Source organism: Marivita sp. S2033 (assembly GCF_046592965.1).
Classification (GTDB): Bacteria; Pseudomonadota; Alphaproteobacteria; order Rhodobacterales; family Rhodobacteraceae; genus Marivita.
Window position 1 is genome coordinate 166,219 of record NZ_JBISBV010000003.1, and the last position, 55,648, is coordinate 221,866.

Sequence of the window (55,648 nt, forward strand, 5' to 3'; positions counted from 1 at the left end):
CACCTGGGCCCGCCTGACCGGATCGGATTTGCAAACCGGACTGCCCGAGCCATCGGAAGCCGAACTGCAAGCCTATTACAACGAGAATATCCAGAATTACACCCTGCCAGAGCTGCGCGACATCACCTATGCGTGGATCACGCCGGAAATGATCGTCGATACCGTCGAAGTCGACGAAACGGCGTTGCGCGCCGCCTATGATGAGCGGGCAGCCGAATTCAACCTGCCAGAGCGCCGGCTCGTCGAACGACTGGTGTTCAGCGATGACGCCGCAGCCAGCGCCGCACTGGAGCGCCTGTCGGGCGACCTCACCTTCGAGGCGCTGGTGACCGAGCGTGGCCTGACACTGGCAGATGTCGACATGGGCGATGTGACGCGGGATACATTGGGCGACGCCGCCGAAGCGGTGTTTTCCGCCAGCACCGGCGATGTGGTCGGCCCGTTGCCGTCAAACCTCGGCCCGGCGCTCTACCGGGTCAACGCGGTGCTTGATGCGCAAAGCACCAGCTTCGAGGACGCCCGCGCGGATCTGCGCGGCGAACTGGCCCTCGACCGCGCCCGCCGCGTGATCGAGACCATGGCGCAAACGATGGATGATGACATGGCCGCCGGAGCGACGCTGGAGGAACTGGCGCAGGCGAGCGATGTCGAACTGGGCCAGATCGACTGGTTCCCCGGAGCGGATGGCGAGATTGCCGCCTATGATGCGTTCCGCGAAGCGGCGGCCGAGTTGAACGAGGGCGATTTCCCCGAAATCATGCAGCTTGGCGATGGCGGCGTGTTTGCGATGCGCCTCAACGGCATTCAGCCCCCCGCGCCGCAACCGCTTGACGCCGTGATCGATCAGGTCCGCCAAGGGTGGGACACCCGCGCCCAGACCGAGCAACTGATGCTGCGGGCCGAGGACGTGGTCGCGGACTTGAGTGACGGCGCCACGTTCGAAGCGCTAGGCCTGACACCGACGCAGGAAAGCGGCCTTGGCCGCAACGCGCAGATCACCGATCTGCCGCCAACCCTGCTGGAGACCGTATTCCAGATGGAGCAAGGCACGGCGCGCGCGGTTGCCGGAACCGGCGAGGTGTTCGTGCTTCGGCTTGACGGCATCTCCGAGGTGGACCGCGACAGCACCGATATCGCGATGCTGGCGCAGGCCTTGCAGGATCAGGCTGCCGGCAGCGTCGCCGAGGATCTTTTCCGCGCCTTCGCGATCGATGCGCAGCAACGCGCCGGCGTGCAGGTCAACCAATCGGCCATCAACGCCGTTCATGCCTACATTCAATAGCTTATGGCCACTTTGACCCCCGATTTCGACAGCTTTGCACGCGCCTATGACGCGGGCCAGAATCAGGTCGTCTATGCAAGGCTGGCGGCAGATCTTGATACGCCGGTTTCCCTGATGCTCAAACTGACGGACGCTGCCAAAGACGCATTCGTGCTGGAAAGCGTCACCGGTGGCGAGGTGCGGGGCCGCTACTCGATCATCGGGATGAAACCCGATGTGATCTGGCAGTGCCACGCAACCACATCGCGCATCAACCGCAGCGCGCGGTTCGACCCAGACGCGTTCGAGGATCAGGCCGACGATCCCCTCACGGCATTGCGCGCGCTGATCGCAGAGTCGAAGATCGACCTGCCTGACGACCTGCCACAATCCGCAGCGGGGCTGTTCGGGTATCTGGGGTATGACATGATCCGGCTGGTCGAGCATCTGCCGAATGTCAATCCCGACCCGCTCGGCCTGCCCGATGCGGTGATGATGCGCCCCTCGGTCCTGGCGGTGCTGGATGGGGTCAAGGGCGAAGTCACCGTGGTGTCACCCGCCTGGGTCAATGACGGGCTGACGGCGCGCGCCGCCTACGCCCAGGCCGCAGAGCGCGTCATGGACGCCGTGCGCGATCTGGAACGCGCCTTGCCGCAACAATCGCGCGAGATGGGCGAAGCGGCGGAAATCGCGCCTCCGGTGTCGAATTTCACGCATGACGGCTACAAGGCGGCCGTGGACACTGCAAAGGATTACATTCGCGCAGGTGACATCTTTCAGGTCGTGCCGGCGCAACGGTGGTCGCAGGATTTCCCACTCCCTCCGTTTGCGCTTTATCGTTCACTGCGAAGGACTAATCCGTCACCCTTCATGTTTTACTTTAACTTCGGCGGGTTCCAGGTGATCGGCGCCAGCCCGGAGATTCTGGTGCGCGTCTTTGGAGATGAAGTCACCATCCGACCCATTGCCGGGACGCGCCCGCGCGGCACCAACGAGGCCGAGGATCGCGCCTTGGAAGCCGATCTTCTGAGCGACCCGAAGGAATGCGCCGAACATCTCATGCTGCTTGATCTGGGGCGCAATGATGTGGGCCGGGTTGCCAAGATCGGAACAGTGCGCCCGACCGAGAAATTCATCATCGAACGCTACAGCCATGTGATGCACATCGTTTCGAACGTCGTCGGTGAACTGAGCGAGGATCATGACGCGCTGTCCGCGCTTCTGGCCGGTCTTCCGGCAGGCACTGTCAGCGGCGCCCCCAAGGTGCGCGCGATGGAGATCATTGACGAGCTTGAGCCGGAAAAGCGCGGAGTCTATGGCGGCGCCGTGGGATATTTCAGCGCAGGCGGCGACATGGACATGTGCATCGCGCTGCGAACCGCGCTGGTCAAAGACCAAAAGCTTTATATTCAGGCCGGTGGCGGTGTCGTTTACGACAGCGACCCCGAGGCCGAGTATCAGGAAACAGTCCACAAATCGAATGCCATCCGCCGCGCGGCCGCCGATGCAGCGCGGTTCACCGGCAGCGGCAACACCTAGCCGGTTCGGACTCAGGAACCACGTCAGGCCAGGTTTTGTGCCGCAAACCCCTGAAGACGCTCGATCATGGCGCGCAGCCCATTGGAGCGTTGGGCGGACAAATGCTCGTTCAGCCCCAACCGTCCCAGTTCGTTGCGGGCGTCAATCGCCACCACGTCAGACGCCGGAATACCGTCATAAAGCTTGCGCAGCACCGCGATCAGACCGTTGACGATCATCGCATCGCTTTCGCCCTCAAAGCGAACCAGATCGCCGTCCATTTGCGGGTGCAGCCAAACCTGGCTTGCGCATCCATCGACCTTGGTTGCAGGCACCTTCAACGCCTCGGGCAACGGCTCCATCGCGCGGCCGAGTTCGATCACCATGCGATAGCGATCTTCCCAATCCTCAAGAAACTCGAAATCCTCGACGATTTCTTCAAAGGCGGCGCAGGCCATGGATGTCTCCGATCAGTCGTGGGTGTTGGCCAGACACGTAAGGAGAGACGCGCCAAACGTCCAGTCCGGGCTTGACGCTTTTCAACGCGCGCGCAATCGGTTACGTCAAAAGAAGGCAGGCGAAGGGATGGACCATGCGCAAATCCGCGATGATTGTGATTCTGGCGACAGTGGCGTTGACCGGGTGTAGCGCCGTCAGCGAATCGCGGTTCAACCCGCTCAACTGGTTCGGATCGAGCCAGCCCGACCCTGCCGCGATGAACCCGGCGGAAAGCGCGACGAACCCGCTGATTCCGGCGCGGCGCATCTCGCTTTTCCGCAGCAATCAGCCGGCCGCGTTTGCAGGGCGTCCGATTGCCGACATCACGGAGTTGCTGATCGAACGCCGCCCCGGCGGCGCGATCATCCGCGCGACCGGACAGGCAAGCCGCGTCGGCCCGTTCGATGTCCGCCTGATGGTTGACGAGACCGCCAGTACCAAGGGCACGTTGGTGTTCGACATGCGCGCATTGCAGCAAGCGGGGCCGCGCAACACCGGACCATTGGCGCGTCAGGTCACGGTGGCCCGCTGGATCACCGATCAGGACCTGCGCGGCATCCGCTCCATCACGGTGCGCGGGGCCAACACCGCGCGCACGGTCCGCCGTTAAGGGCTAAAGCTCGACGATCTGGACCTGCTTGCCTTTTGCCGCCAAACCGACCTGCCCGTCGCACAGACGTAAAGCGTCCTTGCCAAAGACCTCTCGGCGCCAGCCACTCAGCGCCGGAACGTCCCGTTCGCCCGAGGCCAGCGCGTCAAGATCGGCGGCCGAGGCAATCAGTTTGGGAGCAACGCCCGAGACATCTGTCTTGGCCTTGAGCAAGACGCGCAACAGATCGGCCAGCGCGGGGTTGACCTGTGCCGATTGACGGCTCGTATCCGGCTCGGGCAATCTTTCCTTGGGCAAATCCTGCGCGCGCTGAACGGCGTCGAGGATGCCTTGGGCAATGTCACCTTTGCGGGCATCGCGCAGCAGAAGGCGCGATTTGCCCAGATCTCCCATATCCTTGGGCTTGGTGGAGGCCAGTTCAACCAGCGCGTCATCCTTGAAAACGCGGCTGCGTGGCACGTTGCGATCCTGAGCATAGGCTTCGCGGAATTTTGCAAGTTCCTGAACAATCGCTAGAAAGCGTGGCGCGTTGGAACGGGTTTTAACCCGCTTCCACGCGTCTTCCGGATGGGTGACATACGTGTCGGGCGCCATCAGCGTGGCGATTTCCTCCTCGACCCATTTGTCGCGCCCGGTATCGGACAATTTCTTGCGCAAAAATTCGTAAATCTGACGCAGGTGCGTCACATCGGCCAGAGCATAGGCTTTCTGGGTGTCGGACAAGGGCCGCCGCGACCAGTCCGTGAAGCGCGAGGATTTGTCGAGAGGTTGCTTGGCGATCTTGCGCACCAGAGTCTCGTATCCCGCCTGTTCGCCAAATCCGGCCACCATCGCGGCGACTTGGGAATCGAACAAGGGATACGGAATAACGCCATGATCTATATAGAAGATTTCAAGATCCTGCCGCGCGGCATGAAAGACCTTTACGGTGTCGGGATCGCGAAACAGATCAAGCAGCGGATCAAGCGACAGGTCCTCCGCCAGCGGATCGACAAGCACCGCATCGGTTTCGCCGTCGCCCCGAAAGGCCAACTGGATCAGGCAGAGTTTGGAATAATAGGTCCGCTCGCGCAGGAATTCGGTGTCGACGGTGATATAATCCGTCTCTGCGGCGCGGCTGCAAAACTCGGCCAGATCAGTCGTCGTCTTAATCGTTTTCATAAGGGATCGTTCGTTTTTGAAAGATTAGAAAATGTCACTAACCCGAAACCGATCCGGTGAAAAGCGGGCGCGGTTCGTGCTAGGGCAGATCCTTGCGGCATGTGTCTCCGCTGGCAAAGCGGCGCAGCACGGCGGGGTAAAGCGCATGTTCTTTCACCAGCACCCGCGCCGCCAGTGTGGCTGCCGTATCGTCAGGCAAAACCGGCACCCGCGCCTGTCCCAGCACACGCCCGCCGTCAAGCTCTGCGGTGACCTCATGCACCGAACAGCCCGCCTCCGGATCGCCTGCCTCGATGGCGCGGGCATGGGTGTGCAACCCTTTGTACTTTGGCAACAAGGACGGGTGGATGTTGAGCACCTTCCCCTCCCAGCGGCTGACAAAGCCTTCGGTCAAAACACGCATGAACCCGGCAAGGCACAGGATATCGGGGCGTGCCTGCTCAAGCACGTCGGTCAGCGCGGCCTCGAACGCCGCACGGTCGCTGCCGAAGCGGCGGTGATCGACGACGGCGGTGGGAATATTGCGCGCGCGGGCCTTTTCCAGCCCACCGGCATCGGGCCGGTTCGACAGCACGAGCACCGGGCGCGCCGGATGGTCGTCTGTCATGTCGTCAACCAGCGACACCATGTTGGAGCCGCCGCCCGAAATCAGGATCGCGACGCGTTTGCTCATAAAAGCGCGCCGGAATAGGTAACGCCCTGACCTGCCGTCACCGAACCGATCTGCGTCACGGTTTCTCCGGCGTCGCGCAGACGCGAAACGAGCACCTGCGCGCGGTCCGGCGCGACCACGAGGATCATGCCGATTCCGCAGTTGAACGTCTTGAGCAGTTCCGCTTCCGACATGCCGCCGGTCTTGGCCAACCAATTGAACACGGGCGGCAAGTCCCAGGAGGACAGGTCGATCTGGGCGCCCAGGTCATCCGGCAGGACGCGTGGCAGGTTTTCCGTCACTCCACCGCCCGTGATATGCGCCAAGGCATGCACGCCACCCTCGCGGATCGCGGCCAATGCTTGTGTCACATACAGCCGTGTCGGCGCGAGCAGCGCCGCACCGAGGGTGCCATCCTGCCAAGGGCAATCGGCATCCCAGCCAAGGCCGGAAACCTCGACAAGCTTGCGCACGAGGCTGTAGCCGTTGGAGTGCACGCCGTTCGAGCCAAGACCCAGGAGAACGTCACCCTCGGCCACACCATCGGGCAGCGCGGCTCCCCGCTCCATCGCGCCGACGGCAAAGCCCGCCAGATCGAAATCGCCCGCCGGGTACATGCCCGGCATCTCGGCCGTTTCCCCGCCGATAAGGGCGCAACCGGATTGCGCGCACCCCTCGGCGATACCTTCGATCACCCGCGCAGCGGTGTCGGTATCGAGTTTTCCGGTCGCGAAATAGTCCAGGAAAAACAATGGCTCCGCACCCTGACAGACCAAGTCGTTGACGCACATTGCCACGAGGTCGATGCCGACGCCATCAACGTGTCCGGTATCAATCGCGATCCGCAGCTTGGTCCCGACGCCATCCGTCGCTGCCACCAGAACCGGATCGCTATACCCGGCCGCTTTCAGATCGAACAGCGCGCCGAACCCGCCGAGCCCCGACATCACGCCGGGACGCGCCGTGCGTTTGGCGGCAGGTTTGATCCGCTCTACCAGCGCGTTGCCCGCGTCTATGTCCACGCCTGCATCAGCGTAGGTGATGCCGTCTTGCTTGTTCGTCATTGTGCCGCCCTTCGAAAGTTGCGCAGCCCTTAGCGCAGCGTCGCGCGCAAGTCCATCGCCCCGGTGCCGTCTGCCTCTTGACGCGCTCGGGCGGTCTGCTAGTGAAACGCCCATGGCGGGCCTGTAGCTCAATTGGTTAGAGCAGAGCGCTCATAACGCTTTGGTTGCGGGTTCAAGTCCTGCCGGGCCTACCATGTTCCCCGACCGACACCGACGCCGCGCGTCAGATACACCGTGTCGGATCGGTTGTCGTCGCGCGCCATGACAGCGCGTCAGCGATCATTTTCGGCACGTCGGGGTGCAGGCCAATCGGGTCCAGCACAAGGCCGGGAAAGCCTGCCGCCTCTACGGCCTCGGGCAGATCGTCAAGGACATGCCCGCGTCTGGCCGCGAAATAGGGCAGGCAGATCGCGGTGTCATCCAGTCCGCGCAGCACCTCTTCAAGCGATGGCGCTTCCTCGACATAGCCGCAGCGGATGGATTTGGGGCGCAATTCCGCCTCGACACGATCCGCGAAGGCTTGCGTGGCCTGTGAGACGCGGCGCGATTTGCCGGAACCGTGTCCGGCGATGACAAGGTCGATATCAGACGGGTCACACCCGCGTTGCTTGCAGATGTCGCGCACCCACCGTGCGGCCAGCATCGGCAAGGTGCAGTCCATGCCGAAACTCACAAGTTGCGGGCCAACTCCGGGCGAAAGCCGTTTGGGTAGTTGAACCTGGGTGAACCAGCCGTCGGCCATGAACATCGGATAGATCAATGCACCGGGACGCTGGGCGCTCAGCGCTTCGATCCGGCCTTCGGCAGCGAGCGTGACACCTTCGATCCGCGCTTCGGGTACGTGACGCGCGACCGCCGATGCGAGTGCTGCAATTTCCGCCTCGCCGACTTGCGGGTCAGAGGGTTGACCGTGGCTGACGATGAGGGCGTCAAAGGACATCGCGGCGCTCCTGAAGTTGCAACTCGGCTTGACCTAGCGCGGCGCCATGCGAATGGCACCGTCAAGGCGGATCACTTCGCCATTCAACATCGCATTCTCGACGATATGCCGCACCAGTTGCGCGTATTCCGCCGCATTGCCAAGCCGGGACGGGAATGGCACCTGCGCGCCAAGACTGTCCTGCACCTCTTGCGGCAAACCTTCGAGCATCGGCGTCTTGAACAATCCCGGCGCGATGGCGCAGACCCGAATCCCCAAGGAGGCCAGATCGCGTGCCATCGGCAAGGTCAGACCGACTACGCCACCCTTGGACGCAGCATAGGCCGCCTGCCCCACCTGGCCCTCATATGCGGCGACCGACGCCGTATTGATCACCACGCCGCGCGCACCGTCTTCGTCCAGCGGTTCGTTGGCCGACATCAAGGTCGCGGCTTGCGAGGCGACATTGAAGGTGCCGAGCAGGTTGACACCGATCACCTTTGCAAAGAGCGCCGGATCATGCGGCGCGCCTTTGGAGACCGTTTTCGCAGCCGGCGCCAGTCCGGCGCAGTTGACGGCGATGTGCAAGGCACCGTGCGCCGTTCTGATCTGGTCAATCGCGGCCTCGACGCTTTGGGGTTCGCTGACATCGGTTTGAATGAATGTCCCGCCAAGGGTGTCGGCCATCGCCGCGCCGGCCTCGGCGTTCATGTCGAGAAGGACCACCTGCGCACCGGCCTGCGACAGGGCAGTCGCCGCCGCCGCGCCGAGGCCGGAGGCGCCGCCGGTGATCAGGGCCACGGTCTTTTGGGTTATCTTCATGCGGCAGTCTCCTTTGGGGTATGTCCATCAACATGTAGAGCGTCCCGCTTTGATCTTGCAAGCGGTCGTCGGACAGGCGCTTTGACACGCGATTTCGAAATCGCGTATCAAGCGCTCTCGAGGGCGCTTTGCCGCAAGATGTTGGTTCCAGTGAAAAAGAAACGAAAACACACTGCCGGAGGCTGGCGCGACTGGGTGACCGATCGGATCTTGCGCGCAGCGATCTGGGGCGCATTGCGTCTGCCCGTGCGTGCACGGCTCTGGCTGATCGGCCGCCTGGTGCGCCATGTGGTGTCGCCGCTTGCTGGCTACCGCACCCGCGCGATGGACAATCTGGCGCATGTCTGGCCGGAGATGGATACAAAAGAGCGCCGTCGTCTGGCCGATCTGGTGGCCGACAATGCCGGGCGCACGATGATCGACAATTACGATGTCGCGGGTCTGATGGAGCGAATGCGCGATGCGCCCGTCACCGGCGACGGGCTTGCCGCGGTCGAGGCCGCCGAGGCCGCGGGGCAACCCGTCTTGTTCGTCACCGGGCATTTCGGCAATTTCGAAGCGCCCCGCGCGGCACTCGTAGCGCGCGGCTATCGGATCGGCGGGCTGTATCGCCCGATGTCGAATCCGTTCTTCAACGCCCATTACGCCGCCAACATGCACGCCCTGTCAGATCCGGTGTTCGAACAGGGTCGGCGCGGCACGATGGGGTTGATCAAGCATATCCGCGAAGGCGGCATGGGGGTGTTGCTGTTTGATGTCTACGACAGCGCCGGGGTTCCGATCGACTTCATGGGCCAACCGGCGCCAACGCTGACCTCGGTAGCGAATATCGCGCTCAAGACCGGCGCGTTGCTGGTGCCGTTTTTCGGCATCCGCCAGGCCGACGGCGTGTCATTCGAGGCGGTGTTCGAGGAACCCGTGCCGCATGGCGACCCTGTCGAGATGATGCGCGAGGTGACACGCCGTCTTGAGGCGCGCATACACGCCAACCCCGAACAATGGTTCTGGATACATCGCCGCTGGAAACCGCGCCGTCAGCGCAAGCGCGCTGCGGCCAGGATGCGGCCCTGATTCTTGGCCTGAACCAGCACCACCACGGGCGCGTCGCCCGCCACCGGAACAGACGCGGACAGTGCGCTGGTCCCGTTCCAGTCGCCCACATCGCTCCACTCGGTGACGATATGGCTGTAGGTAATGGACTTACCGGCGTTTTCACCGCGAGGAATGTCAATCGTCTCGGAGGGTGTATAACGAATGAGGAAAATATCGGCGTCGGCCAAGCCGTGCGTCCTCGGCGCGCTGATCGACAACGTATCGCCGTTGCGTGTCACATCCAAATTCACCGGCAGACCTTTCACAAGATGCTCCTGCACCGTTTCGGACACGTCAATCGCCCGGTTGCCCACGACGTCGGACACGCCGTTCACCACCATTTGCGGCGTGTAGATCGCGCGGTTGTTGAACGCACGCGCATAGCCCTTCTGCCGCTTGGTAAATGCGGAATGGGCGAACTTGTCTTTCCAGCCGATGTAATCCCAATAATCGACATGCAGCGCCAGCGCGATGACGTTGTCGCGCTCGCCCAGTTGGGCCAGCATTTCGTCGGCATCCGGGCAGGACGAGCAGCCTTGCGAGGTGAAGAGTTCGACCACCACCGGCGTGTCATCGGCGCGCAGCGGAGTGCCGCTCATGCCAAGTATCACCGCCGTCATTGCTGCCAGAGCCTTCATCATGCCGCTGCTATCCATTCCGTAACGTCCCCATCGGACACCTAACCCCGAGGCGTTGAAATAACCAATCAAGGTTTTGCGAGAGCGCGGCGTCAGAACCGTGAAAATGAGGATGCCGAAGAATTGTGTGCAATAGTATACCAAAATCGTCGCACCCCCCTTGATCGGCAGCGGGGCTTGGGGCAAATAGCAGGCAGATACCCCGTTATTCATAGCTTTGAGGAGCCCTGTCATGCCCATTACAGTCGGTCAGGACACAGCCAAGACCCGCAAGACACTGACGGTCAACGGCACGTCCGTCGCCTATTATTCGATCCCTGCGGCCGAGGCAGCGGGGCTTGGGTCGTTCTCGAACCTGCCGGCCTGCCTCAAGGTGGTGCTTGAGAACATGTTGCGCTTCGAGGATGGCAAGACCGTCAGCGTCGACGATATCAAGGCGTTCGGCACCTGGGGCGAGAAAGGCGGCAAGAACCCGCGTGAAATCGCCTACCGCCCGGCCCGCGTGTTGATGCAGGACTTCACCGGCGTGCCCGCCGTGGTCGATCTGGCGGCTATGCGCGACGGGATCGTGGCGCTTGGCGGCGACGCGGAAAAGATCAACCCGCTCAACCCGGTGGATCTGGTCATCGACCACTCGGTGATGATCGACGAATTCGGCAACCCGCGCGCCTTCCAGATGAACGTGGACCGCGAATACGAACGCAACATGGAGCGCTATACCTTCCTCAAATGGGGTCAGAAAGCGTTCAACAACTTCCGCGTTGTCCCGCCCGGCACCGGCATCTGCCATCAGGTAAACCTTGAATATCTGGCGCAGACCGTCTGGACCGATGAGGACCAGAGCGGCGAACAGGTTGCCTATCCTGACACGCTGGTCGGCACCGACAGCCACACCACGATGGTCAACGGCGCGGCTGTTCTGGGCTGGGGTGTCGGCGGGATCGAGGCCGAGGCCGCAATGCTGGGCCAGCCGATCTCGATGCTGATTCCTGAAGTTGTCGGTTTTGAACTGACCGGCGAGATGATGGAAGGCACGACCGGCACCGACCTCGTGCTCAAGGTGGTCGAGATGCTGCGCGAGCGCGGCGTGGTCGGCAAATTCGTGGAGTTCTTCGGCAAGGGGCTGGACAACCTGCCGCTGGCGGACCGGGCCACCATCGCCAACATGGCGCCGGAATATGGCGCGACCTGCGGCTTCTTCCCGATTGACGACGAAACCCTGCGCTATCTCAAGACCACGGGCCGGGATATGGACCGCATCGCTCTGGTCGAAGCCTACGCCAAGGAAAACGGCCTGTGGCGCGACGCGGATTACGCGCCGGTCTACACCGATACGCTGCATCTGGACATGGGCACCATCGTGCCCGCGATCTCCGGCCCCAAGCGTCCGCAGGACTATATTGCACTCGATCAAGCCGCCGATGCCTTTGTCGAATACGTCAAGGGCGTTCGCGACGGTAAGGACGCGACCGAAACCGCCGAGATCCGCTGGGAAGGCGAAGGCGGCCAGCCGGAGCCGACCGAGATTCCGGGCGACGAGGGTCACCACAAGCGGGGCTATGTGCCGACCGAGGATGGCAGCTATCAGTTGCATGACGGCTCTATCGTCATTGCCTCGATCACGTCCTGCACCAACACATCGAACCCCTATGTGATGATCGGCGCGGGCCTTGTGGCGCGCAAGGCGCATGAAAAGGGACTCACCCGCAAGCCTTGGGTCAAGACGTCGCTGGCGCCGGGATCGCAGGTGGTCAGCGCCTATCTCGAGGCCGCAGAGCTTCAGAAAGACCTTGATGCGCTTGGCTTCAACCTCGTGGGCTATGGCTGCACCACCTGCATCGGTAACTCCGGTCCGCTGGAACCGGCGATCAGCAAGGCGATCAGCGATTACGATCTGATCGGTGTCTCGGTATTGTCGGGCAACCGCAACTTCGAAGGCCGCATCAGCCCGGACGTGCGTGCCAACTACCTCGCCTCGCCGCCGCTGGTGGTGGCCTATGCGCTGGTGGGTGACATGAATGTCGACATCACCACCGCGCCGCTGGGACAGGATCAGGACGGAAACGACGTGTTCCTCAAGGACATCTGGCCGACGACGAAGGAAATCGCCGAACTGGTCGAGCAGACCGTCACCCGCGAGGCCTTCCAGAGCAAATATGCCGATGTCTTCAAGGGCGATGAAAAGTGGCAGAACGTCGAGACGACGGACCAGAAAACCTATGACTGGCCGCCCTCGTCCACCTATGTTCAGAACCCGCCTTATTTCCAGGGGATCACCATGGAAACGAAGGAGATCGAGAACATCGAAGGCGCCAAGGTTCTGGCGCTTTTGGGCGACATGATCACCACCGACCACATCTCGCCTGCCGGATCGTTCAAGGAATCGACACCTGCCGGGCAATACCTGATCGAGCGTCAGGTTCCGGTGCGCGAGTTCAACTCTTACGGATCGCGTCGTGGCAACCATGAGGTGATGATGCGCGGCACCTTCGCCAACATCCGCATCCGCAACGAAATGCTCGACAACGTCGAAGGCGGCTACACCAAGGGTCCGAACGGCGAACAGATGCCGATCTTCGATGCCGCAATGGCCTATCAGGAACAGGGCACTCCGTTGGTGATCTTCGGGGGTGAACAATACGGCGCGGGTTCGTCGCGTGACTGGGCAGCCAAGGGCACGGCTCTGCTGGGCGTCAAAGCTGTCATCGCCGAAAATTTCGAACGTATCCACCGCTCCAACCTTGTGGGCATGGGTGTGATCCCGTTCGAGTTCACCGGCGGCGACACACGCAAGTCCTTGGGGCTGACGGGAGAAGAGACCGTGTCGATCCACGGTCTGGACGACATCAAACCGTTGGCCGAGGTGCCCTGCACCATCACGATGGCGGACGGCTCCAAGAAAGAGATCACGCTCAAATGCCGGATCGATACAGCGGTCGAGATCGAGTACATCGAAAACGGCGGCGTGTTGCATTACGTCCTGCGCAACCTTGCCAGCGAAGACAAGATCGCGGCTGAATAAGCGGCGGTGTCTCAACCAAATCAAAAGGCGGGCCGCAGGGTCCGCCTTTTTTCGTCCGGCGCTCCGGCAACTGTCCCGTCCTGCTCCATCCTGTCGCATGTGACACCCTGACCCCTTCGCTTCTAGCGCTATCAGGGGCATGTCTTCTGCCTAAAAGACAAAAAGAATTACAGGTTGAGACATGAGACTTCTGACTTTGATACAGACCGCAGCACTCTTGCTGATCGCAGGGGCTAGCGTGCTTGCCGCAACGCCGGAGCCGATGCTGGGTCTACTGCCCTGAACCGGGCCTAGTCTGCCAGTGCCTTTTCCAGCTCTGGCAAAAAACGCTGTTCGTAATCCGAGCCGACCAGCGGCCCGGCAAAGCGGAACAACACGGTCCCGTCCCCATCCACGATGAACGTCTCGGGCGGCGCGGTCACGCCCCAGTCGATCGACGTACGGCCCGCGGGGTCGAACGGTACGGCAACGAACGGGTTGCCGTCATCGGCGAGGTATTGGCTTGCAGTCTTTACCTGATCCCGAATGTTGACGCCGATGATCGGCATCCCCTCGCTCTGCATTTCAAGCAGTTTTGGATGTTCCAACCGGCATGGCGGGCACCAGCTGGCCCAGAAATTGACCAGAGTGACCTCGCCGTTGCTCAGCATGTCGGGAGAGAATGCTGCATAACCGGGCAGCGGCTCGGTGGTGATTTCGGGTGCTGCCTGGCCCACACGGGTCGACGGCAGACCTTGCGGATCATCCCTGAACATTCCGACATAGGCCAGCACCGCGAACGCACCGAAAATCAGCGGCGGCAGGACCATCAGAGGCGAGATTTTAGCCATGCTGACCTCTCCTGGCTTCGACCTCGTCAAGCGCGGCCCGTGCCTTGCGCGCGCGGCGCAGGCTGGCGATCACGATCACACCAAGCAAGAGCAGCGTCACGCCGTAGGAACTCAGCACTTCAAAGGCGTATTTACCAAGATCAGGCATCAGACTTGTCCTTCGCGCGCCAGCAGCGCACGGGTGCGGCGGGCGCGGATTTCGGTTTGGGTGCGCAGGAACACCAAGGCCACGAACAGCAGCACAAAGCCCGCGATGCACACCAGAAGCGGAAACCAGAACACATCCGAGATATTCTCTTCCTTGTCCAGACTGAGCGTCGCGCCTTGGTGCAGACCCTGATTCCAGAAGTTCACCGCATAGCGGCTAAGCACCGCAAACACCGATCCGACCAGACACAGGATCGAGGTCAGATCCGCCGCCGTGTCGTCATTCTCGATCGCTTCCCACAGGGCCATGTAGCCGAGGTAAAACAGGAACAGGATCAGGAACGAGGTCAGGCGCGGATCCCACGCCCACCATGTGCCCCACATCGGCTGGCCCCAGAATGCGCCCGTCGCCAGCGCGATCAGCGTCATTACAGCGCCCACCGGAGCCGCCGCGCGGGCCGCCAGTGCCGAGACATGGTGCCGCCGCACGATCCAGATGAGCGAGGCCACGAGCATCATCATCCATGCGTTGATCGCCATCAGCGCCGAGGGCACATGAATGTAGATGATCTTGACGGTCGAGCCCTGGCGGAAATCGTCGGGCGTGAAGAAGAAGCCCCACACCAGGCCGGTAAACAGAAAGATGCCGGCCAGAGTCCAGATCCACGGCAACACCTTGTCGGTGGTGCGGATGAATTTTACCGGATTTGCGTATTCCCACAAAGACATGATGGTCAGGTAGGCCGTTTTGGGCGGGCCTTCAATTCAAAAAATCGCATGGGCCGTGTTATCGCAGATTGATCCGCAAAACCGCCGCGCTGGCAAAGGGCAAAAGCGCGATCACGCCAAAGCTGATGCCGGCCAAAAGCAACAGCGGCGTCTGCACCGAAAGCCCCTCTGCCCCGCGCCGTGCCACCTCGGCGCCAAAGATCAGCGTCGGGACATAGAGCGGCAGGACCAGCAGGGACATCAGCAACCCGCCGCGCTTCAGCCCCACGGTCAGCGCCGCGCCGAACGTGCCGATCACGCTGAGGGCCGGAGTGCCGACGGCAAGGCTGATCAGCACCCATTTGAACGCGGGCAGCGGCAGGCTGAGCAACACACCAAGCACCGGCGCGGCGAGCACCAGCGGCAGGCCGGTGGTGATCCAATGGGCGAACGCCTTGACGGTCACGATGCTTTCCACCGGCAAGGGCGCGGTCGCGAGCAGGTCGAGCGAGCCATCCTCCCAATCGAGCGCAAGGATACGGTCGAGTGACAAGAGACACGCCAGCAAGGCGCCGATCCACAAAATCCCCGGCGCAATGCGCGACAGCAATTCGGTCTGCGGCCCCACTCCGAACGGCACCAGAACCGTCACGATCAGGAAGAACGCGAGACCAAGCCCGAACCCGCCGCCCGCGCGGATCGAGAGCATCAGGTCGCGGGCCAGCAGCGCCCTCACAGGAACGCCTCGTCCATCGCGCGGGTGCGTGGACCTGCCTTGAACGGTGTCAGATCCAGCACGCGGGCCTCGGCCAGCCCAAGGTCGATATGGGTGGCCATCAGCGCGCTGCCGCCGCCGCGCAGATGTAGACGGACCGCTTCTGCAAACAGCGCAACCGATGCGGTGTCCAAAGACACGGTGGGTTCGTCGAGAACCCAGATCGGTCGCCCCGTCACCATCAGGCGCGCAAGCCCTAGCCGCCGTTTCTGCCCCGCCGACAGGGTGCCTGCCATGCGGGATTGCAATTCGACCAGATCGAACGCCTGCAACGCTTGCGCTATGTCAGTTACGCCAAACACCGACGCCCAAAAGCGCAGGTTTTCGGTGACCGTCAACATCGCCTTCAGCCCATCGGAATGACCCGAATAGGCGATCTGGTCCTCGGCTCCGGTCACGGTGCCTGCTTCGACAGGTTGCAAGCCCGCGACGCTGCGCAGCAATGTCGTCTTGCCAATGCCGTTTGGACCGCGCAGCACCAAAGCCTCGCCGGGGGCCAGATCGAACGACACATTCTCAAGGATCGCAACGCCGCCACGGGTGACGGCCAGATCGCGCACAGCCAAAGTCATGGCCCCGCTTAGACCACTGGCGCGTAAGCGAAAAGCGTGAAAATGCCGCGTTTGCATGTCGGGCCTGCGATTGCAGCGCGTGTGGCCTCAGGTGACTGGCAAAACCGCCAGCGCCACGCGCCGCCCTTCGGACAAAAGAACGTTATAGGTCCGGCATGCAGCGGGCGAGTTCATCACTTCCACGCCCAAGCCCGCCTGTTCCAGCGTCTGGCGAAAATCGGCAGGAATGTGCGCGATGTCGGTGCCCGTACCGACGAACAGCACATCGACATCCTCTGCAATCGCAACCAAACTCTCGGTGTCGTCAAAACCGCCCCAGGGTTTGGTGCCCTGCGCGCCCGTCAAGAGCGGTGCGGAATGTTGCTTGCCGCCGATGCGGAAATATCCCGCGCCATAGCCGTCAATGGGCTCGGCATCGGTAAAGACCACTTCATTCAGGCGCATCTTCGTCTCCTTCGCTTCAGGCGTTTGTCCAGACCGGCAGCCCCAGCAGCGTCGCCAGAGCAATTATGGCATAGGCCGTTGCGCGGAACACCCGTTCCCGATCCGGCCGGAACACCGCCTGCCCGATCAGCGTGCCAGCGCCGTAGGGGATCATCAACACCAATCCTAGCGCAACCGCCTGCGCCGTCAAAATCCCTTGTGCATACATGAGCGGCAGCAACGACAGGCTGGTGACGGTCAGGAACACCACCGTCGTGGCACGCGTCGTGGCGATGCTGTCACGCCCGGCCAGTTGAAACAGTACCATGATCGGCCCCATCAACCCGCTGACCCCGCCGACGAACCCGGTGGCAAGGCCGATGGCCGCGCGGGTGCGGGTGCTTGGCACGACCGAAAAGCGCCACCCGGCCATGAGCGCCAGCAAGGTGGCTGCGCAGATCGTCACCACGGCCCAACGGATCGCCGTGACATCGGCGACCCGCAACACCCATATTCCAAGCGAGGCTGACAGAGTGGCCGTCGCGATCAGGATCCCGACGGCGCGCCGGTTCACCAGAGGCAGCGCCTTGGGCAGGATGGTCACGACCGAGGACAATGACGAAACGGCAAAGGCTGCAATGGCAACGGCGGGCGGCAGGAAAATCACCGCCACCGGCATCGCCACCAGCGCAGCGCCGAAGCCGGCAAAGCCGTATACCGCTCCGGCGATCATGGTCGTGACGATCAACCAACCCAGCCCCGCTGTCTCCAGCGCAGCCAGAACCACGTCAGGCATCGACGCCAGAGAACTGGTTGCCAGTGGTGTCGGTCGGTTTGCTCCAGTCGCGCTTCACCCCCAGCCAAAGCAGGATCGAGGACGCCACGAAAATCGACGAATACGTCCCCACGATCACGCCCCAGATCATGGCGAACACAAAGCCACGGATCACGTCACCGCCCAGCACAAACAGCGAAATCAGCGCCAAAAGCGTGGTGGCAGAGGTCATGAAGGTCCGGCTGAGTGTTTCGTTGATCGACACGTTCAGAACCTCCTTTAGGTCCTTTTGCTTGTACTTGATCAGATTCTCTCGCACCCGGTCAAACACCACCACGGTATCGTTCAGCGAATATCCCACGATGGTCAAAAGTGCGGCGATGATCGCAAGGTCAAACCGGATCTGCACCTCCGAGAAGATGCCGATAGTCAACACGACGTCGTGCACCAAGGCCACCACCGCGCCGACGGCGAATTGCCACTCAAACCGCAACCAGATGTAGACGAGCACGGCGCTCATCGCCAAAAGCACCGCGATCGCCGCCGTCTGGATCAATTCGCCCGACACCTTGGGGCCGACCGATTCGACCGAGACAAACTGGATATCCGGCACCACCTCAAGCAACGCCGCCTCGACCTGTTCGATCACCTCGGCACTGACCGCCTCTTCGCCGTCCTGTGCCTGAATCCGCACCATCGCGACGTTCTGATCGGGGCCGAATGTCGGATCGAACACCTCGGAAATGGTCACATCGCCCAGACCCAGCGTGGCAATGGCATCGCGGTACTGGCCCACATCCACCGCCTGCGTGCTTTGCATGCGGATCGTGGTACCACCGCGAAAGTCGATGCCGTAATTCAGACCCTGCATCAGGAACGACCCGAACGCGACGACCATCATCACAGCCGAAATGCCAAGCCAGACGCGCCAGCGTTTGAAGAAATCGAAATTGGTGTTTTCTTTGACCAGTCGCAAACGCATATCAGGCCGAGCCCTTCATGTTATACTTCGATTGTCTTGGGACGGCGGCGTTCAAACCACATCACGATCAAAAGACGGGTGACGAAAATCGCGGTGAAGACCGAGGTGAGGATGCCAAGACCGAGCGTGATCGCAAAGCCGCGCACCGGGCCGGAGCCCATGACGAACAGGATCACCGCCGTGATGAACGTCGTGATGTTGGCGTCCAGAATCGCCGACAGCGCCTTTTCATAGCCAAGCTCGATGGCCCGCGCAGGCCCGCGTGCGGTTTTCAGCTCTTCGCGGATACGCTCGAAGATCAGCACGTTCGCATCGACCGCCATGCCCACCGTCAGAACGATGCCCGCGATCCCCGGCAGGGTCAGCGTTGCGCCGATCATGCTGAGCAGGCCGAAGATCAGGCCGACGTTGATGATCAGCGCGATATTGGCAAAGATGCCGAACAGCCCGTAGCTGAGCGCCATGAACACCAGAACGGCGGCAAAGGCCACCAGCGTCGCGACCTTGCCCGCGTCGATGCTGTCCTGCCCCAGTTCCGGGCCGATGGTGCGCTCTTCCAGGAATTCCAGACCGGCAGGCAACGCCCCTGCCCTGAGCAGCACGGCAAGCTGGGTCGATTCTTCAACCGAGAAATTGCCGGTGATGATGCCCGACCCGCCCGGAATGTGGCTCTGGATCACCGGTGCGCTGATGACTTCGCTGTCGAGCACGATGGCAAACGGATTGCCGATATTGGCCGCCGTGTAGTCGCCGAACTTGCGCGCGCCAGCCGGGTTGAACCTGAAATTGACCGCCGGGCGTCCGTTCTGGTCAAACGCGGGTTGCGCGTCGACCAGTTCCTCGCCGGTGACGACGGGCGCCTGTTCCAGCACATAAAACACGCCCGACTCGTCGAGCGACGGCAGAACCTCGTTGCCCACGCCGGGGGCGGTGTTGCCGTCATCGGTACGCCCGACCACGGGTTGAAACGTCAACTGCGCGGTGGTGCCGATGATGTCTTTCAACTCGGCCGCCGATCCGATGCCGGGCACCTGGATCAGGATGCGGTCGGTTCCCTGACGCTGGATCGTCGGCTCGCGCGTGCCGACCTCGTCGATCCGGCGGCGAATGATCTCGAGGCTTTGCATCATCGTGCGACGGTCGGTGGCGACGCGCTCGGCCTCCGACAGGGTGATGACGATGTCAGATCCCTCGCCGCTCACCTCCAGATCGTTGCTCATCGCGCCGGTCACAGACACCACGGGCTGCGCCAGACCGCGCACCAGTTCCAGCGCGCGGGCCATGCCGTCGGGCTGGGAAATGCGCACGCGAAGCGTGTCGCCGCTCGAGGGTTGCAGGCGGATGGTGCCGACCGTGTCCCGTTCGGGGCGCAGCACATCGCGGACCTCGGGCCAGAGCGCCTTGAGCCGCGCGGCGTAGACATCCTCGACCTGAACCTCGGCCAGAAGATGCGCGCCGCCGCGCAGGTCCAGACCCAGATTGACAAGACCGGACGGCAGATAGGACGGCCAGCCTGCGCTGTCGGACAAAAGTTCGGGCGTTTCGCCCTGCACCTCGATCGCGGCAAGCGCGTCGTTATGTTGCTCGACCCGCGGGTAGAACAGGTTCGGCAGCGCCAATACCAGACCGACCGCCACAGTCGTCCAGATCAAAAGGCGCTTCCACAGATCGATCTGAAGCATGAGCGATGGGTCCGATACGTCTGGAAGTGATCAGGAATTGGCGGCGGGTTCGGTCTTGGACATCACCTGTGCCACGGTGCTCTGCACCACGCGCACCTTGACACCTTCGCCAAGTTCCACATCCAACTCATTGTTTTCCTTGACCTTCAGAACCTTGCCGATCAAGCCACCCTGCGTGACAATGACATCGCCGCGGCGCAGGCCCTCGACCATTTTCTGATGCTCTTTCATCTTTTTCTGCTGCGGACGGATCAGCAGGAAATACATGATCGCGAAGATCAGAATAAGAGGGACAAATTGGGCGATTGTGCTGCCATCCATGGGCGTGCTCCTTAACGAATTGCGCGGTCGATGCCGCCGCTTTGCGGGCCGTAAAATTTGGCCGGAACCTATGGTGCCGCACGCGGCATTGCAAGGCGGGTTCGGTGCCGTTTGCAAGAGTGGTCCGCAAGTGCCTCTGCGTCAGGTGGTTCGGAGCTCGGAATTGCGACCTCGGAACGATCGCCATCTTGCCGACCCGCACAAAATACGCCTTAACGGGCGGCATGTTTCAAAAAGTGTTCGCTCTGATCCTGCTCGGCTTGGCCACCACCGCCCCGGCGCAGGATCTTCCGGTCCTTCCGGCACAGGATCACGCCGACTGGCAAGCGGTCGGGCGCGTCAATGCCTCTGGATACCGTAAGCGTGATATGTGTACCGGAACCCTGATCGCGCCGGATCAGGTGCTGACGGCGGCACATTGCGTATCGGGCATCGACGGGGTCGGACCGTTGCCGGGCGAGATCACATTTGTCGCAGGCTGGTTGCGCGGCGCTGCCTCCGACAGCGTCAAGGGCAATTCGATCTGGGTGCATCCGATGGCCTATGCCGAGGGCAGCCTCGATGTCCGCTACGACATTGCGGTTCTGACGCTGGAACGCGCGGCGTCGGTGACGGAATTGCCGGTTGCCACGGCAAGGGCCACGGCGCCCTTCGCCATTCTGGGCTATTCGAGTCGACGTCCCCACATGCTGGGCGCGTCCTTTACCTGCGGCGGGGTCTATGCGTCACGCATCCTGCGGCTTGATTGCCCGGTGCAGCCGGGAAATTCCGGCGGTCCGGTGATGTCCAAATCGGGCGATGACTGGGTTGTGAGCGCCGTGATCAGTGCCAAGGGGCAAGGCCGCGCTCTTGCGGTTCCCGTGTCGAGGCTCTCGGCGCGCTGACCCCCTACCCAAGCGCGAGTTTCCGGTGCATAAGGCCGCGCAACATCGAATACGAGTCAGAAGGACCAGACCCATGCATGACATCCGAGCCATCCGCGAGAACCCCGCTGCGTTCGACGCGGCCCTGTCGCGCCGTGGGTTGGAGCCGGTCTCGTCCGAGATTCTGCGTATCGACGAGGCCCGCCGCGCCGCCATCCTCGAAGCTGAAACCGCGCAGGCCGACCAGAACAAGGCCGCCAAGGACATCGGTGCCGCCAAGGCCGCCGGCGATGACGCCGCGTTCCAACGGCTGCGCGATGAGGTCTCGGCCAAGAAAGCGGCTGTGGGCGAGTTGCAGGCGCGTGCCAAGGAACTGGATGATGCGCTTATGACCTTGCTGATGGGCTTGCCCAACCTGCCCAACAGCGATGTGCCGGACGGCGAGGACGAAAACGACAATGTGGAGGTCCACCGCTGGGGCACGCCGCGGGAGTTCGATTTCCAACCCAAGGAACATTACGAGATCGCAGGCGTTCAATCCGGGATGGATTTTGAAACCGCCGCCAAGCTCTCGGGCTCTCGTTTTGTCGTTTTGTCAGGCGCCGTGGCGCGGCTGCACCGGGCATTGGCACAGTTCATGCTGGATACGCATGTCAGCGAAAACGGCCTGACCGAGACATGGACCCCGGTCCTGGTGCGCGACGAGATGATGTATGGCACCGGTCAGTTGCCCAAGTTCGGCGATGACAGCTATCAGACCACCAACGGCTGGTGGCTGGTGCCGACCGCCGAAGTGTCGCTGACCAACATGGTCAATGGCGACACGCTGGACGAAGACACCCTGCCGCGTCGCCATGTCGCCCACACGCAGTGCTTCCGCTCCGAAGCGGGCAGCGCCGGGCGCGACACGTCGGGCATGTTGCGCCAGCACCAGTTCGAGAAGGTCGAGATGGTCTCGATCACCCATCCCGATCACAGCCGCGACGAATTGGACCGCATGACGGGGTGCGCGCAGGGCATTCTGGAAAAGCTGGGCCTGCCCTATCGCACGATGGTTCTGTGCACCGGAGACATGGGCTTTGGCGCGCAGCGCACGCATGATATCGAAGTGTGGCTGCCGGGGCAGAACACCTACCGCGAGATCAGCTCTGTGTCGGTCTGCGGAGACTTTCAGGCGCGCCGGATGAACACGCGGTTCAAGCCGACAGGTGGCGGAAAGCTCGACTTCGTGCACACGCTCAACGGATCGGGCCTTGCGGTCGGGCGCTGCCTCATCGCCGTGCTCGAAAACGGTCAGGAGGCCGATGGCTCCATCACGCTGCCCGCGGGGCTGCTGCCGTGGCTTGGCGGCAAAACCCGTATCTCAGCCGAAGGAGCGATGGTCTAACCGATGGCACGCGTCTGGTCTGTTCTGGTACTGGTGGCCGCAATCGCCTTTGCGGCATCACCGTTCTTCGCCGAAGGGTTCAATGGCTTTGACCCCAACCAATTCCCGATTCCGCAGGACAACCCGCCGGTTCAACCTGCGGGCTATGCGTTTTCGATCTGGGGTCTGATCTATGCGTGGTTGATTATCGGAGCGGGATTCGGCGTGCTCAAGCGGATCGACGATCCCGATTGGGCCGCGATGCGCCCGCCGCTGGTGGTTAGCCTTGCCATCGGCGCGATCTGGTTGCCGGTGGCCAACGTCTCTCCAATCATCGCCACGATCCTGATCTGGGCGATGCTTGTTAGCGCCTTCTTCAGCCTGTTCCGCGTCGGAGATACCGACCGCTGGCTGCAACAGGCGCCGGTGGCGATCTATGCTGGCTGGCTGACAGCCGCGTCCTCGGTGTCGATCGGGCTTTTGCTCGCGGGTTATGGCGTCTTGCCTCCAACCGTGGCGGCGCTGGCCGCGCTGGCGCTCGGGCTTGGCGTTGCGCTGGTGGCGCAATACCGCCTGCACCGCGCGCCGGAATATGGCGTGACGGTGATCTGGGCTCTGATCGGGGTCATCGTTGCCAATACCGGCCCGCTCAACATCGCGGTGGTCGGCCTTTGTGTCGTGGGCATCATCGCCATTCTGGCTCTGCGCGGCACCGACACCGAGTAACGAATAAGGGCTCCGGTCTCCCGAAGCCCTTGCGTATCGATCAGGTCGTGATCCAGGTCTCAGTTGACGAGGATCTCGGCCTCTTGCGCTGCAGTCAACTCATCCATGCTCACCTCGCCGTCGCCGTCCGTATCGACTTCGCCGTACACGTCTTCGGTCAGATCAGGATAAGCCACCATCAGCTCTTCCATCGAGTAGGTGCCATTGCCGTCGGTGTCTTCAACTTCGGTCTGGGCAAACGCCATACCGGCAGTCAGGGCAACAACGGTTCCAAGGGTCAAAACAGCGTGCTTCATGTCTTTGAACACTCCAATGCGGACATCGCCGCAAACAACGGCTCAGTGCCGTCTGCACTGACGTAACACCGCAATAGGCCGATACAAGATGCTGAAACATCGCCGTGATGAGGGATCGGCAAAGCGCCGCTCATGTCCGGCGAAACGGGCCTCAATCCGCCTAGCCCATCGCCCGCAAACGCTTGATCAGGCTGGATGTATCCCAGCGCCCGCCCCCGAGTTTCTGAACGTCCTTGTAGAACTGATCGACCAGCGCCGTCACCGGCAGCGACGCGCCGGTTTCGTCCGCGGTGTCCAGACAGATGCCCAGATCCTTGCGCATCCAGTCCACCGCGAACCCGTGATCGAACTTGTCGTCCAGCATCGTTTCGTAGCGGTTGTTCATCTGCCAGCTTCCGGCAGCGCCCTGGCTGATCACCTCGACCACCGCGCGGCCGTCCAGACCGGCCTTGTCGGCGAAATGCAGCGCCTCGCTCAGCCCCTGCACCAGACCCGCAATGGCGATCTGGTTGCACATCTTGGTCATCTGGCCCGCCCCGCTGTCACCGATCCGGCGGCACATCTTGGCGTAGGCATCAATCACCGGCTCGGCGCGCGCGAACACATCCGCGTCGCCGCCGCACATCACCGACAGCGCGCCGTTCTCGGCCCCCGCCTGCCCGCCTGAAATCGGTGCATCGACAAACCCGATGCCCTTGTCCAATGCCTCGGCGAACAACTCGCGGGTGACCTTGGCCGACACGGTTGTGTGATCGACGAAGACCGATCCCTTGCCCATGCCGGCGAACGCGCCGTCCTCGCCCAGACACACGCTGCGCAGATCATCGTCATTGCCCACGCAGGCCATCACGAAGTCGCATTCCTCGGCGGCCTTGGCGGGAGTCGCTGCATGCGAGCCGCTATATTCCTTGGCCCAGGCTTCGGCCTTGCTGGCTGTCCGGTTGTAAACGGTGACGTCGTGCCCGGCCTTCGCCAGATGACCGGCCATCGGATAGCCCATGACGCCCAAACCCAGAAATGCAATCTTGGCCATGTCTTCACTCTCCCTCTTGTTTCAGTCAAATCCTGCTGTCCTTACCTGCCCTCACAGCCGCCCCCTTGGCAAGGGCGCGCGCGTTCTGTAGGGCGGTCGGCACCGTCACAGAGGCGGAAACGATCCTTGTGCGAAAGGCGATCTGAACGTGGCGCTGATATTCCGAGCCATGGTCTGGCTGACCACAGCCGCGCTTGTTGTCGGCGTGGTGGTCGTGCTCACGGTCTATTACCTCGCCTCACGGTCGCTGCCCGATTACGACAAGACCATTCCGGTCTCTGGCCTGACTGCCGATGTCGAGATCGTGCGCGACAATTCCGGCGTGCCGCATATCTTTTCGGCCTCCGACAGGGATGCGTTCTACGCGCTCGGATATGCTCATGCGCAGGACCGGCTGTGGCAGATGACGCTCATGCGCCGCACGGTGCAGGGGCGCTTGTCAGAGCTGTTCGGTGCGCGCACGGTGGAAACCGACAAGCTGATGCGCCGGCTCGATCTTTATGCGCTCTCGGTGCAATCGGTCGAGGCGCAGGACGCGCCCACGCGCGATGCGCTTGACGCCTACTCGGCGGGCGTGAATGCCCGCATCACCGAGATCAACACCGACAGCCTGGGTCGCGGCGCCCCCGAGTTCTTCCTGTTCAACGCGCCGCTTGCGCCGTGGCAACCGGCAGATTCGATTGCGCTGGTCAAACTCATGGCGCTGCAATTGTCCGGTCACTTGCAGGAAGAAGTCCTGCGCGCACGCACCTCACGCCTGTTGCCCGACGAAGACCGTCTGGCCGATATCCTGCCCGACAGTCCCGGTCAGGGAATCTCCGCGTTGCCGGACTATGCCAGCCTGGTGCCGGGCGTCGGCGCGGGAACGCAACACGCAGAACTGACGCCGGATCCGCTGTTCTGGCCGGTGCCCGAGCGCGGGCTTGCGGGTGCCTCGAACGCGTGGGCCGCAGATGCCAGCCGGTCGGCCACCGGATCGACGCTCATGGCCAATGATCCACATCTGCAATTCACCGCGCCGGCGACCTGGTATCTGGCACGGCTTGAGCTTGCCAGCGGCGGTGTGATCGGAGCGACCATTCCGGGCATTCCGGCGATCATGGCCGGTCGTTCGGCTTCCATCGCCTGGGGGCTGACCTCGTCCTATCTGGACGACCAGGACCTGTTCATCGAGCAGCTGAACCCCGAAAACCGCGAGGAATATCGCACGCCCGATGGCTTCAAGCGATTCCAGACCCGCAATTCGATCATCAAGATCAAGGACTCCTCTCCGGTCACGCTGACCACCCGCTGGACCGATAACGGCCCGGTCCTGCCGGGCACGCGGTTCAATCTCAGCGAAGTCGTTCCCGCCGGTCATGTCGCGGCGCTTGGCTGGACCGCTCTCAGCCCGCGCGACACCTCGTTGTCGGCGGCGATTGCCCTGATGTCGGCGGGATCGGTCGAAGAGGCGCTCGAGGCGTCAAAAGCCTATGTCGCGCCGTCTCAGAACCTGACGGTCATCGACGCCGACGGAATCGCGATGAAACTGATCGGCGCGATGCCCAAACGCGAGGCCACGCATCAAAGCGAGGGGCGATTGCCGACACCTGGATGGCGCGCCGAGAACCGCTGGCAAGGTGTCTTCCCGGACGATGCCAACCCGATGTTCATCGACCCCACAGGAGGCATTGTCGGAAACACCAACAACAAGATCGTCGACCGCCCGTTCCCGCTGCATGTGAGTTATGAATGGGGCGACAGCCAGCGCATCATGCGGTGGCGCGGTCTGATGCAGGGCCGCGAGGTGCACACCCGCGACAGCTTTATCGAGGCGCAGCTCGACACGGTGTCAATCACCGCGCGGTCACTGCTGCCGCTGATCGGCGCGGATCTGTGGTTCACCGGAGAAGCCGCGCCCGAGGGCACGCCGGAACGTCTGCGCCAGCGCGCGCTGGAGCTTTTGGCGAACTGGAATGGCGAGATGAACGAACATCTGCCAGAGCCTCTGATCTATTCTGCCTGGCTGCGTGCGTTGCAGGAGCGTCTGATCCAGGACGATCTGGGGCCGCTTTCGGAGGAATTCATCCGGGTGGAGCCGCTGTTCATCGAGCGGGTCTACCGCGATGTGGATGGCGCGGCGGCGTGGTGCGACGTGATCCGCTCGGCAGTGGTGGAAAGCTGTAGCGATATCTCGCGTCAGGCTCTGGACGAAGCGCTGATCTGGATATCGGAAACCTACGGCACGGCACTGGAATCGCTGCGCTGGGGCGATGCGCATCAGGCCACGCATGACCATCCGGTTCTGGGCGATGTGCCGATCCTGCGCTATTTCGTCAATATCCGGCAAAGCACGTCGGGCGGTGATTTCACCCTCATGCGCGGGCGCAGCGCCGGAACCGGAGCAAACCCGTTTCGCAACGTGCACGGCGCGGCCTATCGCGGCGTGTATGATTTCGCCGATCCCGACAGTTCGGTCTTTATCCTCTCGACGGGGCAGTCGGGGCATTTCCTGTCACGCCACTATGACGACATGGGAACCTTGTGGCGGCGCGGCGAATATATCCCGATGTCGCTCGACGCCGATCTGGCGCGGGCAGCGTCGGTTGGGATTACCCGGCTGGTGCGCGAATGACATGACGGGTCTGGGGGCGTTGCCCCCGCGCGCGATGCGCGCTCCCCCAAGGTATTTTTGAACCAGAGACGATTGGACCGGAGGCTACAGCGTTTCGAATTGGCGTGCGTCCTTGGCCGACCACCGCACTGTCAGGTGGTAGCCGCTGTCATCCTGAGTTTCGGTGTCAACCAGCGCCTTGTCAAACAGCCAAGCACGCTTGCGGCCTTCGTCAAAGCCCAAGTGAACCGTGGCTTCGCGGCGGTCACCTTCGAGAAGACGGTTCACCGCATCCAGCATCGGATCCAGCCCGTCGCCGGTCAGCGCAGAGGTGGCGAAGACATGATCGTCGCGCTCTGCCCGGGCCATCGCGGCGTCGCGCTCCTCTGGAGTCATGGCGTCGATCTTGTTCCAGATCTCGAGCAAGGGGGTCGTATCGGTCACGCCCAGCGAGTTCAGGATATCGCGCACATCCTGCGCCTGTTCTTCGGATTCATCGTGGCTGATGTCACGCACATGCAGGATCAGATCGGCGGCCAGCACCTCTTCCAGCGTGGCGCGGAATGCGGCGACCAGTTCGGTCGGCAGATCGCTGATAAAGCCCACCGTGTCAGACAGGATCACGTCGGGGCCGTTCGGCAGCTTGACTGCCCGCATCGTCGGGTCGAGCGTTGCGAACAGCATGTCCTTGACCATCACTTCGGCACCGGTCAGACGATTGAACAGCGTCGATTTTCCGGCGTTGGTATAGCCGACAAGCGCGACAATCGGATACGGCACCTTGGCGCGTGCGGCGCGGTGTAGACCGCGAGTCTTGACCACCTTTTCCAACTGGCGGCGCAGGCGCACGAGTTGATCGTCAATCGCGCGGCGGTCGGCCTCGATCTGGGTCTCGCCCGGACCGCCGACAAACCCCAACCCGCCCCGCTGGCGTTCAAGGTGGGTCCAGGCGCGCACCAGCCGCGTGCGTTGGTAACTGAGTGCGGCCATTTCGACCTGCAACACACCTTCGCGGGTGGCGGCGCGGTCGCTGAAAATCTCGAGGATCAGACCGGTGCGATCCAGCAGCTTGACGCCCCAGGCCTTTTCCAGATTGCGCTGCTGCACCGGAGTCACCGGACCATCGACAAGCACCAGTTCCACGTCCTGCGCCTTGAACTGCGCATCAAGCTCCTTGATCTTGCCCGAGCCGAACAAAGCACCTGGGTGCGGTTTGGGCAGGCGCACCACATCGCGCCCCACAACCTCCAGCCCCGGCAAGGCAGCCGCCAGGGCCACAGCCTCGGCCAGAGCCGGACCCGCCGCGCGCCGCGTGCGGTCGCTGGTGATGTCAGGATGCAGCACCCACGCGCGGGTCACATGCGGATCATGTTCTTTCAAGTTTCGCCTTCGCCGTCATAAAGATTGATCGGCTGGGCTGGCATGATTGTCGAAATGGCGTGTTTATAGACCAGTTGCGACTGACCGTCCCGGCGCAAGAGGACGCAGAAATTGTCGAACCACGTGATGACACCCTGTAATTTAACGCCGTTGATGAGGAAAACCGTGACAGGAACCTTGGTCTTGCGGACGTGATTCAGAAATGCGTCCTGAAGATTCTGCTTATCGGATGCCATATAAAATGCCTTTATTCTTGCTTTTTGCGCGCGGATGATCGTGATCTCTGGCCACTATGTCGTGGCGATGTTTTAATTTCCAGTGGAAAATCAAGGAATATCCCCAAGCGTCTCCGGTGGGCTCAATCCCGCCATAGGTCGGGCGTCAGAATCACCACCAGGGCCAGCATCTCGAGCCGCCCCATCACCATCGCAATCGACGCGACCAGTTTCGGCCCTGCCGCCAGATCGATAAAGCTGAGCCGGCCGGTCTGCACGATGTCGACGAGAGGCCCGCAATTGGAAAGGGTTGCCACAGCCAGGACCAGGGACTGCTCGAACGGGATATTGAACGCGGCGAACGCGGTGGTGGTCGCGGCCAGGGTGATCGCGAAAATCATGAAGAACACCCAGGCGATGAAGGCGCCCTCGCGTCGGGTGCGCCGCGACACCAGACCGGAGCGCCCGATCGAGGAGGGATGCACCAAGCGGTCAACCTCGCGCATACCGTTGATGAGCAAGGCAAACACCCGTAGCAATTTGACACCGCCGGCGGTGGTGGCAACGCCGCCGCCAATCAGCGCCAGCCCCATCAGGATCAACCCCGGCGTCTCCAGCCCCGACCATGCTTGCGCGTTGACCCAGTCAACGCTGACAAACCCGTTCGTCGTCAGGAAGGACAGGACAGTGAAGGCCGCGCCCCAAAAGGCTTGGAAGGCCGCGACAAGGTTGTTCTGATCACCGATATCGAGCGCCGCGACGAAATGTCGAAGGAACAGGGTGATTGGCACGAGGGCCACGATGAACAGGCCAAGCCGGAATTCGGGGTCATAGAACAGCCCGGCTTTCTGGCGCCGTCCGGTGTCTTGCGAAAACGTCATTCGCGACAGCGCGAACAGCAGGAACACCGCCATGATGGCTTCGCCCGCAAAGCCGCTGCTGGCGCCTTGCGGCCCGCCAACCGGTGAGATCCCGGATGTCGACATGATGCTCATCGCGTGGGTGAGCGCAACGAACGGCGTGTCCCCGACCACCAGCAACAGCACCCACAGCGCCAGCGTGAGCAGACCATAGGTCGGCACCAGGATCGACGCGCTGCGGGCCAGGCGACTTGCCGGGTTCGCGGTGTCGCGGCGCGCGGCACCGGCCACCACGTCCTGTCCCGGCTCCCCGAGCGAGATCACCTCGAATCCGCCGAGGTTCAGCGGTGCCAGGATCGCCGCCGCCGCCACCCACATCAGCAAACCGCCCATCCAGCCGACCTGCGCGCGCCACAGATGTTCCGCCATCGACAGGCGTTCTGGGGGAAACAGAGGCATGCCCGTGGTCGACAGGCTCGACACCATTTCGAGGTAGCTGTTGAGAAAACTCGTTGTCTGCACCGCCTCGTAGAACGGCACGGCCAGCACGGCGGGCAGGACGATGAACGTCGCCAGAAGCGCCAGCAACTGACGGATCGCATTGCGGTTGTGCAAGCGGTTGGCCAAGGCAAAGGCCACCAGCGCGCAAAAGATCAGCCCCACCATCGCGGAATAGAAAAAGCTGCGCGCGTCGTGATGGGATTCGTTGGCCAGAGCCACCACGGCAGGCACCAGCATCGACGCCGAGGCGATCCCGGTGAGCAGCAGCAACAGCGGCAGGCGATAGAGCAGCGCCATCGGTCAGAAAAAATCGATGGAGACCTGAAGCAGACGTTCCACCTCTGCGACATCTCCGGTCAGTGTGAAGATCACCACCAGATCCCCCTCCTCGACCACCATCGAACCCGTCGGCCGCAACACCTTGTCGCCCTTGCGGATGGCACCCACGATCACGCCCTCGGGGAAATCGATGTCGCGCAGCTTTTTGCCCGCCATGGGCGAGGTTGACAGCACCTCGGCCTCGATAACCTCGGCCTCGGCATCGCCGATGGAATAGACCGCGCGCACCCGCCCGTGGCGGAAATGGCGCAGGATCGAGCTGACGGTGACGGAGCGCGGGTTGATATAGGCGTCGATGCCCAGCGTTTCCATCAGCGGCTCCAGCGTCGGGTCGTTGATCAGCGCGATCGCCATCGGGCAGCCTTCGGACTTGGCGCGCACGGCTGCCAGCATGTTGGTCTTGTCATCATCAGTCACGCAGAGCACCGCATCGGCGCGCTCGATATTGGCCTCGGCCAGCAGCGCCACATCCATCCCGTCGCCGTTCAGAACGATGGTGCGCTCCAGCGCCTCGGCGGCAATTTCCGCCGTCTTGCGGTTGCGCTCGATCACCTTGGCACGAATGCGGTCGGTGCGTTCCTCGAGCTGTTTGGCAACCGTCAGACCGACATTGCCGCCGCCGATGATGACCACGCGTTCCTGCTTGCGATGGGTCTTGCCGAACACTTCGAGCGTGCGGCGGACGTCCTCGTCATGCGCCATGACATAACACGAATCTCCGACGAAGATCTGGTCGGCGGATTCCGGCGCGAACAGCGTGCCGTCGCGCCGGATGCCGACGACGATCACCCGCAGCGTCGAGAACAGATCGGTCAGCTGGTTGAGCGGCGTGTTGACGATCGGGCAATCCTGATCGATCGTCAGCCCCATCAGAGCGGCCTTGCCGTCCAGAAACATCTCGGTGTCGAACGCCGCCGGCGCCGCCAGCCGCTGCAATGCCGCCTCGGCGACCTCCATCTCGGGGCTGATCACCACGTCGATGGGCATGTGATCGCGGCGGTACAGATCGGAATAGATCGCCGTCAGATAGCTTTTGGCCCGCAGCCGCGCGATCTTGCGCGGGATCGAGAACACCGAATGCGCCACCTGACAGGTCACCATGTTGACCTCGTCGGAATGGGTCGCGGCGATGATCATGTCGGCGTCTTTCGCCCCCGCCTGCGCCAGCACGTCCGGGTAGGACGCAAACCCCGCGATGCCCTGCACATCCAGCGCATCCGTCGCCCGGCGCACCAGTTCGGAGTTGTTGTCCACGATGGTGACATCGTTGCGCTCCCCCGACAGATGCCGCGCGATTTGCCACCCGACCTGACCGGCCCCGCAGATGATAACTTTCATGGCGTTTGCCCGCAGCGGGGCTCCCTGGCTATGGCGCAGACCTTTGTGTGGCAGAGGTGGGGGGTGGGGTCAATTGGGGAGGGGGTGGATGGGGAGGGTAGTTCGGCGCGACCGCGCATCGTCGGCGCGCGCGGTGGCGATCCAACCGATGATCTCCTCGATTTATACCAGACCCATCCGAATAAAATCGACACTGAGCGCTGCCCCAACCAAATCGCCGCCGCATGGGAGCGCGCCGGCGATGCGCGGTGGGCTTCGCCCACTATTTCGCGCAGGCGATCATCAAAGACAGATTTCTACTTTACAGCGTTGTTGAAAGTTTAACTAAATGAGCACTCTCTTTCTTCACTCGAATTTAGTGCAACACAAGTGCGAATTTCGGTACAACTTTGTGATACGACCGAATCGCTTTGAGAGAAGAGCTTGAGATTAACCTTATCAACAAGATCTGTGGGCACCGAAATCGGACAGTCACTGTTGTTTTTCCCAGAAAGTAAAAATGCGAGACGGGGAGCAAGTGGCAGGAAAAACTCAAACTGACGCTCTGACTTTCCAAACGGATTTGTGATCCACTCTTCCTCTGTCGGCTCGAATCGACATATTGGTAATGAGCCAATCACGAAAGACCTATTCTCGTCACTCGGCATGCAAAAATGTACACCAAATCCATCAAAAAACTCACTCGCAAGTTCGTTGGTGTTTCTACTTTGGAGCATCAGTTCTTTCGTCTGAGCCTCAACCGTAAGGGCACTTCGACGGCACAAGCTATTCGCCAAGGTGATCACAGTATGGGCTGCACCGAAAGCGGCTGTCCCTCGAACGTGGGCTTGCGTTTTTGGATTTCGTACAAACAAGTTTAATGCGAAGGCGAGTAGAAGAGTCCGATCTTCCTTACAGAGACTACAATGCAAACCCGAATATGAAAGAGTCAAACGACGCTGAATTAATTTGCCGATCTTATCATCAAACTCTTTTCCGAATTCGTGCTCAATTGAATAATTTTTTGTTCCGTCCTCATGCGTTAGCGTATAAGCGTGTTTTTGCCAAAACACCGACCGACGATTTCGTTTTTCGATATCGCTATTGGGGCTTTGCTTGTCGAAGAAGAAGACCTGTCCGTCCTCGCCTTCAAAAAACCTTAGTACCGACTGTGGTACAAAATGTTGACGCTTCGGATTACCCACAGCAAGCCACCACCCAAACCCCGAACCCTAACAAACCCCTAATAGGTCCACTCCGGCCCCAATGTTTCGCATGCGAAACAATAGGGCCAAACCGGACCTATCCGCTCACGTCACCTCTTCAACGTCGTCCTCCAGATAGGCCACGCGGCTGCCCGATTTCGATCCCGTCACCACGCCCAGCGATTTCAGCTTGCGGTGCAGCGCGCTGCGCTCCATGCCGACGAAGCTGGCGGTGCGGCTGATATTGCCGCCAAAGCGGTTGATCTGGGTCAGCAGGTACTCCCGCTCGAACGCCTCGCGCGCTTCGCGCAGCGGCATCGTCGCCAGCGTGCCCGACAGCACCACCCGGCCCTCTTCGTCATCGGCGGGCGCGGTGTCCTGCGGCAGTTCGCGCGCCGCGATATCGCCGGTGCCGTCGCCGAGGATCAACACGCGCTCGATCAGGTTCTTCAACTGGCGCACGTTGCCGGGCCAGATCATCGTCTGCAACAGCGCCACCGCATCGCTGCTCAGGCCGCGCTTGGGCAGGCCCTGGGTTTCGTTGAACAGCTCGATGAAATGCGCCGCCAGCATCGGGATATCCTCGCGCCGGTCCTCAAGGCTCGGCACGGTGATCGGCACCACGTTGAGCCGGTGATAAAGCTCCTCGCGAAACGTGCCGGCGGCGATGGCGTCTTGCAGGTTGCGGTTGGTCGAGGAGATCACCCGCAGATCGACGCGCACCTTGTCGGCCCCGCCGACGCGCTGGAATTGCTGGTCCACCAGCACACGCAGGATCTTGGATTGCGTGCCGAGCGGCATGTCGGCCACTTCGTCAAAGTAAACCACACCGCCATGCGCCTGCTCCAGCAGCCCCGGCTCCACCCCGCGTTCGGGCGTTTCGCGGCCAAACAGCACCTCCTCCATCGTTTCGGGCGCGACCCCGGCGCAGTTGACGGTGATGAAGGGCGCGTTGGCGCGGTTGGAATGGGCGTGGATGTAGCGCGCCGCGACTTCCTTGCCGCTGCCCGCCGGGCCAGAGAGCAGCACCCGCCCGTTGGATTTGGTCACCTTGTCGAGGTTCGACACAAGGCTGCGATACGCACCGCACTCGCCCACCATCTGCGCCACATCCGTTTCGCGGCGTTTCAGCTTCTGGTTCTCGCGCCGCAACCGGCTGGTTTCCATCGCGCGGCGGATGACAACCAGCAACTGGTCGATGTTGAAGGGCTTTTCGATGAAGTCATACGCCCCCTGCTTGATCGCGGCGACCGCGATTTCGATGTTGCCGTGGCCTGAAATGATCACCACCGGCACATCGGGATTGTCGCGTTTGACGGTTTTCAGGATGTCGATCCCGTCCATCTTGCTGTCCTTGAGCCAGATATCGAGGATCAGCAAAGCCGGTTCTTCGGTGTTGATTTCGGTCATCGCGTCCGAAGAATTGCCCGCAAGCCGGGTGGTGTACCCTTCATCCTCAAGGATATCGCCGATCAGTTCGCGGATATCGCGCTCGTCGTCTACAATCAGAATATCGCTCATTGTCTTGCCTCTGCCTTGGTTAATCGTCACGTCTCAAATGCGCTCAGCGCGGCCAGCCGATCAGCCGCGATCTGCTCTTGCGGCGCGGCCGGATCCTTGGCCACCATCACAGGCAGCCGCACGACCGCCCGCGCGCCGCGCCGGTCGGTGGCCCCAAACGGCTGCGCCTCATCCAGAACCAGCGTTCCGCCATGTTCCTCGATGATCTTTTTCACGATCGGCAACCCAAGCCCGGTGCCCTTCTCGCGCGTCGTCACATAGGGCTCGAACAGCCGCGAGGTATCTTCGGGAAGACCGATGCCGTTGTCTTCGATGATGATCTCGGCGACGTCTCCGTCGCGATGACAGGTGACGCGAATCTCTGGTGTGATCTGTTCGTCCGGATGTTTTTCCCGAAACGTTTCAATCGCTTCTCCGGCGTTCTTTACCAGATTGGTAAAGGCCTGTCCGATCATCGTCGCGTCAATCTCGGCCGGGATCGCCGCCTCGGGAAGATCGGTGACAAAATGCACCTCGGGCTGTCCGGTCTCCTGCAACAGCACCGCGCCGCGCAGGATGTTCACCACGTCCTCGGGCTTGCGGTCGGGTTCAGGCATGCGGGCGAATTTCGAAAACTCATCAACAATGCGCCGCAAGTCATTGGTTTGACGCACGATAACTTCAGTCATCTGCTCCAGCCGCTCGGCATCCTCTGTCGGCAGTTGGCCGCGAAACTTGCGGCGGATGCGTTCGGCGGACAGCTGGATCGGTGTCAGCGGGTTCTTGATTTCATGCGCGATGCGCCGCGCCACGTCGCCCCAGGCGGCCATGCGCTGCGCACTGACAAGATCGGTGACATCATCGAACGCGACCACATATCCCTCAAGCCCGCCATCCTCGCGGCGACGGGTCGACAGGCGCACCAGCAGGTTCTCGTGCCGTCCCTCGCGGGTGACATGCACTTCTTCCTGCGCGGTTTCGATCCCCTGCTCGCGCAGACGATCAAAAAGCGGTCCGAACTCGGGCACGGCAACCGTGATCTGGACCCGGTGCTGGTTCTCCTGCCAGCCCAGCAATCGCTCTGCGGATCGGTTCACGAAGGTCACGCGCCCGTCGGGATCAAGCCCGACCACGCCCGACGTCACCGATGTGAGCACTGAATCGAACAGGCGCTGACGGCGCTCGATCTGGCGGGTGTTGTCGAGCAGGGTTTCGCGCTGCCCCTTCAACTGGCGCGTCATCTGGTTGAAGTAGCGCCCCAGCATGGCGATCTCGTCGTCGCCGTCTTCTTCGACCACCTTCACATCCAGATCACCTGCCCCCACACGCTGTGCCGCGCCGGTCAGGCGCCCGACCGGGCGGCTCAGCCGTTCGGCAAACCACAGGCCAAGCCAGACGGCGGCGAGGATGAGCAGGAACGCGAAACCGAGATACAGGAGCGCAAAGTCGAACAGCACGCGGCCGCGGTCGTTTTCCTGTTGCTGGTAGAACCGTGCCGTCGCCTGGGTGTCATCAAGCAGGTTGAGGATCTGCCCGTCGACCTCGCGCGTGATGTAGAGATAGCGGTCGGCAAATGCGCGCAGCGGGATCAGCGCGCGCAGTTCGTTGCGATCCCAGTCCTGCACCAGCGCGATGCCCGCGTCATCGGCAATCGCGAAAGTCGCAGGGGTCGGACGTTCATAATCAAAGAGATACGACCGCTCGCCCCGTGCGCGAATTTCCGCAGCACCGTCAATCACATACGCCTCGCGCAAGCCGCGTTGGATCTGTGCCTGACCCTGGCTCAGCGCCTGGCGCAATTCGCCGTCATCCATGATGAAGGTGGCCCTGCGGTTCGCGTCAAGAAACGCCGCCAGCGCACGCGCGTCCTGCGTCAGCCCTTCGCGATGCTCTTCCTCATACGCCTCTGCCGCCGAGAGTGAGGCACCGACGACGTTGCGCACCCGTTCGGAGAACCATGTCTCAAGACCGATGTTGATCGTCAGCACCGCAAACACCGCCACGGTGATCGTCGGCAAGAGCGCCATCAGCGCAAACGCGCCGGTGAGCCGCAAATGCAGGCGCGATCCTGCGGATTTGGCGCGCCGTGCCGCGATCATCTTGGCGACGCGGCTCAGCACCAGTGCAGCGAGTAGCAGCACATAGACAAGATCGGCCAGCAGGACCAGCCGCAGGTTCAACTGCGCCCCCCGGCCACTGTCGAGCGGACCGAGCACCAGGATCGTGGCGACGGCAAGCACGGGTCCAAGCACGACAAGACCGAGGGTCATGGCGTTTTGGTAGCGTCGTTGCCGACGCATCCGGCTGAGCCGGGACCAGTTCAATGAGCGTGCCCAGGTGGCCACAGCCAAACCCCGCCTTGATGTGTCGCGCAGCCCGACAACCGCTATATTATGTGGCCCCGACCCACTGCGTCGTCGTCGAAGCACGTTTATGTGGCAGTTTTACATCATTTTGCGGCGACGTGTCACCTGAATATCCAAGTCGGTGATCTTCTTTCTGAGCGTGTTGCGATTTACGCCAAGCAATTCAGCGCATTTCGCCTGATTTCCGCCGGTTGCATCAAGCGCGATTTCGATCAAAGGGGTCTCGATCTCGCGCAGGATGCGCGGATAGAGGCCGGGCGGCGGCAACATGTTACCGTGCAGATCGAAATACCGCCGCAGGTGACGCTCGACCGACGCGGCGAGCTTCTCGCTGTCTTCGCCGCGCAGGACGGACTCGGTCTGGGGCTGATGGTCGAGCACGTTCTCCACCTCGGCGCGACTGATCTCGTCTTCGCGCGAGGTCAGGCCAAGCCGGCGCACGACGTTTTCCAACTGGCGCACATTGCCGGGCCAACTATAGGCGCGAAAAAGATCGGCGGCATCGCGCGACAGCCAGCGTGTTGCGCCGTCGCCGGCCTGCCCTTTCGACAGGAAATGCTCTGCCAGGATCTCTATGTCCTCAACCCGGTCGCGCAGGGGCGGCACCGCAATGGTGGCACCGCTGATGCGGTAATACAGATCCTCGCGCACGCCGCTGCCGGACAGACCGCGACCCGGATCAATCTGGCTGGTGGCGATGAAGCGTGGCGCATGATCGCCAGACGTGTCCATCATCCGGACGATCCGCGCCTGCGCTTCATCGGAACAATCGGCGAGGTCATCGATCAAAATCGTGCCGCCACGCACCCGTGCCAGAATCCGCGTCGGAGCATCGGGATCGGCAAGTTCCGCGCTGGTGAGCGAGACAAACGGAAGCGACCTCCGGTCGGAATAGTCGTGCAGGATCTGGGCGATCAGCGATTTTCCGGTTCCGGAGTCACCACAGATCAGCACCGGCAGATCGGTGTTCATCACCCGCGCCACTAAACGGTAAAGCGCCTGCATCGCGGCGGTCTTGCCAACCAGCGGCAGCTCATCCGATGCCTCCTGAGGCGCAGCGATCGAGCGTGGCGCGTGAGCGCGCGAGTCCAGCGCCTTGGCGGTGCGTTTCAAGAGGTCGGGAAGGTCGAACGGTTTGGGCAGGTAATCATAGGCGTTGGCCTCGGCGGCCTTGATCGCGGTCATGATGGTGTTTTGAGCAGAGATCACGATCACCGGCAGATCGGGGCGATCCTGCGCAATCTTGGGCAACATCTCGAGGCCATTGCCGTCCGGCATCATCACGTCGGAAATCACCACATCGCCGCGCCCTTCGGCCACCCAACGCATCAACGTGGTCAGCGAGGATGTGGCATGCACCTTGCAGCCAGCGCGGGTGAGTGCCTGCGTCAGAACCGTGCGGATCGTGCGGTCGTCGTCGGCAACGAGGATTGTACCGTCCATCAGGAACCCTCTCTGGGCGCGCGCGGGGCTTGCGGCAGCGAAACGCGAAAACAGGTTTTTCCGGGCACGCTGTCGACCGAGACCCAGCCGTCGTGATCTGAGATGATCTTGCTGACCAGTGCGAGGCCCAATCCGGTGCCATTCTCGCGCCCCGACACGAACGGATCGAACACGTCGCTGCGAATGTCTGGCGGCAGACCGGGGCCGTCGTCAATGACTTCGATCTGAAGCGGCAAGGATTGGCCCGAGCCACCCGCCGGACGCAGGTTGTAGCTTTGCTCGAAATAGGTGTGGAGCCGGATGGTACCGCCGGTTTTTCGATTTGCCGCCTGGGCCGCGTTCATGATGAGGTTCAAGATCACCTGAAGCAGTTGGTCGCTGTCTCCCAATGCAGGTGGCAGCGACGGGTCGTAATCCTCGATGATCGTCATATGCGCGCCGAACCCCAACAGCGCGGAGCGCTTTGCGCGGCCCAGCACGTCGTGAAGATTGACCGGTTTGCGCTCGGGCGGAGAAAGGTTGCCGAACTGTTCGACCTGTTCCAGCAGTTTCACGATCCGGCGGCTTTCGGCGACGATGAGATCGGTCAGTTCCAAGTCATCGCCGGTCAGGGTCATGCTCAGAAGTTGCGCCGCGCCGGTGATGCCGGCGAGCGGATTCTTGATCTCGTGCGCCAGCATCTCGGCCATGCCGATGGCGGATTTCGCAGCCGATGTGCCGGATCGGCTCTGGCTCAACCGGCCAACCAGATCACGCGGAGAGATCAGCAGGATCATATCGCCGCCCTGCCCCTGTTCCCGCCCCTGCACCGGAGCGATTTGCAGGTTGCACATCACCGGCACGCGGTTGCCGGTGCCGATATCGACATCATTGACGAACAAGGTGGTGCCATGGGCACGCGCCCGCGCGAGGCTCTTTTCCAGCGGCGCATCTACCGCCAGCCTGTCCCAGATCGGTTGACCTCGCAGCCATTTGGCAGAGTTGCCCATAAAGCCCTCGGCGGCCGGGTTCATGTCGACGATTGTTTCGCTGGCGTCGATGATGATGGCCGGGGCCGGAAGCGATGACCAGATCGCGGCATGATCGACACGAAACGCCGGTTTGATGTCCGAGGTCATGCAGCCTGCCTGCGTTCGCCGGCCAGCGCGTCGGGCAAGGCTGCGAACACGTCGTCGGATGTCTTTGCAGTCAAAATCGCCTTTCGCAGTGCGGGCGGCGTGCCCGCCTCGTCCATGTACCAACCCAGATGCTTGCGCGCGACGCGCAGGCCAAGAGCGCTGCCGTAAAACGCCAGCATCGCGTCGTAATGGGTCGCCACCATATCGACAAATGCCGGGCCGGTGGGAATTTCGGGTGCCGCCGTGCCATAGAGCTCAGCGGCGATCTGTGCCAGCAGCCACGGCTTTCCTTGCGCGCCGCGCCCGATCATCACACCGTCCGCGCCGCTGTGGTGCAAGGCCTTGCGCGCGCTGGCCGTGTCGACGATATCGCCGTTCGCGATCACCGGGATCTTGACCGCATCCTTGATCGCGCGAATTGCGTGCCAATCGGCGCGGCCTTTGTAGAACTGGCAGCGCGTGCGTCCGTGGATCACGATCATCGCGATGCCGAGCGCCTCTGCGCGCTGAGCAAGCTCTGCCGCGTTGTGGTTGGTGTCATCCCACCCCAGCCGCGTCTTGAGCGTGACTGGAACCGAGACCGCGCCGACCACCGCGTCAATCAGGCGGCAGGCGTGATCGAGATCGCGCAACAACGCAGACCCGGAATAGCCCCCGACAACCTTTTTGGCGGGACAGCCCATGTTGATGTCGATGACCTGCGCGCCCATGTCCGCGACCTGACGCGCCGCAGCGGCCATCGCATCCGGCGTGCGCCCGGAAAGCTGAACAGAGGTATTGTCAGAGGCAATGCCCAGTTCGGCCTTCTCGCGGGTGCCGGGCCTTGCCGTCAGAAGCTCGCCGCTGGCGATCATTTCCGACACGACCCGCCCCGCGCCGAACTGCGACACGAGCGTGCGAAATGGCAGATCTGTGATCCCCGCCAGCGGTGCCAGCAGGACCGGTGGCGAAAGCAATGCATGTGTGGCGGTCATCAATCGGTCCCTGAACAAGCGCGTCAGTGCTACGCGCTGGGTCTGTTTCGATCAATGGGGAAATGCCGAGAATTTGACCTTTCGCGGGTCCAGCGCCTCATTTTTAAGCGCGTCGCTCGGGGATATTGCACAGTTTATGGCCAGCGCCTAGACAAGCCCGAGTGGCGCGAAAGGGGTTTGCATGAAGGTACGCTTGGGCAATGGGTATGACGTTCACCGGTTTGGGACCGGCGATCACGTTGTATTGTGCGGGGTGAAAGTGCCACACGATCAGGCGCTTATGGGCCATTCCGATGCCGATGTCGGGATGCATGCGATCACCGATGCACTTTACGGCGCGATGGCCGCCGGTGACATCGGCCGCCATTTCCCGCCCTCCGATCCTCAATGGAAGGGTGCGGCAAGCGAGATTTTCCTGAAACATGCCGTCGCTCTGGTGCGCGAGGCCGGGTATGAGATATCGAATGTCGATTGCACGCTGGTCTGCGAATTCCCCAAGATCGGCCCGCATTCGGACGCGATGCGCAAGGCACTTTCCACGATCATGGCTATCCCGGTCGAGAATATTTCGGTCAAGGCAACAACATCGGAAAAACTAGGCTTTACAGGGCGCGGTGAAGGTATTGCATCAATTGCAACCGCCGCATTGGTGTCGCCATGATGCGGATGATCGCGACGGTCTTCGGCGTCGGACTGCTGCGGCCCGCTCCGGGAACCTGGGGCTCGCTGGCGGCCCTCCCTCTGGCGTATGGGCTTCTCGTCTTGGGCGGCTTCTGGCTCTTGGCCTTGTGCACGGTCGCGGCCTTCTTTCTTGGCGTGGCAGCCACACGGGACGTGACGCGCGACCAACCCGACCATGATCCGTCCTACATCGTGATCGACGAGGTGGTGGGTCAATGGATTTCTTTGTTTCCAGTGGGTTACGGCGCGATGATGATGCAGGTCTCGGTTGACCGGCTGTGGCCCGGATGGATTGCCGCGTTTGTGCTCTTTCGCCTGTTTGACATCTCAAAGCCGTGGCTCGTGGGCTGGGCGGATCGCCGCAACGATGCGTTGGGTGTCATGCTGGATGATGTGATCGCAGGAGGTTTCGCGGCCCTGGGTGTGATCGGTCTGGCGGCGTTTGCGCATCTGGTGCTGATGTGAGCAAAACGCGCGCCGAAGCGATCCTGCGTCTGGCAACCGCTGCGGGTGTGAGCGTCACCACGGCAGAAAGCTGCACCGGTGGCATGATTGCGGCGGCGATCACCGATGTTGCCGGATCGTCAACGATTTTCGAACGCGGGTTCGTGACCTACTCCAATCAGGCCAAGGTCGACATGCTGGGCGTCGATCCCGGCACGCTCGACGTCTATGGTGCCGTATCGCCAGAGGTTGCAGAGCAGATGGCGCGGGGGGCGCGACGGGCGGCGGGCGCGTCGATTGCTGTTTCGGTCAGCGGCATCGCCGGGCCCGGTGGATCAGAGCACAAACCCGAGGGGCGCGTGTGTTTTGCAGTTTCCACCGATAACGGCACGACATCCGAAACTGTCGAGTTCGGTGCTTTGGGCCGTGCGCAGGTGCGCGAAGCGGCGCGCGATCATGCGCTGACGCTGGTTCTGGATGCGCTCAAACGGCTCTGACAGGCTCAGGCCACACCCTTTTTCGAATAGAGCTCTGCCGCGCGCCGTTCAAAGGCGCGCACGATGCGTTGCATGGCTTCGTAAAAAAACATGCCCGCCGCCCCCTGCAACAGGCGGTTCTTGAATTCGAAATCGACGTAAAACGTCACCTCGACCCCCTCGTCCACATCGCGGAAGGCCCAGTTCGAATGCATGTGCTTGAACGGGCCATCAAGGTATTCGGTGTCGATTTTCATCTGTTCGGGCCACAAGACCACGCGACTGCCAAAGCGCTCGCGAAACACCTTGAAGCTGATCACCAGATCGGCCAGCATTTCCTCGTGATCGCCCCTGTCCTCGCGAGAGCGGATGCGCGCCGCGGCGGTCCAAGGCAGGAATTCGGGATAATGCGCCACATCCGCGACCAGATCATACATCTGTCGCGCGGTGTAGGGCAGCGTCTTGGTTTCTGAATGTGTTGGCATCTGCTCTGGTGTGTTTGTTTTGAATTTATCGTGACAGTGGCGGAGGATGTCGTATTGTGCGCGCGAAAAATCAAGGGAAACCTATGTCCGAGCGTCCATATGTCATCGACGAGATGATCACAGCAAAAGCCATCGCAGCCCGGATCGAAGAATTGTCGATGGCAATCGAGAAAGAGTTTCGCGATACGGACAAGCTGGTGGTGGTCGGGTTGTTGCGAGGCAGTTTCGTGTTCATTGCCGATCTGGTGCGTGAACTTGATCTGCCGGTCGAGGTCGATTTCCTTGAGGCGTCGTCTTATGGCGACGGCATGGAATCAAGCCGCGAGGTGCGGATTCTGAAAGACCTGCGGGGCCGCATCGAAGGGCGCGACGTGCTGGTGGTCGAGGATATCGTCGACACCGGCCACACGCTGAAACATGTGGTCGGCCTGCTTGCGTCGCGCAATCCGGGGCGCCTGCGCACCATCGCACTGCTGGACAAGCCGTCGCGCCGCGAAACCGATGTGGCCGCCGACTGGATCGGGTTTTCGATCCCGGACGAATTCGTGGTGGGCTATGGCATCGACTATGCACAGCGCAATCGCAACCTGCCCTTCATCGGAAAGGTCCGGTTTCCCGAGGAGTGAGCCAAGCGGCTTCTTGTGCCAACGGCATGTGTTCGCTGCCCAACGCCTTCACGGAAATTTTTCTTTTGTTTACAAGTTGACACGTTATCGTGACGGGAATGCTCACCAAAACAGGGGATTACCGAGATGAAAACCATTGTGACGGCAACAGTCGCGGCCGCAACCTTAATGACAGCCTCCATGACGATGGCCGAAGGCGAATTTGACCAGCAATTGAAAGCGCGTCAGGGACAATTCAACATCATGGCGATCAATCTCGGTATTCTCGGCGCGATGGCCAAGGGCGAGGTTGAGTACAACGCTGAGGCCGCTCAGGCCGCCGCTGACACTCTGGTGGCCGTCTCCAACATCCAGCAAGCGCCGATGTGGCCGGAAGGCTCGGACAACATGAGCATCGATGGCACCCGCGCGCAGCCGTCGGTGTGGGAAAAGAACGATGACTTCCTGAGCAAGTGGAGCGATCTGCATCCCGCGGTCGTCGAGATGCAGGGCGCGGCCGGCACCGGGCGCGAGGCATTGGCACCGATGATCGGCAAGGTCGGGGGTGCGTGCAAGGCGTGCCACGATACGCACCGCGCACCCGAAAACTAAAACGAGATGCGCCGTATTGCATTATATGGCGTGGCGGGTCTGGCGGCGGTTGCCGCCGCCGGGCTGTTCGTCACACGGGCCGTTCCGGTTGACGCCGCCGTGTTTGACGGCGTGCAAGGCGATGCGGCGCGTGGCGAACAGGTGTTTATCGCCGCAGGCTGTGCGTCCTGTCATTCCGCGCCCGAGGCAGAGGGCGAGGACAAGCTGGTTCTGGCTGGCGGACAGGCATTTCCGTCGGATTTCGGCACGTTCATCGCGCCGAACATCTCGCCGCACGAGGAGGCCGGCATCGGAGATTGGACGCTGGCGCAGTTTGCATCCGCAGTGCAGCGCGGTGTGTCGCCCGATGGCGCGCATTACTATCCGGCCTTTCCATACGCCTCTTATGTCAGGATGACCGATCAGGATGTGACGGATCTCTGGGCGTATTTTCAGACGCTTCCCGCCGATGCGACGCCAAGCGCGGCGCATGATGTGGGCTTTCCGTTCAACATCCGCCGCGCCCTCGGCGGGTGGAAATTTCTGTATTTCAACGACGACTGGGTGATGGCCGATGCCGCGACACCAGAACTCGAGCGCGGACGCTATCTGGTCGAGGCGCTGGGGCATTGCGGCGAATGTCACACGCCCCGCACGGCGCTGGGTGGGCTGGACACGGCGGCATGGTTGAGCGGTGCGCCCAACCCAACCGGCAAGGGACGCATCCCGTCGCTCGCGCCTGCCGATTTCGACTGGTCGGCGACGGATATCGCGTATTACCTCGAAACCGGATTCACGCCGGAATTCGACAGCGTCGGCGGCCATATGACGGCGGTGGTCGATAATTTCGCGCAGCTTCCCGCCAGCGACCGACTGGCGGTGGCGGCATATATCAAGGCGCTCGCGTCGGAGTAAATCCAGAGCCGGTCACGGCTCTGGCGAGATCAGGCTTTTGCCAGCTTGGCTTCGCGGTTGGCTTTCAAACGGGCAAAATCGTCACCTGCGTGATAGGACGAGCGCGTCAGCGGTGTGGCTGACACCATCAGGAAGCCCTTGCCGTAAGCGGCCTTTTCATAACCCGAAAATTCTTCGGGAGTGACAAACCGATCAACCGAGTGGTGCTTGGGGGTGGGTTGCAGGTACTGGCCGATGGTGAGGAAATCCACATCCGCGGCGCGCATGTCGTCCATCACCTGCCCGACCGATTGGCGGTCTTCGCCAAGACCGACCATGATTCCGGATTTGGTAAAGATCGACGGGTCGATCTCTTTCACCCGTTGCAGCAGTCGCAAGCTGTGGAAGTAGCGCGCGCCGGGGCGGACCGATGGGTAAAGGCCCGGCACCGTTTCTAGGTTGTGATTGAACACGTCCGGGTGCGCCGCAACCACGGTTTCCAAAGCATCCGGTCCGCATTTGAGAAAGTCCGGCGTCAGGATTTCAATCGTCGTGTCGGGCGAGCGGTGCCGGATGGCGCGGATGGTCTGGGCGAAATGCTCGGCCCCGCCATCGTCAAGATCATCGCGGTCGACCGAGGTGATGACGACGTGCTTCAGCCCCAGCTTGTGCACGGCGTCCGCCACCCGGCCCGGCTCGAACGCGTCAAGCGTGTCGGGGCGACCGGTGGCGATGTTGCAGAAGGTACAACCACGGGTGCAGATGTCGCCCATGATCATCATGGTGGCATGGCCCTGGCTCCAGCATTCGCCGGCATTGGGGCAGCCCGCCTCTTCGCAGACGGTGACAAGATTATTATCGCGCATGATGCGCCTGGTTTCGTTGTACCCTTCGCCGCCTGGCGCTTTTACGCGAATCCAGCTTGGCTTTTTCGGTTGCGCATTGTCTGGCCGATGGGCCTTTTCCGGGTGGCGCTGTTCCGGTATCTTGAGGTCACGCAAAGGTTTTTCCCCGCACATTCAGGTTCGGTTTGCCTTAGCATATACGGTGGCAGAAGGTAGTACCAGTTTTGCATAGCCGACCTGCGATCTGCAAAGCCTGCTCCTGTCGCACCCCTCCCGCCACGCGTGTGCACCCCGCCGGATTTCAGCCGATCAAAACGCCGTCTTTCGGGCTTGTTCGGGCGTAGAAGTAGCTGAGCCGCTGCAATGCAATCCGCAAGACGACCTTGCCGGACCGCGCCGACCAGCCAAGGTGTTTCTCGGCCGTCTCCAGCCCTTGGCGCAGACAACAGCAGCGCAATACCACGTCACTCAGCCCCGGCCCCAGATCCCGCACCGCATCGAGCGTGCGCAAGATCGCGGCGCGGCGCGGATCGTCGCTCAGCAGTTTCGCGCGGGCGTAATGGCGATGCAGCGCGTCCGGCGCGACCCAGCCCAGAAGATCGTCCGGGCCAAAGCCCGCGATGGCATGATCCTCGAACAATCTGTCACCGGCGGCCACATAATCGGCGGGCAGAAAGGGTTGCCCATCCGGCCCACGTCGGCGCGCAAGGATGGTCAGCGGGCTTTCAAACCCCGGTCCGGTCGACACGGCGCGGTTGCGCGATCTCCGGTCAGGCGCGGCATCGCTGAACAGGGTTGGCCCGTCGTCGGAGGGTCGCTGGGCACGTCGGTCACGCGCGGCAATCAGGCCGGGCAAAACGGCACGTCCATCGAGGGTGACGCGGTAGCGTTTGACGGCAGTGCCGCCGTCCTGTGCCAACCAGCCGCGCATGACCAGTGAACCGGCGAGATCCAGATCGACGGTGCGCAGGACGCGGGTGTCGCCTTCACCGCTGGTCTTGACGATCGCAGGTTGCGGCAGGTCGGCGTTGTAGAGCATCAGCGCGCCGGGCTCGCAAAGCGCCCGCAGCGCGTCGGTTGCGGCGTCGAGTTCGGTCTGGTCGCGCGTTCCCTCGCGCGACGCAGTTTCCATGCCGATCAGTGCCTGGTCAACCAACGGGTCGTCGCGCAGCGATTCCAGCTTGCGGACCTGCCGCAAGATGGTGGAGGCGTGGCACCCCGCCTCGCGCGCAATCTCGCGGATGGGACGCCCGTCCGCAGTGTGCGCGAGATAGCGCCGCGCGGCATCGGGCATCAGCGTTTCGACTGCGTTCGGCATGTGTGGTTGTTTGATCATCGTATTCCCCCATTTGAAATCTGACAGGAATAATCCCCAGGATTATCCACAGACGGCATGCAACCTAAGATTGCATTTATTTCTGATTTGTTAACTTTATTCGCTGGGAGAATTTCTGTTTCCAAAATGTAAACAATCGGAAACGGGACCGTTCGCAAGTCGGCCCCTCGCGCAACACACGTTTGGGTTGTGCCATAGGAGTGTTCACAGACACGGCACATCCGCCGCATTTTTTGGGGACAGACATGCAAGACCTACTGACGCAAATCTCTCATCTTAGCCGACCACGCCTGTTGATCCGCGCCGCCCGGATCGCGAGCCAGGGGTATCGTCGCGACGCGCGTCTGCCGCGCTTGCTGGGCTACGGGATGGTGCCGCGCACCGGACCGGCACTGATCAGTCTGATGGCGATCGAGGCCGATATGAACGGCTGCCGCGAAACCGGCGACGCATCCTACAGCGTCGCCAATCACGTCGAGGTTCTGAGCGCGATCATGGGCGAATCGCAACTGTTGCGCGCTCAGGCAGATGGAATGATCGAGCGAGCGAGGGCTACATGAAGGCGTCGGGCATCGAGGCTTTTTTCTTGGTCACATATTCGGTGAGTGCGTCCTGGATCGCCGGATCGAGAGCAGGTTGCTGGTAGGTCTCAAGCTGCCGGCGCACCCGTTCCGTCGCCAGCGCCATCGTGTCGCGCGCCCCCTCTTCGGACCAAGTCTCGTAGGGTTTGTAGTCGAACACCTCCGAGCGCCAGAACGCGGATTTGAAATTCGCCTGCGTGTGCGCGCAGCCAAGGTAGTGACCCCCCGGCCCCACTTCGGCAATCGCGTCCATCGCCTGCGCGTCGGAATCCACTGGAATGCCTTCGGCCAGTTTGTGCAGCGCACCAAGCTGGTCGGCGTCCATGACGAATTTCTCGAATGACGACACCAGCCCGCCTTCGAGCCAGCCACATGCGTGCAGCATGAAGTTCACACCCGACAACAACCCCATGTTCAGACTGTTGGCGGTCTCGTAAGCGGCCTGTGCGTCGGGCAATTTGGAGCCGGTAAAGGCACCCGCCGACCGGTACGGCAGCCCCAGGCGGCGGGCCAGCTGCCCTGCCCCGTAGGTGATCTGGCTGGCCTCGGGTGTCCCGAAGGTGGGCGCACCGGAATTCATGTCGATGGAGGTGACGAACGCGCCGAAGATCACCGGCGCGCCGGGGCGGATCAACTGGCTGTAGGCGATGCCCGCCGTCACTTCGGCCAGCACCTGTGTGAGCGTCCCTGCAACCGACACCGGCGCCATTGCGCCGCCGACGATGAACGGGCTGATGATGCAGGCCTGGTTGTTCTTGGCATAGACCTCGAGCGCGCCCATCATCACGTCATCAAAGGTCATCGGCGAGTTGATGTTGACGAGCGAGGTCATCACCGTGTTGTCCTGCACGAACTCCTTGCCGAACAGGATTTCGCACATCTCCACGCTGTCCTCTGCGCGGCTGGGTTCGGTGACAGAGCCCATGAAGGGCTTATCGCTTAGCGTCATGTGGGCCATCAGCATGTCCAGATGGCGCTTGTTGACCGGAATGTCGGTCGGCTCGCACACCGTACCGCCCGAATGGTGCAGCCATTTCGACATGTAGCCCAGCTTCACGAATTTCTCGAAATCGGCCATCGTCGCATAGCGGCGACCCGCTTCGGCGTCATGCACGAACGGCGGGCCGTAGACCGGCGCCAGAACGAGGTTCCGCCCGCCAATCTCGACAGTGCGCGCTGGGTTGCGGGCGTGTTGCGTAAAGGTTTGCGGCGCGGTTTCACACAGCTTGCGCGCCAGGCCGCGCGGGATGCGCACGCGCTCGCCGTTCACATCCGCTCCGGCCTCCCGCCACAGATCCAGTGCTGTAGGGTTGTTGACGATATTGACGCCGATCTCTGCCAGGACCGTTTCGGCATTGGCCTCGATAATCTCCAGCGCCTCGTCGTTCAGGATTTCGAAATTCGGAATATTGCGCTGGATATAGCGCGCGGTCTCGAAACTGACGGCAGAGCGTTCTGCCCGGCGCGATGCGCCACCACCGCCGCGTCTGCGGGTCGCTGCTTCGGCCATAAACTGTTCCTTCATGCGATGTGTCGCCGCGCGACCTTGGAAAAGCGGGTGTTGATCTCTGGCATATCCAATGCCCGTGCAGCGCCGCTGCTGGTTTGCGCCATTTGCGTGGCGAAAACGACATGCCACGCAAACATGACCACAGCATCATCGCGCCTTTGACCTTGCGTCACGCCTCGTGCAACATGCGATAGGGAAAAATGGGCGGCGTCATGGCATCAGTTACTTCCAAGCACGGGGCGGATACGTCCGAATCAAGACGGAACGAGCTGACCGCTGCCGAGATTGGAGCCGTCGCGCATCTCTATCGCGGTGAAGTCTATCGCAGCACCATCTGGCGCACCCGGCTTGATACGACGACCAACTGGTCGGTGGTTACGCTGGGCGTTGCTCTGTCGATCTCGTTTTCGTCCCCCAACGCGTCACCGTTGCCGCTGGTTCTCGTCGGTGTGCTGATCCTGCTGTTCATGATGCTGGAGGCGCGGCGCTATCGCTACTTCAACGTCTGGCGCGCGCGGTGTCGATGGATGGAGACGCATTTCTATGCGCCGATGCTGGATGAAGGCGATCTGCATCTGGAGGATAACTGGCAGAAAACCCTGGCTGCGGATTATCTGCATCCGCGCTATCACGTTGGGTATCTGGTGGCCCTGGGGCGACGGATTCGCAGCAACTATCTTTGGATTCTGCTCATTCAGTCATTGGCATTCGCGGGCAAGCTGGCGGTACATCCGACGCCGATCCAAAGCTGGCGGCAGGCCATTGATCGTGCAGATGTCGGGCCGGTTCCGGGCGAGGTTCTGTTTTTCGTCGGGTTTGTTTATGTGGCGTCATGCGCCAGCGTGGCACTCTGGTCAAAGCGCTATGACGCGCGACGCAGCGCGGTGCGGGGAAAGGAACGTTCGGATTCGATGGGCTGAGCGGGAACCGTCTGTGCAGTTCGACCGTTTCCAACCGACACGTTCGAAGGCCGGGAAAACGTTCTATGCGCTATGCCACCAAAAAGACCGCTATGATGGTTGCCGTCCTGCTCGCGGGCATCGCGGTGGCGCTTCTGGGCTTTTCGGGAACTGTCATTCCGTTCGGTGCATCCATCGTGCTGTGCTTTCTGATCTGGATCGGCGGCGCATTGGTCGTTCATCTGAAGATGGATCGCTACTGAGACCGCAATCGGCGATATTGCCATTCTGACAGGCTCTGCCTATCAGGAGCCATGAACACCGACCAACATGACCGCCTTCTTATCATTGATTTCGGCAGCCAGGTGACGCAGCTGATTGCGCGCCGCTTGCGGGAATTGAATGTCTATTGCGAAATCCATCCCTACCAGAACGTGACGGATGCGTTTCTGGCCGATTTCGCGCCCAAAGCCATCATTTTCTCGGGTGGCCCGGACAGTGTGATGCGCGACGGCTCGCCACGACCGCCGCAAAAATCCTACGAACTTGGGGTGCCGATCCTCGGGATCTGCTATGGCCAGCAAGTGATGATGCATGATCTGGGCGGCACCGTCGAAGCCGGAGAGCATGCCACGGCAGAGTTTGGCCGCGCCTGGGTCAAGCCATCGGACAAGCGCGACGATATGTTGTCGGGTTGGTTCATGGACGGCACGGGCCGCGAACAGGTCTGGATGAGCCACGGCGATCATGTGTCTGAAATCGCACCGGGTTTCGAGGTTCTGGGCACCTCTCCCGGCGCACCATTCGCGATCACAGCGGACCGGTCACGCCACTTCTATGCGGTTCAGTTTCACCCCGAGGTGCATCACACGCCAAACGGCAAGACGCTGTACCAGAATTTCGTTCAACTCGCCGGGTTCAAAGGCGATTGGACGATGGATGCCTATCGCGACGAGGCGATCCGCAAGATCAGGGATCAGGTGGGTGACAAAAAGGTCATCTGCGCCCTGTCCGGCGGCGTTGACAGCTCGGTTGCCGCCGCCCTGCTGCATGAGGCGATCGGCGACCAGCTGACCTGCGTTTTCGTCGATCACGGCCTGCTGCGGCTCAACGAGGCCGACGAGGTTGTGGCGATGTTCCGCGACCACATGAATTTGCAAGTGATCCATGCGCAGGAACAAGAGCTGTTTCTGGGTGAGCTTGACGGTGTAAGTGACCCAGAAACAAAGAGAAAGATCATTGGCCGCCTGTTTATCGACGTGTTTCAGAAATACGCTAACGAGATCGACGGCGCGGAGTTTCTGGCACAAGGCACGCTCTACCCCGATGTGATCGAATCCGTCTCTTTCAGCGGCGGCCCGTCCGTCACCATCAAGAGCCATCACAACGTCGGCGGATTGCCCGAAAAGATGGGTCTGAAACTGGTCGAACCGCTGCGCGAACTGTTCAAGGATGAAGTGCGCGCACTGGGCCGGGAACTTGGCCTGCCCGACAGCTTCATTGCCCGTCACCCATTCCCGGGGCCGGGTTTGGCGATCCGCTGCCCCGGAGAGATAACGCGCGAGAAACTCGATATTCTGCGCAAGGCCGACGCCGTTTATATCGACCAGATCCGCAAGCACGGGCTTTATGACGAGATCTGGCAGGCCTTCGTGGCCATCCTCCCCGTACGCACGGTCGGCGTCATGGGCGACGGACGCACCTATGATTTCGCCTGTGCCCTGCGCGCCGTGACGTCCGTGGACGGGATGACGGCCGATTACTACCCGTTCAGCCATGATTTCCTTGGCGAAACTGCAACGCGGATCATCAACGAGGTCAAGGGCATAAACCGCGTGACCTATGACATCACGTCAAAACCGCCGGGAACGATCGAATGGGAGTGATGCGAAACGCATTGCTTGCTCTGGTTCTGCCGACGCTGGCGATGGCCGAGCCGACATATCACCGCGTAACCGGCGTGGCCGACGACGACGCGTTGAATGTCCGAGGCGGCCCGTCTGCCAATGCGGTGGATTTGGGCGATCTTGGGCCAGACACGCACCGGCTGGAAGTCCTTGGATTCGATGGCAGCGGCGATTGGGCAAGGATCGCCTGGGGCGAACGGGATGGTTGGGTCTCGGCCCGGTTTCTGTCACCGGATCAACCGGATACGCTGGAAAGCTCATCCCTGCCCGACGGTCTGGTCTGCAATGGGACAGAGCCGTTCTGGTCGATCTCTCTCTCCACCTCGAATGCCCGCTTCACCGAACCGGGGGCCGAAGATGTCGCCTTGCAAATCAGCGACGTGACCGTCGCCGCCGGACGGCTGGGAAGCCCCGCGCGCGTCACGCTGCACGGCAAGGACACGCGCGCCCGTGTGACCGTTCTGGGCGAGACCTGTTCCGACGGGATGAGCGACCGGAGCTATGGCTGGACGGCGGTTCTGGACTGGTCGCGTAGCACTGACGCACGGTTCCTGTCCGGCTGCTGCGCGATCACGCCGCAGTGAGGCTGAAAGACCCGTTTGCACGATCAGCGAGCGCGGTCATGTCGCTTTCACCCATCTTCCGCGCCTGCCTCTGGATGGTCGGAGCCATCGTCGCGTTCACCGCGATGGCGGTGTCGGGCCGCGCGGTCAGCCTTGATCTCGATACGTTCGAGATCATGCTCTACCGCAGCGCGATTGGTGTTGTGCTGGTCATCGCTGTGGCAGGCATGGCCGGAACGCTGCCGCAAATCCGAACGCGCAAGCCGATGGCGCATCTGGTGCGCAATGTCTGCCACTTCACCGGCCAGAACCTGTGGTTTTATGCCATTGCCACCATCCCGCTGGCGCAGGTGTTCGCGCTTGAATTCACCTCACCGCTTTGGGTGATGGTCATGGCGCCGGTGATCCTGAACGAGCGCTTGACCCGGTCACAGGCCATTGCCGGAGCGCTGGGTTTCGTCGGCATCCTCATCGTCACCCGACCGGGCACAGAAACGATCGAGATCGGCCTTGTCGCGGCGGCGCTGGCGGCCATCGGCTTTGCCGGATCGGCGGTTCTGACGCGAAAGCTGACGCGGACCGAGACGATCACCTGCATTCTGTTCTATCTCACCACCATGCAGGCCGCACTGGGCTTGATCTGCGCCGGGTTTGACGGCGACATTGCGCTGCCGACAGCGGGCAATCTGCCGTTCGTCGTGGTGATCGCGGTCGCTGGACTGGTGGCGCATTACTGTCTGACCACCGCTCTGTCTCTGGCACCGGCGTCAATTGTGATGCCGATTGATTTCATCCGCTTGCCGGTGATCGCCATTGTCGGGGTGCTGCTCTACGCCGAACCGCTGGACCCGTATGTCCTGCTTGGCGCGGGGCTGATTTTCGCCGCGAATTACTACAACATTCGCCGCAGCGCCCGAGCGTAACAAGAATGTGACGTTATGATAATACTTACCGCCTGACGTATGGTCAAAATTGACCCTGAGACAGCCGCGTCGCTACCGTCTCGGTAGAGGAAATCAAGTTTATTCCAAGGGATGAGGGTCCAATGAAACGAATGATGACAAGCGCGGTTGCACTTGTCTGTGCAGCGGGTGCTGCGCAGGCCGGTGGCATCGACCGCATGAGCAACAATTACGGTCTGCTTTTCGAAAGCGGCAACCAGCTCCAACTCACCTTCTCGGCTGTGTCGCCTGACGTGTCGGGCGAATACACGCCCGCCCTGACAGCGGCTGGCGGCGGTGAGAGCAAAACCGGCAACATGCTGAATAACTACCAGACATTCGGCTTGGGCTATAAGAACGACGTCAACGAAAAGCTGGCTTTTGGTCTCTATGTGAACACGCCGTATGGCGCTGACGCGGAGTACTCCAAGGGAATCTATTCCGGCCTCACAGCCGAGTGGGACAGCCAGCAGGTTGCCGCCCTCGCCCGCTATCGTCTGAATGATCGCGTTTCGGTCTTCGGCGGTGCCCGCTACGTGCGCAGCAAGGCCGACATCACGATCCCCGATCCCTTGGTGCGCAGCGCGGTCGGGCGCAACGCTCAACGTCTGGGTGCAGAGGCGCAGGCGCTTGGTGAACAGGCGGCAGCGGCCGGTGCGGCCGGCGATCTGGCCGCAGCGCAGGCTTTGGGCGCGCAAGCCCAACAGGCTGGTGCGCGCGCCCAGACATTGGGAGCCGCTGCGCAGAACACGACCACCAGCATGGAGTTCAACGCCTCTGCCGATTACGAAGGCGACTGGGGCGGCGTGTTGGGTGTGGCTTACGAGATCCCCGACATCGCGCTGCGCGTGGCGCTGACCTGGGAGTCCGAGATCACCCACACGTTTGACGCATCCGAAAGCATCCCGGGTCTGGGCATCGACACGGATGGCGGCGACAACGACGTGACCTTGCCGCAGACTGTTGCGCTCGATTTCCAGAGCGGTGTCGCGGCCGGCACGTTGGTCTTTGGCCAGATCAAATGGTCCGAATGGGCCGAGTGGGCCGTGGGCACACCCGAATATCGCAGCGCGACCGGAGGCATCATCACCGATTTCCCAAGCGACGTGTGGACCTACAAGCTTGGTGTCGGGCGGCAATTCACCGATGAAGCATCGGGGTTTGCACAGATCACCTACGAGCCCGACCTTGACGACGTCCAGTCCCGGCTCAGCCCGCGCGACGGGATCATCAGCCTGGGTGTCGGCGGCCAGTACAAGGTGAACAACATGACCTTCCGTGGCGGGATCGAGTACGCGTGGGTCGGCGCTGCCGAGGATGCCTCTGGCGTCAAGTTCCAAGGCAATGACGCCATCGGCGTCGGCCTGTCACTGACCACGAGCTTCTGAACCGCGTTCCCCAAGTGCCCACCGCTTGGGCGAATTGGCCCCGTCGGATCATCCGACGGGGCTTTTTCGTGCTTTGCACATGTTTCGGGTCGCGCGCTGTCGCCCTTGCGCGCTAAGGCTTTGCCATGACACAGCAAACATCCCTCTCCACCCGCGCGTGGATCGAACTTTCGCTGCTTGGCCTGATCTGGGGCGGATCGTTCCTTGCCATCCGGACCGCGCTTGACGAAATCGGCCCACTGACGTCGGTGCTGCATCGTACATTCTGGGCGATGCTGGTGCTGTGGGTCGTGGTAATTGTGCGTAAAGAAGCGATCCCACGCAGCTTGAGGATCTGGGGCGCCTTTTTGGTGATGGGCGTTCTCAACAACGTCATTCCCTTCAGCCTGATGGCCTGGGGACAGCTCTATATCCCGAGCGGCCTCACCTCGATATTCAACGCCGCGACGGCGATCTTCGGCATCGTGGTTGCCGCCCTCGTCTTTGCTGATGAACGGTTGAGCCCACGCAAGGCTTTGGGAGTCGGAATAGGCTTTTCCGGCGTCTGCATGGCCATTGGACTGGACGCATTGGCCCAGTTTGACACCACGTCGCTGGCGCAACTGGCGATTGTCGCGGGAACGCTGTCTTACGCATTCGCCAGCGCATGGGCGCGCAAGATGCTGGGCGGTATCTCTCCCCTCGTGGCGGCTGCGGGCATGCTGACAGGGTCATCGCTGGTCATGGTGCCGCTTGCCATGACTGTCGAAGGGCTGCCCTCTTTCGCACTGGGAGCCGCGATCTGGGCGGCCATCGGGTATTACGCGATCATTGCGACCGCAGTTGCCTATTTGCTCTATTATCGCGTGCTCGCGATGGCGGGCAGCGGCAACCTTCTGCTGGTGACGCTGATTATCCCACCGGTTGCGATAACCCTCGGAGCGGTGGTGCGCCAT

56 protein-coding genes, 1 tRNA gene and 1 pseudogene (2 of these 58 running past the window's edge) are annotated in these 55,648 nt (G+C 61.9%); 24 read left to right on the forward strand and 34 right to left on the reverse strand.

Features of this window, described 5'->3' with window-relative positions:
• Window positions 1-1,282, forward strand: the 3' portion of a protein-coding gene (locus ACGKZZ_RS07545) for a peptidyl-prolyl cis-trans isomerase (RefSeq protein WP_411222902.1). The gene continues 563 nt to the left of window position 1, outside the view; 1,282 of the gene's 1,845 nt are visible here — the last part of the coding sequence; its start codon lies beyond the left edge, outside the window; the stop codon is at window positions 1,280-1,282.
• Window positions 1,283-1,285: 3 nt separating this feature from the next.
• A complete protein-coding gene (gene trpE / locus ACGKZZ_RS07550) occupies window positions 1,286-2,800 on the forward strand; it encodes an anthranilate synthase component I (RefSeq protein WP_411222903.1) in 1,515 nt (504 codons plus the stop codon).
• 23 nt (window positions 2,801-2,823) lie between these two features.
• On the opposite strand, the gene ACGKZZ_RS07555 is transcribed toward trpE, so the two are convergent.
• Complete coding sequence (locus ACGKZZ_RS07555) at window positions 2,824-3,237, reverse strand: SufE family protein (RefSeq protein ID WP_411222904.1); 414 nt, start codon at window positions 3,235-3,237, stop codon at window positions 2,824-2,826.
• A 149-nt stretch (window positions 3,238-3,386) separates the two neighbouring features.
• On the opposite strand from ACGKZZ_RS07555, the gene ACGKZZ_RS07560 reads away from it, so the two are divergent.
• Window positions 3,387-3,887, forward strand: a complete 501-nt coding sequence (locus ACGKZZ_RS07560; protein WP_411222905.1) for a hypothetical protein — start codon at window positions 3,387-3,389, stop codon at window positions 3,885-3,887.
• Window positions 3,888-3,890: 3 nt separating this feature from the next.
• Here the strand turns inward: ACGKZZ_RS07560 and rnd are convergent, their stop codons facing one another.
• From rnd to purM, 3 genes are all read right to left on the reverse strand, one after another.
• A complete protein-coding gene (rnd, locus tag ACGKZZ_RS07565; protein ID WP_411222906.1) occupies window positions 3,891-5,048 on the reverse strand; it encodes a ribonuclease D in 1,158 nt (385 codons plus the stop codon).
• 79 nt (window positions 5,049-5,127) lie between these two features.
• On the reverse strand, window positions 5,128-5,721 hold the full coding sequence (gene purN, locus ACGKZZ_RS07570) for a phosphoribosylglycinamide formyltransferase (RefSeq protein ID WP_411222907.1): 594 nt from the start codon (window positions 5,719-5,721) through the stop codon (window positions 5,128-5,130).
• Entirely contained in the window at window positions 5,718-6,764 is a 1,047-nt protein-coding gene (purM, locus tag ACGKZZ_RS07575; RefSeq protein WP_411222908.1) for a phosphoribosylformylglycinamidine cyclo-ligase, read from the reverse strand. The genes purN and purM overlap by 4 nt, the downstream gene beginning before the upstream one ends.
• 117 nt (window positions 6,765-6,881) lie before the next feature.
• Between purM and ACGKZZ_RS07580 the strand changes: the two genes are divergently transcribed.
• A tRNA-Ile gene (locus ACGKZZ_RS07580) sits at window positions 6,882-6,958 on the forward strand.
• A gap of 29 nt (window positions 6,959-6,987) precedes the next feature.
• On the opposite strand, the gene ACGKZZ_RS07585 is transcribed toward ACGKZZ_RS07580, so the two are convergent.
• Together ACGKZZ_RS07585 and ACGKZZ_RS07590 are read right to left on the reverse strand one after the other, a co-directional pair.
• Window positions 6,988-7,704 carry a sirohydrochlorin chelatase gene (locus tag ACGKZZ_RS07585; RefSeq protein ID WP_411222909.1) on the reverse strand — a complete coding sequence of 239 codons (717 nt, stop codon included), beginning with the start codon at window positions 7,702-7,704 and terminating at the stop codon, window positions 6,988-6,990.
• Between the two features lie 33 nt (window positions 7,705-7,737).
• Window positions 7,738-8,505, reverse strand: a complete 768-nt coding sequence (locus ACGKZZ_RS07590; RefSeq protein WP_411222910.1) for an SDR family NAD(P)-dependent oxidoreductase — start codon at window positions 8,503-8,505, stop codon at window positions 7,738-7,740.
• 138 nt (window positions 8,506-8,643) lie between these two features.
• Between ACGKZZ_RS07590 and ACGKZZ_RS07595 the strand changes: the two genes are divergently transcribed.
• Complete coding sequence (locus ACGKZZ_RS07595) at window positions 8,644-9,576, forward strand: lysophospholipid acyltransferase family protein (RefSeq protein ID WP_411222911.1); 933 nt, start codon at window positions 8,644-8,646, stop codon at window positions 9,574-9,576.
• On the opposite strand, the gene ACGKZZ_RS07600 is transcribed toward ACGKZZ_RS07595, so the two are convergent.
• A complete protein-coding gene (locus ACGKZZ_RS07600; RefSeq protein WP_411222912.1) occupies window positions 9,540-10,253 on the reverse strand; it encodes a DUF1223 domain-containing protein in 714 nt (237 codons plus the stop codon). The two genes, ACGKZZ_RS07595 and ACGKZZ_RS07600, sit on opposite strands and share 37 nt — an antisense overlap.
• Before the next feature lie 214 nt (window positions 10,254-10,467).
• Here ACGKZZ_RS07600 and acnA point away from each other — a divergent pair, with 214 nt between their 5' ends.
• Window positions 10,468-13,257, forward strand: a complete 2,790-nt coding sequence (acnA, locus tag ACGKZZ_RS07605) for an aconitate hydratase AcnA (protein ID WP_411222913.1) — start codon at window positions 10,468-10,470, stop codon at window positions 13,255-13,257.
• A 290-nt stretch (window positions 13,258-13,547) separates the two neighbouring features.
• Here the strand turns inward: acnA and ACGKZZ_RS07610 are convergent, their stop codons facing one another.
• From ACGKZZ_RS07610 to yajC, 10 genes are all read right to left on the reverse strand, one after another.
• A complete protein-coding gene (locus ACGKZZ_RS07610; RefSeq protein ID WP_411222914.1) occupies window positions 13,548-14,087 on the reverse strand; it encodes a DsbE family thiol:disulfide interchange protein in 540 nt (179 codons plus the stop codon).
• On the reverse strand, window positions 14,080-14,235 hold the full coding sequence (ccmD, locus tag ACGKZZ_RS07615) for a heme exporter protein CcmD (protein WP_411222915.1): 156 nt from the start codon (window positions 14,233-14,235) through the stop codon (window positions 14,080-14,082). Before ccmD ends, ACGKZZ_RS07610 begins: the two co-directional genes overlap by 8 nt.
• A complete protein-coding gene (locus ACGKZZ_RS07620; protein WP_411222916.1) occupies window positions 14,235-14,963 on the reverse strand; it encodes a heme ABC transporter permease in 729 nt (242 codons plus the stop codon). Before ACGKZZ_RS07620 ends, ccmD begins: the two co-directional genes overlap by 1 nt.
• A 58-nt stretch (window positions 14,964-15,021) precedes the next feature.
• Complete coding sequence (gene ccmB / locus ACGKZZ_RS07625; RefSeq protein ID WP_411222917.1) at window positions 15,022-15,678, reverse strand: heme exporter protein CcmB; 657 nt, start codon at window positions 15,676-15,678, stop codon at window positions 15,022-15,024.
• Entirely contained in the window at window positions 15,675-16,289 is a 615-nt protein-coding gene (gene ccmA, locus ACGKZZ_RS07630) for a heme ABC exporter ATP-binding protein CcmA (protein ID WP_411222918.1), read from the reverse strand. Before ccmA ends, ccmB begins: the two co-directional genes overlap by 4 nt.
• An 87-nt stretch (window positions 16,290-16,376) precedes the next feature.
• Entirely contained in the window at window positions 16,377-16,733 is a 357-nt protein-coding gene (locus tag ACGKZZ_RS07635; RefSeq protein WP_411222919.1) for an Mth938-like domain-containing protein, read from the reverse strand.
• A gap of 16 nt (window positions 16,734-16,749) precedes the next feature.
• Window positions 16,750-17,508, reverse strand: a complete 759-nt coding sequence (locus ACGKZZ_RS07640; RefSeq protein ID WP_411222920.1) for a sulfite exporter TauE/SafE family protein — start codon at window positions 17,506-17,508, stop codon at window positions 16,750-16,752.
• Window positions 17,501-18,469 carry a protein translocase subunit SecF gene (secF, locus tag ACGKZZ_RS07645; protein ID WP_411222922.1) on the reverse strand — a complete coding sequence of 323 codons (969 nt, stop codon included), beginning with the start codon at window positions 18,467-18,469 and terminating at the stop codon, window positions 17,501-17,503. The genes ACGKZZ_RS07640 and secF overlap by 8 nt, the downstream gene beginning before the upstream one ends.
• 20 nt (window positions 18,470-18,489) lie before the next feature.
• Window positions 18,490-20,151, reverse strand: a complete 1,662-nt coding sequence (gene secD / locus ACGKZZ_RS07650) for a protein translocase subunit SecD (RefSeq protein ID WP_411222923.1) — start codon at window positions 20,149-20,151, stop codon at window positions 18,490-18,492.
• A 30-nt stretch (window positions 20,152-20,181) separates the two neighbouring features.
• Entirely contained in the window at window positions 20,182-20,472 is a 291-nt protein-coding gene (gene yajC, locus ACGKZZ_RS07655) for a preprotein translocase subunit YajC (RefSeq protein WP_411222924.1), read from the reverse strand.
• Between the two features lie 224 nt (window positions 20,473-20,696).
• Here yajC and ACGKZZ_RS07660 point away from each other — a divergent pair, with 224 nt between their 5' ends.
• From ACGKZZ_RS07660 to ACGKZZ_RS07670, 3 genes are all read left to right on the forward strand, one after another.
• Entirely contained in the window at window positions 20,697-21,356 is a 660-nt protein-coding gene (locus tag ACGKZZ_RS07660) for a trypsin-like serine peptidase (protein ID WP_411222925.1), read from the forward strand.
• A gap of 73 nt (window positions 21,357-21,429) precedes the next feature.
• Window positions 21,430-22,722 carry a serine--tRNA ligase gene (serS, locus tag ACGKZZ_RS07665; protein WP_411222926.1) on the forward strand — a complete coding sequence of 431 codons (1,293 nt, stop codon included), beginning with the start codon at window positions 21,430-21,432 and terminating at the stop codon, window positions 22,720-22,722.
• 3 nt (window positions 22,723-22,725) lie between these two features.
• Window positions 22,726-23,427: a hypothetical protein gene (locus ACGKZZ_RS07670; protein ID WP_411222928.1), complete on the forward strand. Its 702-nt coding sequence runs from the start codon at window positions 22,726-22,728 to the stop codon at window positions 23,425-23,427.
• A 59-nt stretch (window positions 23,428-23,486) separates the two neighbouring features.
• Here ACGKZZ_RS07670 and ACGKZZ_RS07675 read toward each other — a convergent pair whose 3' ends face one another.
• Window positions 23,487-23,723: an EF-hand domain-containing protein gene (locus ACGKZZ_RS07675; protein WP_411222929.1), complete on the reverse strand. Its 237-nt coding sequence runs from the start codon at window positions 23,721-23,723 to the stop codon at window positions 23,487-23,489.
• A gap of 160 nt (window positions 23,724-23,883) precedes the next feature.
• On the reverse strand, window positions 23,884-24,756 hold the full coding sequence (locus tag ACGKZZ_RS07680) for an NAD(P)-dependent oxidoreductase (RefSeq protein WP_411222930.1): 873 nt from the start codon (window positions 24,754-24,756) through the stop codon (window positions 23,884-23,886).
• Between the two features lie 169 nt (window positions 24,757-24,925).
• Between ACGKZZ_RS07680 and ACGKZZ_RS07685 the strand changes: the two genes are divergently transcribed.
• Complete coding sequence (locus ACGKZZ_RS07685) at window positions 24,926-27,370, forward strand: penicillin acylase family protein (RefSeq protein WP_411223152.1); 2,445 nt, start codon at window positions 24,926-24,928, stop codon at window positions 27,368-27,370.
• 84 nt (window positions 27,371-27,454) lie between these two features.
• Here the strand turns inward: ACGKZZ_RS07685 and hflX are convergent, their stop codons facing one another.
• The 10 genes from hflX to dusB form a co-directional block, all read right to left on the reverse strand.
• Complete coding sequence (hflX, locus tag ACGKZZ_RS07690) at window positions 27,455-28,729, reverse strand: GTPase HflX (protein WP_411222931.1); 1,275 nt, start codon at window positions 28,727-28,729, stop codon at window positions 27,455-27,457.
• Window positions 28,726-28,965, reverse strand: a complete 240-nt coding sequence (hfq, locus tag ACGKZZ_RS07695) for an RNA chaperone Hfq (protein WP_411222932.1) — start codon at window positions 28,963-28,965, stop codon at window positions 28,726-28,728. Before hfq ends, hflX begins: the two co-directional genes overlap by 4 nt.
• A 122-nt stretch (window positions 28,966-29,087) precedes the next feature.
• Entirely contained in the window at window positions 29,088-30,602 is a 1,515-nt protein-coding gene (locus tag ACGKZZ_RS07700) for a potassium transporter TrkG (protein ID WP_411222933.1), read from the reverse strand.
• Window positions 30,603-30,605: 3 nt separating this feature from the next.
• Window positions 30,606-31,982 (reverse strand): Trk system potassium transporter TrkA, encoded by a 1,377-nt coding sequence (gene trkA / locus ACGKZZ_RS07705; RefSeq protein WP_411222934.1) that lies wholly within the window; start codon window positions 31,980-31,982, stop codon window positions 30,606-30,608.
• A 320-nt stretch (window positions 31,983-32,302) separates the two neighbouring features.
• The gene (locus tag ACGKZZ_RS07710; RefSeq protein WP_411222935.1) at window positions 32,303-33,166 is read right to left on the reverse strand and encodes a DUF4238 domain-containing protein; all 864 of its coding nucleotides are present in this window, start codon (window positions 33,164-33,166) and stop codon (window positions 32,303-32,305) included.
• A gap of 105 nt (window positions 33,167-33,271) precedes the next feature.
• Entirely contained in the window at window positions 33,272-34,687 is a 1,416-nt protein-coding gene (locus ACGKZZ_RS07715; protein ID WP_411222936.1) for a sigma-54-dependent transcriptional regulator, read from the reverse strand.
• A gap of 26 nt (window positions 34,688-34,713) precedes the next feature.
• Entirely contained in the window at window positions 34,714-36,936 is a 2,223-nt protein-coding gene (locus ACGKZZ_RS07720; RefSeq protein ID WP_411222937.1) for an ATP-binding protein, read from the reverse strand.
• Window positions 36,937-37,110: 174 nt separating this feature from the next.
• Entirely contained in the window at window positions 37,111-38,475 is a 1,365-nt protein-coding gene (locus tag ACGKZZ_RS07725; protein WP_411222938.1) for a response regulator, read from the reverse strand.
• Complete coding sequence (locus tag ACGKZZ_RS07730; RefSeq protein WP_411222939.1) at window positions 38,475-39,593, reverse strand: two-component system sensor histidine kinase NtrB; 1,119 nt, start codon at window positions 39,591-39,593, stop codon at window positions 38,475-38,477. Before ACGKZZ_RS07730 ends, ACGKZZ_RS07725 begins: the two co-directional genes overlap by 1 nt.
• Complete coding sequence (gene dusB, locus ACGKZZ_RS07735) at window positions 39,590-40,567, reverse strand: tRNA dihydrouridine synthase DusB (protein ID WP_411222940.1); 978 nt, start codon at window positions 40,565-40,567, stop codon at window positions 39,590-39,592. The genes ACGKZZ_RS07730 and dusB overlap by 4 nt, the downstream gene beginning before the upstream one ends.
• Before the next feature lie 181 nt (window positions 40,568-40,748).
• Between dusB and ispF the strand changes: the two are divergent.
• The 3 genes and pseudogenes from ispF to ACGKZZ_RS07750 all read left to right on the forward strand — a co-directional run.
• Window positions 40,749-41,228: pseudogene (ispF, locus tag ACGKZZ_RS07740) on the forward strand (2-C-methyl-D-erythritol 2,4-cyclodiphosphate synthase); the annotation flags it as partial.
• Complete coding sequence (locus ACGKZZ_RS07745) at window positions 41,228-41,713, forward strand: phosphatidylglycerophosphatase A (protein ID WP_411223153.1); 486 nt, start codon at window positions 41,228-41,230, stop codon at window positions 41,711-41,713. The pseudogene ispF and the gene ACGKZZ_RS07745, both read left to right, overlap by 1 nt.
• Complete coding sequence (locus ACGKZZ_RS07750) at window positions 41,710-42,189, forward strand: CinA family protein (RefSeq protein ID WP_411222941.1); 480 nt, start codon at window positions 41,710-41,712, stop codon at window positions 42,187-42,189. The genes ACGKZZ_RS07745 and ACGKZZ_RS07750 overlap by 4 nt, the downstream gene beginning before the upstream one ends.
• 5 nt (window positions 42,190-42,194) lie before the next feature.
• Here ACGKZZ_RS07750 and ACGKZZ_RS07755 read toward each other — a convergent pair whose 3' ends face one another.
• Window positions 42,195-42,653, reverse strand: a complete 459-nt coding sequence (locus tag ACGKZZ_RS07755) for a type II toxin-antitoxin system RatA family toxin (RefSeq protein WP_411222942.1) — start codon at window positions 42,651-42,653, stop codon at window positions 42,195-42,197.
• A gap of 83 nt (window positions 42,654-42,736) precedes the next feature.
• On the opposite strand from ACGKZZ_RS07755, the gene hpt reads away from it, so the two are divergent.
• The 3 genes from hpt to ACGKZZ_RS07770 all read left to right on the forward strand — a co-directional run bounded on the left by hpt (window position 42,737) and on the right by ACGKZZ_RS07770 (window position 44,764).
• Window positions 42,737-43,279, forward strand: a complete 543-nt coding sequence (gene hpt / locus ACGKZZ_RS07760; RefSeq protein WP_411222943.1) for a hypoxanthine phosphoribosyltransferase — start codon at window positions 42,737-42,739, stop codon at window positions 43,277-43,279.
• A 126-nt stretch (window positions 43,280-43,405) separates the two neighbouring features.
• Window positions 43,406-43,870 carry a c-type cytochrome gene (locus ACGKZZ_RS07765; RefSeq protein ID WP_411222944.1) on the forward strand — a complete coding sequence of 155 codons (465 nt, stop codon included), beginning with the start codon at window positions 43,406-43,408 and terminating at the stop codon, window positions 43,868-43,870.
• Between the two features lie 6 nt (window positions 43,871-43,876).
• Window positions 43,877-44,764, forward strand: coding sequence for a c-type cytochrome (locus ACGKZZ_RS07770; RefSeq protein WP_411222945.1), 888 nt, complete (start codon window positions 43,877-43,879; stop codon window positions 44,762-44,764).
• 29 nt (window positions 44,765-44,793) lie between these two features.
• Here ACGKZZ_RS07770 and lipA read toward each other — a convergent pair whose 3' ends face one another.
• Together lipA and ACGKZZ_RS07780 are read right to left on the reverse strand one after the other, a co-directional pair.
• Window positions 44,794-45,744: a lipoyl synthase gene (gene lipA, locus ACGKZZ_RS07775; RefSeq protein WP_411222946.1), complete on the reverse strand. Its 951-nt coding sequence runs from the start codon at window positions 45,742-45,744 to the stop codon at window positions 44,794-44,796.
• Between the two features lie 145 nt (window positions 45,745-45,889).
• A complete protein-coding gene (locus ACGKZZ_RS07780; RefSeq protein WP_411222947.1) occupies window positions 45,890-46,924 on the reverse strand; it encodes a DUF6456 domain-containing protein in 1,035 nt (344 codons plus the stop codon).
• Between the two features lie 293 nt (window positions 46,925-47,217).
• Here ACGKZZ_RS07780 and ACGKZZ_RS07785 point away from each other — a divergent pair, with 293 nt between their 5' ends.
• Window positions 47,218-47,484: a DUF6477 family protein gene (locus ACGKZZ_RS07785; RefSeq protein ID WP_411222948.1), complete on the forward strand. Its 267-nt coding sequence runs from the start codon at window positions 47,218-47,220 to the stop codon at window positions 47,482-47,484.
• Here the strand turns inward: ACGKZZ_RS07785 and ACGKZZ_RS07790 are convergent.
• Together ACGKZZ_RS07790 and ACGKZZ_RS07795 are read right to left on the reverse strand one after the other, a co-directional pair.
• Window positions 47,477-49,015 (reverse strand): trimethylamine methyltransferase family protein, encoded by a 1,539-nt coding sequence (locus ACGKZZ_RS07790; RefSeq protein WP_411223154.1) that lies wholly within the window; start codon window positions 49,013-49,015, stop codon window positions 47,477-47,479. The two genes, ACGKZZ_RS07785 and ACGKZZ_RS07790, sit on opposite strands and share 8 nt — an antisense overlap.
• Before the next feature lie 11 nt (window positions 49,016-49,026).
• The gene (locus ACGKZZ_RS07795; protein ID WP_411222949.1) at window positions 49,027-49,152 is read right to left on the reverse strand and encodes a hypothetical protein; all 126 of its coding nucleotides are present in this window, start codon (window positions 49,150-49,152) and stop codon (window positions 49,027-49,029) included.
• A gap of 75 nt (window positions 49,153-49,227) precedes the next feature.
• Here ACGKZZ_RS07795 and ACGKZZ_RS07800 point away from each other — a divergent pair, with 75 nt between their 5' ends.
• The 7 genes from ACGKZZ_RS07800 to ACGKZZ_RS07830 all read left to right on the forward strand — a co-directional run.
• Complete coding sequence (locus ACGKZZ_RS07800) at window positions 49,228-49,935, forward strand: DUF2270 domain-containing protein (protein WP_411222951.1); 708 nt, start codon at window positions 49,228-49,230, stop codon at window positions 49,933-49,935.
• 65 nt (window positions 49,936-50,000) lie between these two features.
• Window positions 50,001-50,177, forward strand: coding sequence for a hypothetical protein (locus ACGKZZ_RS07805; protein ID WP_411222952.1), 177 nt, complete (start codon window positions 50,001-50,003; stop codon window positions 50,175-50,177).
• 51 nt (window positions 50,178-50,228) lie between these two features.
• On the forward strand, window positions 50,229-51,800 hold the full coding sequence (guaA, locus tag ACGKZZ_RS07810) for a glutamine-hydrolyzing GMP synthase (protein ID WP_411222953.1): 1,572 nt from the start codon (window positions 50,229-50,231) through the stop codon (window positions 51,798-51,800).
• Entirely contained in the window at window positions 51,800-52,405 is a 606-nt protein-coding gene (locus tag ACGKZZ_RS07815) for a COG3650 family protein (protein WP_411222954.1), read from the forward strand. The genes guaA and ACGKZZ_RS07815 overlap by 1 nt, the downstream gene beginning before the upstream one ends.
• A gap of 38 nt (window positions 52,406-52,443) precedes the next feature.
• The gene (locus ACGKZZ_RS07820; protein WP_411222955.1) at window positions 52,444-53,307 is read left to right on the forward strand and encodes a DMT family transporter; all 864 of its coding nucleotides are present in this window, start codon (window positions 52,444-52,446) and stop codon (window positions 53,305-53,307) included.
• A gap of 122 nt (window positions 53,308-53,429) precedes the next feature.
• Complete coding sequence (locus ACGKZZ_RS07825) at window positions 53,430-54,713, forward strand: OmpP1/FadL family transporter (protein ID WP_411222956.1); 1,284 nt, start codon at window positions 53,430-53,432, stop codon at window positions 54,711-54,713.
• A 125-nt stretch (window positions 54,714-54,838) separates the two neighbouring features.
• Window positions 54,839-55,648, forward strand: the 5' portion of a protein-coding gene (locus tag ACGKZZ_RS07830; protein WP_411222958.1) for a DMT family transporter. 102 nt of this gene lie beyond the right edge of the window; only the first 810 of its 912 coding nucleotides appear in the window; it begins with the start codon at window positions 54,839-54,841; its stop codon lies off the right edge, out of view.

Coding starts and splice junctions, on each gene's coding strand:
- trpE (WP_411222903.1), top strand. CDS start 1,286: ATGGCCACTTTGACCCCCGATTTCGACAGCTTTGCACGCGCCTATGAC.
- ACGKZZ_RS07555 (WP_411222904.1), bottom strand. CDS start 3,237: ATGGCCTGCGCCGCCTTTGAAGAAATCGTCGAGGATTTCGAGTTTCTT.
- ACGKZZ_RS07560 (WP_411222905.1), top strand. CDS start 3,387: ATGATTGTGATTCTGGCGACAGTGGCGTTGACCGGGTGTAGCGCCGTC.
- rnd (WP_411222906.1), bottom strand. CDS start 5,048: ATGAAAACGATTAAGACGACGACTGATCTGGCCGAGTTTTGCAGCCGC.
- purN (WP_411222907.1), bottom strand. CDS start 5,721: ATGAGCAAACGCGTCGCGATCCTGATTTCGGGCGGCGGCTCCAACATG.
- purM (WP_411222908.1), bottom strand. CDS start 6,764: ATGACGAACAAGCAAGACGGCATCACCTACGCTGATGCAGGCGTGGAC.
- ACGKZZ_RS07585 (WP_411222909.1), bottom strand. CDS start 7,704: ATGTCCTTTGACGCCCTCATCGTCAGCCACGGTCAACCCTCTGACCCG.
- ACGKZZ_RS07590 (WP_411222910.1), bottom strand. CDS start 8,505: ATGAAGATAACCCAAAAGACCGTGGCCCTGATCACCGGCGGCGCCTCC.
- ACGKZZ_RS07595 (WP_411222911.1), top strand. CDS start 8,644: ATGTTGGTTCCAGTGAAAAAGAAACGAAAACACACTGCCGGAGGCTGG.
- ACGKZZ_RS07600 (WP_411222912.1), bottom strand. CDS start 10,253: ATGGATAGCAGCGGCATGATGAAGGCTCTGGCAGCAATGACGGCGGTG.
- acnA (WP_411222913.1), top strand. CDS start 10,468: ATGCCCATTACAGTCGGTCAGGACACAGCCAAGACCCGCAAGACACTG.
- ACGKZZ_RS07610 (WP_411222914.1), bottom strand. CDS start 14,087: ATGGCTAAAATCTCGCCTCTGATGGTCCTGCCGCCGCTGATTTTCGGT.
- ccmD (WP_411222915.1), bottom strand. CDS start 14,235: ATGCCTGATCTTGGTAAATACGCCTTTGAAGTGCTGAGTTCCTACGGC.
- ACGKZZ_RS07620 (WP_411222916.1), bottom strand. CDS start 14,963: ATGTCTTTGTGGGAATACGCAAATCCGGTAAAATTCATCCGCACCACC.
- ccmA (WP_411222918.1), bottom strand. CDS start 16,289: ATGACTTTGGCTGTGCGCGATCTGGCCGTCACCCGTGGCGGCGTTGCG.
- ACGKZZ_RS07635 (WP_411222919.1), bottom strand. CDS start 16,733: ATGCGCCTGAATGAAGTGGTCTTTACCGATGCCGAGCCCATTGACGGC.
- ACGKZZ_RS07640 (WP_411222920.1), bottom strand. CDS start 17,508: ATGCCTGACGTGGTTCTGGCTGCGCTGGAGACAGCGGGGCTGGGTTGG.
- secF (WP_411222922.1), bottom strand. CDS start 18,469: ATGCGTTTGCGACTGGTCAAAGAAAACACCAATTTCGATTTCTTCAAA.
- secD (WP_411222923.1), bottom strand. CDS start 20,151: ATGCTTCAGATCGATCTGTGGAAGCGCCTTTTGATCTGGACGACTGTG.
- yajC (WP_411222924.1), bottom strand. CDS start 20,472: ATGGATGGCAGCACAATCGCCCAATTTGTCCCTCTTATTCTGATCTTC.
- ACGKZZ_RS07660 (WP_411222925.1), top strand. CDS start 20,697: ATGTTTCAAAAAGTGTTCGCTCTGATCCTGCTCGGCTTGGCCACCACC.
- serS (WP_411222926.1), top strand. CDS start 21,430: ATGCATGACATCCGAGCCATCCGCGAGAACCCCGCTGCGTTCGACGCG.
- ACGKZZ_RS07670 (WP_411222928.1), top strand. CDS start 22,726: ATGGCACGCGTCTGGTCTGTTCTGGTACTGGTGGCCGCAATCGCCTTT.
- ACGKZZ_RS07675 (WP_411222929.1), bottom strand. CDS start 23,723: ATGAAGCACGCTGTTTTGACCCTTGGAACCGTTGTTGCCCTGACTGCC.
- ACGKZZ_RS07680 (WP_411222930.1), bottom strand. CDS start 24,756: ATGGCCAAGATTGCATTTCTGGGTTTGGGCGTCATGGGCTATCCGATG.
- ACGKZZ_RS07685 (WP_411223152.1), top strand. CDS start 24,926: ATGGTCTGGCTGACCACAGCCGCGCTTGTTGTCGGCGTGGTGGTCGTG.
- hfq (WP_411222932.1), bottom strand. CDS start 28,965: ATGGCATCCGATAAGCAGAATCTTCAGGACGCATTTCTGAATCACGTC.
- ACGKZZ_RS07700 (WP_411222933.1), bottom strand. CDS start 30,602: ATGGCGCTGCTCTATCGCCTGCCGCTGTTGCTGCTGCTCACCGGGATC.
- trkA (WP_411222934.1), bottom strand. CDS start 31,982: ATGAAAGTTATCATCTGCGGGGCCGGTCAGGTCGGGTGGCAAATCGCG.
- ACGKZZ_RS07715 (WP_411222936.1), bottom strand. CDS start 34,687: ATGAGCGATATTCTGATTGTAGACGACGAGCGCGATATCCGCGAACTG.
- ACGKZZ_RS07720 (WP_411222937.1), bottom strand. CDS start 36,936: ATGACCCTCGGTCTTGTCGTGCTTGGACCCGTGCTTGCCGTCGCCACG.
- ACGKZZ_RS07725 (WP_411222938.1), bottom strand. CDS start 38,475: ATGGACGGTACAATCCTCGTTGCCGACGACGACCGCACGATCCGCACG.
- ACGKZZ_RS07730 (WP_411222939.1), bottom strand. CDS start 39,593: ATGACCTCGGACATCAAACCGGCGTTTCGTGTCGATCATGCCGCGATC.
- dusB (WP_411222940.1), bottom strand. CDS start 40,567: ATGACCGCCACACATGCATTGCTTTCGCCACCGGTCCTGCTGGCACCG.
- ACGKZZ_RS07745 (WP_411223153.1), top strand. CDS start 41,228: ATGCGGATGATCGCGACGGTCTTCGGCGTCGGACTGCTGCGGCCCGCT.
- ACGKZZ_RS07755 (WP_411222942.1), bottom strand. CDS start 42,653: ATGCCAACACATTCAGAAACCAAGACGCTGCCCTACACCGCGCGACAG.
- hpt (WP_411222943.1), top strand. CDS start 42,737: ATGTCCGAGCGTCCATATGTCATCGACGAGATGATCACAGCAAAAGCC.
- ACGKZZ_RS07765 (WP_411222944.1), top strand. CDS start 43,406: ATGAAAACCATTGTGACGGCAACAGTCGCGGCCGCAACCTTAATGACA.
- ACGKZZ_RS07770 (WP_411222945.1), top strand. CDS start 43,877: ATGCGCCGTATTGCATTATATGGCGTGGCGGGTCTGGCGGCGGTTGCC.
- ACGKZZ_RS07780 (WP_411222947.1), bottom strand. CDS start 46,924: ATGATCAAACAACCACACATGCCGAACGCAGTCGAAACGCTGATGCCC.
- ACGKZZ_RS07790 (WP_411223154.1), bottom strand. CDS start 49,015: ATGGCCGAAGCAGCGACCCGCAGACGCGGCGGTGGTGGCGCATCGCGC.
- ACGKZZ_RS07795 (WP_411222949.1), bottom strand. CDS start 49,152: ATGTTTGCGTGGCATGTCGTTTTCGCCACGCAAATGGCGCAAACCAGC.
- ACGKZZ_RS07800 (WP_411222951.1), top strand. CDS start 49,228: ATGGCATCAGTTACTTCCAAGCACGGGGCGGATACGTCCGAATCAAGA.
- ACGKZZ_RS07805 (WP_411222952.1), top strand. CDS start 50,001: ATGCGCTATGCCACCAAAAAGACCGCTATGATGGTTGCCGTCCTGCTC.
- guaA (WP_411222953.1), top strand. CDS start 50,229: ATGAACACCGACCAACATGACCGCCTTCTTATCATTGATTTCGGCAGC.
- ACGKZZ_RS07815 (WP_411222954.1), top strand. CDS start 51,800: ATGCGAAACGCATTGCTTGCTCTGGTTCTGCCGACGCTGGCGATGGCC.
- ACGKZZ_RS07820 (WP_411222955.1), top strand. CDS start 52,444: ATGTCGCTTTCACCCATCTTCCGCGCCTGCCTCTGGATGGTCGGAGCC.
- ACGKZZ_RS07825 (WP_411222956.1), top strand. CDS start 53,430: ATGAAACGAATGATGACAAGCGCGGTTGCACTTGTCTGTGCAGCGGGT.